43 protein-coding genes and 1 pseudogene (2 of these 44 cut by a window edge) are annotated in these 57,671 nt (G+C 53.2%); 31 read left to right on the top strand and 13 right to left on the bottom strand.

Going from position 1 to position 57,671, the window contains the following annotated elements; genetic code table 11:
* The 12 genes from IVG45_RS00825 to IVG45_RS00880 form a co-directional block, all read left to right on the top strand.
* On the top strand, window positions 1–587 hold the 3' portion of the coding sequence (locus IVG45_RS00825) for a DUF1254 domain-containing protein (protein WP_196436017.1). The gene continues 934 nt to the left of window position 1, outside the view; the window shows 587 of its 1,521 coding nt (coding positions 935–1,521); its start codon lies off the left edge, out of view; the stop codon is at window positions 585–587.
* A gap of 185 nt (window positions 588–772) precedes the next feature.
* Window positions 773–1,063 (top strand): hypothetical protein, encoded by a 291-nt coding sequence (locus IVG45_RS00830; protein ID WP_196436018.1) that lies wholly within the window; start codon window positions 773–775, stop codon window positions 1,061–1,063.
* Window positions 1,064–1,368: 305 nt separating this feature from the next.
* Window positions 1,369–1,962 (top strand): YSC84-related protein, encoded by a 594-nt coding sequence (locus tag IVG45_RS00835; RefSeq protein ID WP_196436019.1) that lies wholly within the window; start codon window positions 1,369–1,371, stop codon window positions 1,960–1,962.
* Between the two features lie 177 nt (window positions 1,963–2,139).
* Window positions 2,140–2,844 (top strand): DUF3313 domain-containing protein, encoded by a 705-nt coding sequence (locus IVG45_RS00840; protein ID WP_196436020.1) that lies wholly within the window; start codon window positions 2,140–2,142, stop codon window positions 2,842–2,844.
* 52 nt (window positions 2,845–2,896) lie between these two features.
* Window positions 2,897–3,370, top strand: a complete 474-nt coding sequence (locus tag IVG45_RS00845) for a YMGG-like glycine zipper-containing protein (RefSeq protein WP_196436021.1) — start codon at window positions 2,897–2,899, stop codon at window positions 3,368–3,370.
* 22 nt (window positions 3,371–3,392) lie between these two features.
* Window positions 3,393–5,816: a mechanosensitive ion channel domain-containing protein gene (locus tag IVG45_RS00850; RefSeq protein WP_196436022.1), complete on the top strand. Its 2,424-nt coding sequence runs from the start codon at window positions 3,393–3,395 to the stop codon at window positions 5,814–5,816.
* Between the two features lie 647 nt (window positions 5,817–6,463).
* Window positions 6,464–7,237 carry a DUF3313 family protein gene (locus IVG45_RS00855; RefSeq protein WP_196436023.1) on the top strand — a complete coding sequence of 258 codons (774 nt, stop codon included), beginning with the start codon at window positions 6,464–6,466 and terminating at the stop codon, window positions 7,235–7,237.
* 59 nt (window positions 7,238–7,296) lie between these two features.
* Window positions 7,297–9,666: an arylsulfatase gene (locus IVG45_RS00860; protein WP_196436024.1), complete on the top strand. Its 2,370-nt coding sequence runs from the start codon at window positions 7,297–7,299 to the stop codon at window positions 9,664–9,666.
* A gap of 76 nt (window positions 9,667–9,742) precedes the next feature.
* Window positions 9,743–11,983, top strand: a complete 2,241-nt coding sequence (locus IVG45_RS00865; RefSeq protein WP_230874699.1) for an ammonia-forming cytochrome c nitrite reductase subunit c552 — start codon at window positions 9,743–9,745, stop codon at window positions 11,981–11,983.
* 257 nt (window positions 11,984–12,240) lie between these two features.
* The gene (locus tag IVG45_RS00870; protein WP_196436025.1) at window positions 12,241–13,284 is read left to right on the top strand and encodes a SphA family protein; all 1,044 of its coding nucleotides are present in this window, start codon (window positions 12,241–12,243) and stop codon (window positions 13,282–13,284) included.
* Between the two features lie 11 nt (window positions 13,285–13,295).
* Complete coding sequence (locus IVG45_RS00875) at window positions 13,296–13,793, top strand: META domain-containing protein (RefSeq protein WP_196436026.1); 498 nt, start codon at window positions 13,296–13,298, stop codon at window positions 13,791–13,793.
* Complete coding sequence (locus IVG45_RS00880; protein ID WP_196436027.1) at window positions 13,790–14,782, top strand: Lnb N-terminal periplasmic domain-containing protein; 993 nt, start codon at window positions 13,790–13,792, stop codon at window positions 14,780–14,782. The genes IVG45_RS00875 and IVG45_RS00880 overlap by 4 nt, the downstream gene beginning before the upstream one ends.
* Before the next feature lie 43 nt (window positions 14,783–14,825).
* Here IVG45_RS00880 and IVG45_RS00885 read toward each other — a convergent pair whose 3' ends face one another.
* The 7 genes from IVG45_RS00885 to IVG45_RS00915 all read right to left on the bottom strand — a co-directional run bounded on the left by IVG45_RS00885 (window position 14,826) and on the right by IVG45_RS00915 (window position 24,178).
* The gene (locus IVG45_RS00885) at window positions 14,826–15,368 is read right to left on the bottom strand and encodes a DUF4136 domain-containing protein (protein WP_196436028.1); all 543 of its coding nucleotides are present in this window, start codon (window positions 15,366–15,368) and stop codon (window positions 14,826–14,828) included.
* Window positions 15,369–15,402: 34 nt separating this feature from the next.
* Complete coding sequence (locus tag IVG45_RS00890) at window positions 15,403–16,638, bottom strand: cation:proton antiporter (protein WP_196436029.1); 1,236 nt, start codon at window positions 16,636–16,638, stop codon at window positions 15,403–15,405.
* Window positions 16,639–16,674: 36 nt separating this feature from the next.
* Window positions 16,675–17,037 (bottom strand): STAS/SEC14 domain-containing protein, encoded by a 363-nt coding sequence (locus tag IVG45_RS00895; protein WP_196436030.1) that lies wholly within the window; start codon window positions 17,035–17,037, stop codon window positions 16,675–16,677.
* Between the two features lie 75 nt (window positions 17,038–17,112).
* A complete protein-coding gene (locus tag IVG45_RS00900) occupies window positions 17,113–18,189 on the bottom strand; it encodes an AI-2E family transporter (RefSeq protein ID WP_196436031.1) in 1,077 nt (358 codons plus the stop codon).
* Between the two features lie 225 nt (window positions 18,190–18,414).
* Window positions 18,415–19,851, bottom strand: coding sequence for an efflux transporter outer membrane subunit (locus IVG45_RS00905; protein ID WP_196436032.1), 1,437 nt, complete (start codon window positions 19,849–19,851; stop codon window positions 18,415–18,417).
* On the bottom strand, window positions 19,844–22,981 hold the full coding sequence (locus IVG45_RS00910) for an efflux RND transporter permease subunit (protein WP_196436033.1): 3,138 nt from the start codon (window positions 22,979–22,981) through the stop codon (window positions 19,844–19,846). Before IVG45_RS00910 ends, IVG45_RS00905 begins: the two co-directional genes overlap by 8 nt.
* A gap of 6 nt (window positions 22,982–22,987) precedes the next feature.
* Window positions 22,988–24,178 carry an efflux RND transporter periplasmic adaptor subunit gene (locus IVG45_RS00915; RefSeq protein WP_196436034.1) on the bottom strand — a complete coding sequence of 397 codons (1,191 nt, stop codon included), beginning with the start codon at window positions 24,176–24,178 and terminating at the stop codon, window positions 22,988–22,990.
* 792 nt (window positions 24,179–24,970) lie between these two features.
* On the opposite strand from IVG45_RS00915, the gene IVG45_RS00920 reads away from it, so the two are divergent.
* The 4 genes from IVG45_RS00920 (at window position 24,971) to IVG45_RS00935 (ending at window position 29,859) form a co-directional block, all read left to right on the top strand.
* Window positions 24,971–25,654 (top strand): potassium channel family protein, encoded by a 684-nt coding sequence (locus IVG45_RS00920; protein ID WP_196436035.1) that lies wholly within the window; start codon window positions 24,971–24,973, stop codon window positions 25,652–25,654.
* A gap of 64 nt (window positions 25,655–25,718) precedes the next feature.
* Entirely contained in the window at window positions 25,719–27,044 is a 1,326-nt protein-coding gene (locus IVG45_RS00925; protein ID WP_196436036.1) for an HD-GYP domain-containing protein, read from the top strand.
* Window positions 27,045–27,197: 153 nt separating this feature from the next.
* Complete coding sequence (locus IVG45_RS00930) at window positions 27,198–28,616, top strand: DUF2252 domain-containing protein (RefSeq protein ID WP_196436037.1); 1,419 nt, start codon at window positions 27,198–27,200, stop codon at window positions 28,614–28,616.
* A gap of 37 nt (window positions 28,617–28,653) precedes the next feature.
* Complete coding sequence (locus IVG45_RS00935; RefSeq protein ID WP_196436038.1) at window positions 28,654–29,859, top strand: hypothetical protein; 1,206 nt, start codon at window positions 28,654–28,656, stop codon at window positions 29,857–29,859.
* Window positions 29,860–30,038: 179 nt separating this feature from the next.
* On the opposite strand, the gene IVG45_RS00940 is transcribed toward IVG45_RS00935, so the two are convergent.
* Together IVG45_RS00940 and IVG45_RS00945 are read right to left on the bottom strand one after the other, a co-directional pair.
* A complete protein-coding gene (locus IVG45_RS00940) occupies window positions 30,039–31,517 on the bottom strand; it encodes an alpha-amylase family glycosyl hydrolase (RefSeq protein WP_196436039.1) in 1,479 nt (492 codons plus the stop codon).
* 17 nt (window positions 31,518–31,534) lie between these two features.
* Window positions 31,535–34,309 carry an MGH1-like glycoside hydrolase domain-containing protein gene (locus tag IVG45_RS00945; RefSeq protein WP_196436040.1) on the bottom strand — a complete coding sequence of 925 codons (2,775 nt, stop codon included), beginning with the start codon at window positions 34,307–34,309 and terminating at the stop codon, window positions 31,535–31,537.
* Between the two features lie 384 nt (window positions 34,310–34,693).
* Here IVG45_RS00945 and IVG45_RS22855 point away from each other — a divergent pair, with 384 nt between their 5' ends.
* The 10 genes from IVG45_RS22855 (at window position 34,694) to IVG45_RS00995 (ending at window position 44,822) form a co-directional block, all read left to right on the top strand.
* The gene (locus tag IVG45_RS22855) at window positions 34,694–38,029 is read left to right on the top strand and encodes an EAL domain-containing protein (protein ID WP_196436041.1); all 3,336 of its coding nucleotides are present in this window, start codon (window positions 34,694–34,696) and stop codon (window positions 38,027–38,029) included.
* 258 nt (window positions 38,030–38,287) lie between these two features.
* Window positions 38,288–39,724, top strand: coding sequence for a F0F1 ATP synthase subunit beta (gene atpD, locus IVG45_RS00955; RefSeq protein WP_330165374.1), 1,437 nt, complete (start codon window positions 38,288–38,290; stop codon window positions 39,722–39,724).
* 1 nt (window position 39,725) lies between these two features.
* Window positions 39,726–40,115 (top strand): F0F1 ATP synthase subunit epsilon, encoded by a 390-nt coding sequence (locus IVG45_RS00960; protein ID WP_196436042.1) that lies wholly within the window; start codon window positions 39,726–39,728, stop codon window positions 40,113–40,115.
* 1 nt (window position 40,116) lies between these two features.
* Window positions 40,117–40,425 (top strand): AtpZ/AtpI family protein, encoded by a 309-nt coding sequence (locus IVG45_RS00965; protein ID WP_196436043.1) that lies wholly within the window; start codon window positions 40,117–40,119, stop codon window positions 40,423–40,425.
* Window positions 40,415–40,708 carry an ATP synthase subunit I gene (locus IVG45_RS00970; RefSeq protein WP_196436044.1) on the top strand — a complete coding sequence of 98 codons (294 nt, stop codon included), beginning with the start codon at window positions 40,415–40,417 and terminating at the stop codon, window positions 40,706–40,708. Before IVG45_RS00965 ends, IVG45_RS00970 begins: the two co-directional genes overlap by 11 nt.
* Window positions 40,705–41,403 carry a F0F1 ATP synthase subunit A gene (locus IVG45_RS00975; RefSeq protein ID WP_196436045.1) on the top strand — a complete coding sequence of 233 codons (699 nt, stop codon included), beginning with the start codon at window positions 40,705–40,707 and terminating at the stop codon, window positions 41,401–41,403. The genes IVG45_RS00970 and IVG45_RS00975 overlap by 4 nt, the downstream gene beginning before the upstream one ends.
* A 1-nt stretch (window position 41,404) precedes the next feature.
* Window positions 41,405–41,692, top strand: a complete 288-nt coding sequence (locus IVG45_RS00980; protein ID WP_196436046.1) for a F0F1 ATP synthase subunit C — start codon at window positions 41,405–41,407, stop codon at window positions 41,690–41,692.
* A gap of 3 nt (window positions 41,693–41,695) precedes the next feature.
* Window positions 41,696–42,448 carry a F0F1 ATP synthase subunit B family protein gene (locus tag IVG45_RS00985; protein WP_196436047.1) on the top strand — a complete coding sequence of 251 codons (753 nt, stop codon included), beginning with the start codon at window positions 41,696–41,698 and terminating at the stop codon, window positions 42,446–42,448.
* Window positions 42,449–42,457: 9 nt separating this feature from the next.
* The gene (locus tag IVG45_RS00990; protein ID WP_196436048.1) at window positions 42,458–43,981 is read left to right on the top strand and encodes an alternate F1F0 ATPase, F1 subunit alpha; all 1,524 of its coding nucleotides are present in this window, start codon (window positions 42,458–42,460) and stop codon (window positions 43,979–43,981) included.
* Window positions 43,959–44,822: a F0F1 ATP synthase subunit gamma gene (locus IVG45_RS00995; RefSeq protein WP_196436049.1), complete on the top strand. Its 864-nt coding sequence runs from the start codon at window positions 43,959–43,961 to the stop codon at window positions 44,820–44,822. Before IVG45_RS00990 ends, IVG45_RS00995 begins: the two co-directional genes overlap by 23 nt.
* Window positions 44,823–44,962: 140 nt before the next feature.
* On the opposite strand, the gene IVG45_RS01000 is transcribed toward IVG45_RS00995, so the two are convergent.
* The gene (locus IVG45_RS01000) at window positions 44,963–45,223 is read right to left on the bottom strand and encodes a hypothetical protein (RefSeq protein ID WP_196436050.1); all 261 of its coding nucleotides are present in this window, start codon (window positions 45,221–45,223) and stop codon (window positions 44,963–44,965) included.
* A gap of 254 nt (window positions 45,224–45,477) precedes the next feature.
* Between IVG45_RS01000 and IVG45_RS01005 the strand changes: the two genes are divergently transcribed.
* Window positions 45,478–47,070: a phospholipase D-like domain-containing protein gene (locus tag IVG45_RS01005; RefSeq protein ID WP_196436051.1), complete on the top strand. Its 1,593-nt coding sequence runs from the start codon at window positions 45,478–45,480 to the stop codon at window positions 47,068–47,070.
* A 267-nt stretch (window positions 47,071–47,337) separates the two neighbouring features.
* Here the strand turns inward: IVG45_RS01005 and IVG45_RS01010 are convergent, their stop codons facing one another.
* Window positions 47,338–47,616: a hypothetical protein gene (locus IVG45_RS01010; RefSeq protein ID WP_196436052.1), complete on the bottom strand. Its 279-nt coding sequence runs from the start codon at window positions 47,614–47,616 to the stop codon at window positions 47,338–47,340.
* 789 nt (window positions 47,617–48,405) lie between these two features.
* Here IVG45_RS01010 and IVG45_RS22930 point away from each other — a divergent pair.
* The 4 genes and pseudogenes from IVG45_RS22930 to IVG45_RS01025 form a co-directional block, all read left to right on the top strand.
* Window positions 48,406–48,549: pseudogene (locus IVG45_RS22930) on the top strand (DUF6531 domain-containing protein); the annotation flags it as partial.
* A gap of 387 nt (window positions 48,550–48,936) precedes the next feature.
* A complete protein-coding gene (locus IVG45_RS01015; protein ID WP_230874700.1) occupies window positions 48,937–52,341 on the top strand; it encodes an RHS repeat-associated core domain-containing protein in 3,405 nt (1,134 codons plus the stop codon).
* Window positions 52,342–52,384: 43 nt separating this feature from the next.
* Complete coding sequence (locus IVG45_RS01020) at window positions 52,385–52,954, top strand: hypothetical protein (protein WP_196436054.1); 570 nt, start codon at window positions 52,385–52,387, stop codon at window positions 52,952–52,954.
* A 247-nt stretch (window positions 52,955–53,201) separates the two neighbouring features.
* Window positions 53,202–53,768, top strand: coding sequence for a hypothetical protein (locus IVG45_RS01025; protein ID WP_196436055.1), 567 nt, complete (start codon window positions 53,202–53,204; stop codon window positions 53,766–53,768).
* Between the two features lie 534 nt (window positions 53,769–54,302).
* Here IVG45_RS01025 and IVG45_RS01030 read toward each other — a convergent pair.
* Both IVG45_RS01030 and IVG45_RS01035 read right to left on the bottom strand, forming a co-directional pair.
* Complete coding sequence (locus tag IVG45_RS01030) at window positions 54,303–54,659, bottom strand: hypothetical protein (protein WP_196436056.1); 357 nt, start codon at window positions 54,657–54,659, stop codon at window positions 54,303–54,305.
* Window positions 54,660–54,957: 298 nt separating this feature from the next.
* Window positions 54,958–57,671, bottom strand: the 3' portion of a protein-coding gene (locus IVG45_RS01035; RefSeq protein ID WP_196436057.1) for a PAS domain S-box protein. The gene runs 1,486 nt beyond the window's last position; the window shows 2,714 of its 4,200 coding nt (coding positions 1,487–4,200); the start codon falls outside the window, past its right edge — the gene reads right to left on this strand; its stop codon occupies window positions 54,958–54,960.

Raw genomic sequence — 57,671 nt, forward strand, 5'->3', positions numbered from 1 at the left:
TCGTAGGAGACGCAACCGCGCGCGCGGTCTCTTATCGTCCTCGTGATTCAGCGGCCTATTTCTACCCCAATAGCGCTTGGTGCAATCCAATGAATGCCAGCGGCTATACCTTTGAGGATAAGGGGGTACGTCTGCTGGACATGTATACGTTCTTCTTCTTTTATGCGACCGGTATCACCCCGGCCATGGATTCGAAGGTGGTTGGACAAGGGTCGCAATACATGGCGGCTTTCATCGACGCCGACGGTAAACCTCTCGACGGTGGCAAGAATTACAAACTTCACCTTCCGCCCAATATTCCAGTCGCCAACTTTTGGTCTGTGATTCTGTACGACAGCCAGACTCGCTCGATGCTGCAGACCGACCAGCACTGGCCGGCGGTCAGCAGCCAGACCCAAGGGCTCCAGGTCAATCCGGACAGCTCGGTGGATATCTATTTCGGACCGAAGCCTCCCATTGGTAAGGAAAATAACTGGGTGCAGACCATCCCCGGTAAAGGCTGGAATACGCTGTTACGCCTCTATGGTCCGCTCCAGCCATGGTTCGACAAAACCTGGCGGCCGGGTGAAATTGAGCGAGTGGATTAAAGCGGCTATTTAGATTAGTGCGAACTGGAGTTCGATTCGGGGTGGGTTGTTTTCATAATTAAGGAATGATCATGAAATAACCTATTTATGTGTTCGGCGTAGCTGCGGATTTATCCGCGCAGTGCGAATGAATTCGCACCTACCGTTACCGAACTGGTTTATCACGTATTCCTGAGGATAAAACGATGTTCAAGAAAATGCTGTTGTTAGTGGGGTGTTTGATTTTTTCGTCATGGGCGGTTGCCGATTGTGTGAGAGGGCCGAACGGTAAACTGGTTTGCGATGGCGGCGACAATGCGGGTGGCTATAATCCTAACCGCGGTACCGCCTGGAAGTCGGAAACCAATGATGCCGGGGTTAAGAGCACTGAAACCAGTCGGGGCGGAGAAGCCAAGACTAAAAATGGCGTAGGGGTTGTCAAAACGCCCGATGGAAAAACCTGCGTCAAGACTCGCAATAATCAGGGGTGTCGTTAAGATTCTAAGGATTCCGTCAAAAATAAGTTCCCGATCTTCGAATGTCCCGAGGGGGTGAATTCATTCGCCCCTTGTTATGATGAATTCAGGGAAATTATTTCCAACCCAATCCAAGCAATTTGCCGTTGACTGAGCGGACTTGTACTGAGCGAACGACATGTTTGGCATCGACAATGGGTACAAACTTTATCGAATATCCCCGCATGAAACTGATTCGTGTCGATTCGGTGGATAGCGTGATGATCGAACTCAGAAACAGCATGCAATGATCAACTCCAACCTACAATTAACCTAAGGAATACAGCATGAAAAATCCATCACATTCGCAACGTCACTCTTTGGCATACACGCTTGGCTGGCTGTTTTTGCTGTTGATAACGTTGAACGGCTGCCAATCGATGGGCGGCTCCCAGGCCGACACCAAGGCCAATGCGGCGCAGATCGATCGAGAAGTCAACGCGGCTTTGTCCAAGCTTTACCAAACCACGCCGACCGCCAGGGCACTGGCCGCGAAAGCCAAGGGAATTTTGGTGTTTCCGAACGTGGTCAAGGCCGGTTTCATCGGCGGTGCCGAATATGGCATGGGTGCGATGCGCCGTAACGGCCGCACTACGGGCTATTATAATATCGTCGCCGGATCATACGGCCTGCAGGCCGGGGTACAATCCTTCGGTTATGCGATGTTTTTCATGAACGATGCCGCATTACACAGCCTGGACAGCACCAAGGGCTTTGAAGTCGGGGTCGGTCCCAATATCGTGGTGTTGGACGAAGGCATGGCCAGAAAAGCCACGACAACGACGATGCGTGACGACGTCTATGCCTTCGTGTTCGGCCAACGCGGTTTGATGGCCGGTTTGGGATTACAAGGTTCCAAGATTACTCGGGTTAACCCCTAGCTTGATTTTTCCCCATTGAAAATATACCTATAGGGCATAAAGAGGATAGAGGGGATTTTTATAATGGTTCTCCCCGACATTGAAAACTAGGAACAAAACCAGCTTTTCTGTCATGGTCCCATGGACGTAAACTAGAAATTCCAAACCATATACCTATCACAACCAGGAGATGCAAAGATGACAAAGACTAAAAATCGAAACTTGGCGGCCATTGGCGGACTGGCGTTAGCGTTGACACTTTCTGCCTGTACGCCGATCAAGCAAGCTAGAGATGTCGAACAATCCGGCTTTCTGGGCGATTATTCGACGTTACAGGAAGGAAAAGAGGGTGAGGCGCTGAAGATTTATATCGACCCCAACTATCCGCAAACCTGCAATAACTATGACAAGGTCATCATCGAGCCGGTCGGTATTTGGGTGCGCGAGAACAGCGATATGGCCGGCCTTGCCGCCGAAGATAGGCAAACGCTGGTAAACCATCTACATGGTTCATTAGTCAACGAAATGGGCAAGTACTATCAAATCGTCAAGACCGCGCAGCCGGGTACCTTGCGCATCAAAACCGCGATCACCGAAGCGGAAGGCTCCTGGGTTGCACTGGATACCGTGTCATCGTTTGTGCCGCAATTGCTGGTGATGTCTAAATTGAAAGAAATTGCCACCGGCACCGGTACCTTTGTCGGTAAAGCCAGCGGCGAGGTTGAGATAACGGACGCGGTGACCGGCGAGCGCATTGCCGCGGCGGTCGATCGTATCGTTGGCGCCAAGTCGGCGATTGGCGTGACCAGCAAATGGGACGATGTGACCCGCGCCTTCGATTTTTGGGCGGGACGCATGGCTTACCGTTTGGAAAACTGCGGCGCAATGCCTCCCGAGCAATAATGGCCGGCGTCGGCCATTTTGAATCGTGTTTTCAATCATGGGATACAGTGTAATGAATAACAACAGCAGAAAAATCCGCAATAGCTTAATGGGTATCGTCGCCTTGCTGGGCATGGCAACGATCAATGCCTGGGCGCAAGGCCAGTTGATGATCTACCCGGCCGCCGGCCAAAACCCGCAGCAACAACAGCAAGACCAATTTAACTGTCACAACTGGTCGGTGCAGCAATCCGGGTATGACCCCAGCAATCCGCCGGCGCAAGGCTCGGGTCCTTCTTTCGGCAGTGCCGGTAAGGAAACCCTGCGTGGCGGCGCCCGTGGCGCGGCGGCCGGCGCGGCTATCGGTGCCATTGCCGGTGATGCCGGTAAGGGTGCGGCGATTGGCGCGGTTGCGGGCGGCATGAAGCGAGGCTTTCAGGAGCGCGATAACCAAAAACAAGCCGCGTCCGCGCCACCTCCTGGCCTGGATAATTACAACCGGGCGATGAAATCCTGTCTAGGCGCGATGGGCTATTCGGTGAATTGAGCGTAGAGACGGACTCAATTTTATGGCATCGACAAACTTCGCCCGCCACGGGCGAAGCAATAAACTCTCCTGGCGGCTTGTCATAATCGCCGGTTTGTCGTTGAACTTGGCGATGCTGACGGCCGCTACTCCAATACGTGCCCAGCCACTCAATCCAGTCAGCGAAGTCCTAGCTAAGCCAGCCGACGGCGATTCCATGCCGGCTCGCGAAAGCGCGTTAAAGCTTAAACTCGCCGAGGTAAACGAACGTTTGCTTGCGCTGGCGAAGGACGATTCGGCCAAACCCGCCGTTGCCGACGCCAGTGAATGGACCGAATACAAGCGTTTATTGAATCTTTTAGCCAACGCTTACGAAAGCCATCTGGATGCTTTGAACAAGTTACGCGCCAGCCGCGAAACCCATCTGGATTTTCAACAAAAAACCAACGCCTGGGTCGGTTTTTCCGAATCGCCTCCCTATTCTGTAGAGTTTGTTGACGACCAATGGAAGCAAGTTCGTTTGAAGGATCACGAGCTGGAATCCGCTCAGCTCGAATTGGACACACTGCAAAGCATGATGGAAACCCAGCGCAAGTCCTTCCAGACCTCGGCGCAGAACCTGCGTAAAGCCAGTGAGCTGTTGGAGTATGCGGGCTTGGAACAGAGTGAACGCGAAGGTTGGCTTCAAGAATTGAACAGTTTGAGGAGCCAACAGGACGAAGCCCGGTTAGCAGCGTTGGATACTGCTCGGGAAGTGCTTACTGAAAATCTGGCCTACCGGCGCGATGAACGGGCCTTTTTGCAACGCAAGGCGCGGGTGGCCAGCCGCCTATCACCGTTATCGCAACAAGAGCGTGATCAGCAAATTTCGAAACTGGCGTCATTGCGACAAGAACTGGATGCCGAAATCGCACAAACCGTTACTCATCTGCATGCTAGGCAGCAACAAGTGCAACAGGTACGCGAACAACTGCGGCTATTACGCGAGCGAGCGATCGAAAAGCCAGCCGGCGCGGGCAGCCCCGATCGCGAAGGGGCTGCGTTGCAACAAGTTTTGGAAACCGCCAACATTGAAGCCGAAGCGGCGGAATCCAATTTAAAAACATTACGTTTACTGGTGCAAGCAACCGTGGCGCGGCGCCAATTCTGGGAATTGCTGTATCGGATCGATAATGCGGGCGATCTGAAGACGCTCGAAGACATTAGTCAGGAAATCCAGAAGGGTTTGCAGAATCTGGCTCTGTGGCGCAAGTATCTTCGTTCCGATCTCGACACCGCTCGTAGTCGTCTGGATGCTCAGGATAAGCGCCTGGACAATTGGCAGGCCGAGTATGGCGACCGCCCCCTGGAAACCCGTAAACTGATTGCCTATACCCGTCAGGAAACCATGCTGAAACGCGGAGTGGCGGAAGCCGACGAATTGGAAGCCCGTCTGCGCAGTTTGTTGGATTCGCTGCAATCGCGGAGCGAGGGCGCCAGTTTTAAGGAACGTTTGCGATTATTCTATTCCAGCCTCATCGAACTGGCCGGGCAATTAAGCGATTTCGAATTATTAACCATCGAAGATAAAATCGTCGCCGAAGGCCGGGAGATTGTCGGTAAGCGTAGCGTTACGGTCGGTAAGGTCACCCAGATTCTGACCATATTCGCCTTGGGCTTATGGTTGATATCCAGACTGACCGAATTTGGCCGCTCTCGGGTCAAGCACTGGCAAGCGAGTCGGGCAAGCGCGGGTTTGCTGGGATTGCGCTTGTTCGGTTTGACCGCGGTGGTCGGTATCGTGGTGTTTGCCTTGATCAGCGTGCATATTCCGCTGACGGTATTCACTTTTCTGGGTGGTACCTTGGCGATAGGCGTGGGTTTCGGTGCCCAGAATATCCTCAATAATTTCATCAGCGGCATGATTTTGTTGATGGAACGCTCGATCAAAATCGGCGACATCGTCGAAGTCGAAGGCGTGCTCAGTCGCGTGACCCATATCGGTAGTCGTTGCTGTCAGGTACACCGCTTCGACGGCATCGATATGCTGATTCCCAACAGTAGTTTTTTGGAGAAAAGCGTCACCAACTGGACGCTTTCCGACCATACCCTGCGCTGTAGTGTTAGCGTCGGTACGGCTTATGACTCACCGCCCCGGCAAGCCATGGCGCTGGTCGAGCGGGCAGCGGCCGAACATCATCAGGTCATGAAAAATCCGGTTCCCGAAGTCTATCTGCAGGAGTTTGGCGCGGATGCGATCAATTTAAGGCTGGATTTTTGGATCGATTTGCACGTCCAGCCCAATCGCTATCGGGTGATGAGTGATGTGCGCCTACATATACAAGAATTGTTCGCCCAGCAGGGAATTGCGATTGCCTTCCCGCAACGGGATGTGCATCTGGATATGGTAAGTCCCGTCAAAGTCGAATTAGCCAGGCTGGGATCGGGTTCGCGACAGGAGTCCGAAAAGAATCCCAAGGATACATAGCGCGCTGATCGCAAATCTTCTCACCGATTTGACCGGTTCCGGGTAGATCAACATTCCCGTCACATTTGCCAATTCATTTAATCTAAGCAGGGGTTATGCCAAAACTTCTATTCGCCAAAATAGGCGGCGGAAACGGAAGCAAGCCGCAGTTTTGTGAATATTCGCGATAAGATATTTCGCCAAGGCCGAGGATTAGTTGAATTGTCGTTTTCGGAGTATCTCTGATATATCGGAGATACTCCGAAAAATTCATTGGATAGGCTATTTAAAAGACACAATAACTGTCCTGATTTGTTTGAGATTTTTGATTCCAGGTGATGCGATTATATTGTGGCGTGCTTTGTGCATTAATGTTGGGCGCGAGCGAGTTAAATCTTACCCTCAAAGTCAGTTAATGAAAACCCGCGCTGTAGCTAAAGCTTTACGCTCGCTAAAAACGTGCACACGAGGTTTTGGGGTTTCGACGCAAGCGTTTCTAAAACTCTAGGAGCTCCATAGTGGTTCTTGATGGAAATCTCCATCAAGTCGCCCATTTGCCGGTCCCGATTCATGGGCAAGCTTCAAGAGCCGGAATGCAAAGGTATGCATTGAAGCCATGGCGAAGACTAACGACTTGCCATAACATTTTTTATTTTGGATATTACCCTATGAAGAACTTTCAATTTTTGCCGGTGATGTTGAGCATGACTCTAGCCGTTGTGGGCTGCGGTTCGGTTCGCTCCGGTACCAACGACATTAAGGCCAAGGCCGTCGAACCGGCTCCCGACGCGGGTTTCATTCAACATCCCGAATTGCAGAGTAAACGCGCGGATTTACCGTTTCAAAAAGTCTGGATCAAGCCCGGTTTCGATAAGTCGGGTTATCGCGAACTGATCGTCGCTCCGGTCAACACCAGCTATATGCAACAAATGGATTGGCTACACAGCATCAGTTCAGCCAACATCCTTGGCGATGTCAAAAAAGATACCGAGGAATTGGCGCAATATTTTCGTAGTCAGATCATCAAAAAATTTAGAGAGGACCCTAACCACCGATTTTCGGTGATCGACTACGCGCGGCAATATCGTTATCCGGCCTTACAATTGGAGTTGGCACTGATTGAAATCGATCCTTCGCAATCGGTGCTGCATGCGATGAGTTGGGCAGGCCCTCCAGGCACTGGCACTGCGGTGGGCGTCGTCAATCAGCGCCGCGCGGCTTTCGAAGCACGCTTGCGCGATGTGCAGACCGGCGAAGTGGTAGCGACTTTCGCCGACCGCGATATGCAAGACGCCGGTCCGCTGGATTTGACCCGTCTTACCTGGTACGGCCCGGCCAAGGGCATCATGGATCGCTGGGCGGAGCAGTTCGTGCAAATCGCCAACCGCAAGCCCGGCGAGATGGTCACCGATCCGCTGCCTTTTACGGTACGACCGTTTTGATCTAAATCGGCACTTAACTCACCAACTTTGAATATATTTTCCCAGCAAAGGATGAAACGATGAATAAGCGTCTACTGGTCGCCGCGGGCCTGGTGACTCTAGTGTCCGGCCACAATTTGGCCGTCGCCAAAAGTACCGCCAAACCCACCAACGCTGACGGTCCGGACCGGACGTCTCTCCCGATTGCCGAACCTAAAATCCCGGCCAGCAAGGTACTCGACGTTCGCAACGCCACGGCGCCGCCGCGCTTCGAGGTCAAAGCCCCAACCGGCGCACCCAATGTATTGCTGGTACTGCTCGATGACCTGGGATTCGCCGGTACCAGCAGCTTTGGCGGTCCCGTCGCCACGCCGAGCTTCGAGCGGATTGCCAATGAAGGCGTGCGTTACAACAATTTCCACACCGCCGCCGTGTGCTCGCCGACGCGCGCCGCGCTGAAAAGCGGCCGCAACCATCACGTCAATAACATGGGCGCGATTATCGAGACGGGGACCGCTTTCCCCGGCAACACCGGCCAAATTCCCAACAACGTGGCGCCAGTCGCCGAAATGTTGCGCCTGAACGGCTACGCCACCGCCGCCTTCGGCAAATGGCACGAAACCGCCGCCTGGGAAGCCAGCATGGCAGGGCCGTTTGATCGATGGCCGACCCGGCAAGGTTTTGACAAGTTTTACGGTTTCCTGGGCGGCGAGACCAACCAATGGGCGCCGTTCATTTATGACGGCACCAAGCCGGTCGAATTGCCGAACGATCCCAACTACCACTTCATGACCGACATGACCGATCAAGCCGTGGCCTGGATAAAATATCAAAAGGCATTGACGCCCGATAAACCTTTCTTCACCTATTTCGCGCCGGGCGCGGTCCACGCGCCGCATCATGTGCCCAAGGAATGGATAGCGCGTTGGCAGGGCAAGTTTGATCAGGGCTGGGACAAGTTGCGCGAGCAGATACTGGCGCGGCAGATCGAAAATGGCACCGTACCCAAGGGGACGGTTTTGGCGCCTAGACCTGACGCCATACCCGCATGGGATTCGTTGCCCGAGGAGGAAAAGCGTCTCTATGCGCGGCAGGCGGAAGTGTTTGCGGGTTTCGTCGAAATGACCGACCATCAAGTCGGCCGGGTCATCAAGGCCATTGAAGATGTGGGGCAGCTCGACAACACCTTGGTGCTGTTCGTCTATGGCGACAACGGTACCAGCGCCGAGGGCGGTCGGAGCGGCATGTTCAACGAGATGACCTATTTTAATCGGGTGCCGGAAACGGTAGCGGACATGCTCAAGCATATCGATGCCTGGGGTGGTCCCGAGACTTACCCGCACATGGCGGCGGGTTGGGCGGTGGCGTTCGACACACCCTACCAATGGACCAAACAGGTGGCGTCCGATCATGGCGGTACTAAGGTCGGCATGGCCGTGCGCTGGCCAAAGGGTATAAAAACCAAGGGCGAACTGCGCAACCAGTTTCATCACGTGATCGACGTCGCTCCGACCATACTCGAGGCCACTGGCCTGCCGGAACCCAAGGTCGTGAACGGTATCAAGCAGCGGCCCATGGATGGTGTCAGCATGGCCTACAGCTTCGACGATGCCAAGGCGAAAGACCGGCATACCACCCAATATTTCGAGATGTTCGGCAACCGGGCCATTTACCACGACGGCTGGTTGGCTCGTACCATACACCGGGCGCCATGGGAGATGACACCGCGGCGGCCTCTGGTCGAAGACGTCTGGGAGTTGTATGACACCCGCGCCGACTTTAGCCTGACCAAAGATCTGTCTCTGCAACAACCGAAAAAGCTCAAGCAGTTACAAGCCTTGTTCATGAAGGAAGCCGAAAAAAACAATGCGCTGCCGATCGACGATAGAGTCGTTGAGCGCATCAATGCGGCGTTGGTCGGCCGTCCCGATCTGATGGCCGGACGTACCTCGCTGACGCTGGCCGAAGGCATGACCGGCATGACCGAGAACGTGTTCCTGAACATCAAGAACAAGTCCAAGACCATTAGCGCCGACCTGGAAATTCCGGAAACAGGTGCCAATGGTGTCATTATCGCCCAGGGCGGACGTTTTGGCGGCTGGTGTTTGTACCTGAAGGACGGTAAGCCCGCTTACACCTATAACTTCCTGGGGCTGGACAGTTACACCATCAGCGCGCAAGAGCCATTGCCAAAAGGCAAAGTCAAGCTGGTGTTTGATTTTGCCTATGATGGTGGCGGTTTGGGTAAGGGCGGCATGGGTACGCTGTCCGTCGATGGCGGGAAAGTAGCCGAGGGCCGGATCGAAAAAACCCAACCGATGATCTTCTCCGCCGACGAGACCGCTGATGTGGGTGTCGATGACGCCACGCCGGTGGTGGCCGGTATCGGTGAAGGTGCCGCCACGCGCTTCACCGGCAAGATCGAGAAAGTCACGGTCGAGGTGAAATGATGGCGAATGGGTTTGGGCGTGCTTGCACGCCCATGCTTTTTTTAGAATGCCGCATGAGCAGGCTCGGAGCGCTTGCGTGAAATGGGCGATTCCAAGCAGTCGCGGCTGGTTACTGATTGGCTTACTGGCCGCGCTAGGTCTTGGACTGTTTTACGTTTACGCGTTGGTGCCCAAGCCTGTTCAATCTACCAGTGTTGAAACTGCCGCAAAATCGCAATCGGCTGAAGTTGATTATGTCGGCCGCGAGGCCTGTGCGAGTTGCCATGGCGATCAAGATAAACTTTGGCAAGGTTCGCATCACGATCTGGCGATGCAGGAAGTTGGCGAGACCAGCGTGCTGGGTGATTTCCAGGATGCCGAGTTCAGCAAGGATGGCGTGATTTCCAGGTTTTTCCGCCAAAACGGCCGCTACATGGTTCGCACCGATGGCCCGGATGGAAAACTGACCGATTTCGAAATCAAATACACCTTCGGCGTAACGCCGCTACAGCAATATCTGATCGAGCTGCCCGGCGGAAAGCTGCAAGCCTTATCCATCGTTTGGGACAGTCGGCCGAAGCAGCAGGGCGGACAACGCTGGTTTCATTTGTATCCCAACGAAAAAATCGATCATAACGACGAACTGCATTGGACCCGGCGCTCGCAGAATTGGAATTTCATGTGCGCCGAGTGCCATTCCACCCATTTGCAAAAAAACTACGATGCCGCCAGCCGGACTTACCATACGACGTGGTCTGAAATCGACGTATCCTGCGAGGCTTGCCATGGCCCTGGCTCACGGCATCTGGCGTGGGCTCGGAGCAAGTCGCCGGACGACGCTTCCAAAGGTTTGCTGGTGAATCTGAATGAACGCCGACAAAGCGCATGGGCCATCGATGCCGCGACAGGCAATGCCGTACGCAATCAGCCTAGGCAGTCCGCCACGGAAATCGAAGTCTGCGCCCGCTGCCATTCCCGCCGCGCGCAGTTGTTTGGCGATTACCGGCACGGCCCACTGATGGACAGCCACCTACCGTCAATATTGACCGAACAACTGTACCATGCCGACGGCCAGATTGATGGCGAGGTTTACGAATACGGCTCGTTTTTGCAAAGTAAGATGTATCGCGCCGGCGTAAGCTGTAGCGACTGCCACGAACCGCACAGCCTTAAACTGCGCCAGCCGGGTAATGCGATGTGCGGGCAGTGCCACAGCAGCGAAAAATACGACAGCGATAAGCACCATTTTCATCCTGCCGGTGGTGGCGGATCGTTGTGTGTGGACTGCCATATGCCCAGCAAGACTTATATGGGAGTGGATGCGCGGCGTGACCATAGCTTCCGTGTTCCGCGTCCGGACTTGTCGGCGACACTTGGCACACCCAACGCCTGTAACGGTTGCCATGCCGACAAGCCGGCAGCATGGGCGGCGGCGCAAGTTAAAGCCAAGTACGGCCATGACGCCAAGGGTCTTCAGCAATACGCGGAAGCCTTGCATGCGGCCCGAACCGGCGCGGCGGATGCGGAACAGCGCCTATTGAATTTGCTGCAAGACAAACAGCAGCCGGCCATTGCCCGTGCCTCGGCGGTTGCGGCATTGGGCAATCAGATGCATCCGGAGCTAGTGCCTGTCATCGCCAATGCCTTGCGGGATTCCGATCCTTTGCTTCGCCGCGCCGGATTGGAAGTGCTGGAACAAATGCCGCCGGAACAACGCTGGCCGCTGGCGCATGATGTGTTGCGCGATCCGCTTCGCACATTGCGGGCTTTGGCGGCCTCGGCATTAGCCAGTGCCGCCGATCAAAATTTGACAGCGGAACAGCAGCATGAATTTGATCTAGACTCCAGCGAGTATCTGAACTCGTTGCGCTGGAATGCCGACGATCCGGCGGCGCAAGTCAATCTAGGCAATTTTTATTCGGCCCGCAATCAATCCGAATCCGCCGAACGGGCTTATCGCGAAGCTCTGCAACTGGATGCCAATTGGTTGCCGGCCTATATCAATCTGGCCGACCATTTGCGGACACAGCAGCGGGACGGCGAAGGCGAGCGGATTTTAAAGGAGGGCCTGGTTCATCAGCCGGACGCGGCCGAACTCCACCATAGCCTGGGCTTGTTGGCAATCCGGCGGAAGAATCTGCCTCAGGCCTTGAGTTCGCTGAAGCGGGCGGCGGAACTTGCGCCCACTCAACCGCGATTTGCTTATGTTTATGCCGTTGCGCTATCCGGCCTCGGCCGGAAAGATGAAGCGAAGGCGGTGGTGAAGTCCGCGCTGGATTCGCTCCCTAACGATCCCGAGCTAACCGCGTTGCGGGAACAGTTGGATCAGCCAAACTAAATTTGTGAAGAAACAGACTTTTACGCATCACTCCAAGTAGATGTCTATGACTAAAGCACAACAAACGGGAATACGTAGCGCATTCCGAGTGGCGGCACTGGTGGGCTGCGGGCCGACACTTCGCCGCCGTCGCTATAGAAAACACCCGGATCGATTAGTATTCGCGCGGGTGATAGGACAGGATAGCGTTCTCGATAGATACAGTCTTTTACCCAATCAGATAACGATTCAGACACTAATCAATTATGGAGATCAGTATGTTCGACAAGATAAAGTTTTTAGCCTTCAGCAAGCCCGCTGCCATGAGTGTGGTTTTGTCTTTGGCCTTGTTACAGGGCGCGCGGGCTGGCGAAAGTGCCAGCAGCCATTACTTTCCGGGGGTCTACAATGACTTTTTCATGAATTTGCAACTCGATCCGGGATTTTATTTTCGCGACGACCTGACTTATTACAGTGCGAATATCAGCAACGCTACAACCCTGGGGCGTAATATCGCCACCGATGTTGATTTAGAGCTGTGGACCACCACCTTCAAGCTGGCTTATGTGACCGATGTCGAGATTTTTGGTGGACGTTATGGAGCCGGATTATTCTTACCGGTGGTTTTCGATGCCAATATCAGCGCCGGCGTGGAATCGGGGCCTTTTTTGCGTGGCAGAACCGTTTCCTTCGAAACCCAGGACAATCAAGGTGGCATGGGGGATTTGGTGGTCGCCCCCTTATCGCTGACCTGGAAATGGGGCGATGTCAGCGTTAATTTGAGCGAGGCTATATTCATGCCCACCGGTTATTATCAAGCCGGCGATCTGGTTAATTTGGGTAGGAATTACTGGTCATTCGACACCATTGGCGGTCTAACCTGGTTGCATCCGACCCGCGGCCATGAAATTTCGTTCAATGTCGGATTCATGAGCAATACCGAAAACGACGCCACCCAATACCAGAGTGGCGATGAATTTCATCTGGATTACACGGTTGCCCAGCATTTCTCGGAAGCATTCGGTATTGGGGTTACCGGCTATTTTTACCATCAGCTCACCGGCGATGAAAGCCCCTTATTGACTCAAGCGGCTGCAGTCCGTAACAGGGTTAATACGATTAGAACAGCCCTGGGACGGTCAGACTTGCCTGAAGTCGGCGACTTCAGAGGCGAGTCAGCGGGCGTCGGTCCGATCGTACGATATAGCCCTAAATTCGGTGACAAGCAGGTTCATTTTATCGGTAAATGGATACATGAATTTAATGTGGAAAATCGCTTTAAGGGCGAGATCGGTATGCTTTCGGTAGCGATGGATTTTTAGCAGGGGATCTCTTGAACATAACGAAGTTTCTTAAATACCGTGTTGTTGCGGCGTCGATGGCACTAGTGTTGATCTGCGCTTGTGGCGCTATCTATGATGATGCGGTAATGACTCAATCCAGCCAAAGCGCGGCTAGCCATCCGATTGGTAATATTACCGGCATCGTCTGGAAGTTGAAGCGTTTTGATGATCTATCATCGGTATCAGGTAATGGCAGCGTCGACGACCCTAATCGCTATACATTGATCTTATTGCCGAATAAATTCTATAAGGCCAAAGCCGATTGTAACCGGATGCAGGGAAGCTATGTCCTGGATGGCAAGCAAATTAAGCTGGCGCCAGGGGCGGCGACCTTGGCCGAATGCGGGCCGGAGTCAATGTATGCGCAATATCTGCGGTATTTAACTGAAGCGGTCAGTTTTGAAATAAACGAAGATGATCGTCAACTGAAGCTGAACCTTCCTAAAGGCCGGATGATGTTCGAAAATGGCGGGAAAATAACCGAATGAAATTGATAAAAGTTGGATTCACGATAGTAATCCTGGTTTTAACGACCCTGTGGGGAGTCGGTGCCGTTTATTTTGGCGATTCTGATACCGGGGTTGTTCAACTTTGGATCTCGGCCATGTTCGGCCTATTGGGTTTGGCGGCATTGATTTGCCTGGGGTTGCCACGGTGGCGGAAGCGTTTGCTACTCGGCCATTCCATGGCGTTCATAATCATTTTGGCTTGGTGGCTCGGCATTAGTCCTTCCAACCAACGTAATTGGCAAATGGATGCCGGCAAACTGGCTTATGCCAGTTTTGTGGGCGACACCGTTACAGTCCACAATATCCGGAACTTTGACTACCGTAGCGAATTTGATTTTCAGCCGGCTTATTACAGCAAAACCTTTGATTTGAATAAATTTCAGGGCATTGACCTGTTTTCGGTGTATTGGATGGGGCCGGCCATTGCGCACACCATCCTCAGTTTTGATTTTGGCGGCAATGATCACCTGGCGGTATCCATTGAAGCGCGCAAGGAACAGGGGGAAGGTTATTCAACCATCAAGGGCTTTTTCCGCCAATACGAGTTGATTTACTTCGTGGCCGACGAACGGGATGTGATTCGCTTGCGCACCAACTACCGAAAAGATCCACCGGAACAGGTTTATAGGTATCGCCTACAAGGCTCGATGGAAAACGGCAGGCGTTTATTTTTGGAATACATGCGAAAAATCAATGAGCTGAATGAGCAACCGGCGTTTTACAATACCTTGCTGGATAATTGCACTACCGCGATATGGCTGCGTACTTTGTCCAATCAGGGTCATTTACCGTTTTCCTGGAAAATCCTGTTAAGTGGATATTTGCCGGAATATCTTTATCAATCCCAGCGGCTTGATACGCGCATGCCTTTTCAGGAGTTGCAACGGCAAGCACGGATCAACAGCCAGGCCCAGGCCGCCGATCAGTCGCCTGATTTTTCGATGCGGATTCGGGAGTCAAACCAATAGCGGAGTAAATTCTCGGCGGTGTCGAGGCGCTACAAACTCAGACTTACTGGCTGACGGGGCTAGGATAACCTTGCACGATTTTTTCCACGGCTTGCTTGATCCGGTCGGCATTCGTTTCCGGATCGCTGACCGTGCCGGTACCGACGCCGCGAAATACCAATTTCTGGGTTTTGGCATCGACGAAATCGAGTATTAACGTCCCCTCGGTATATTGCGATACATCGGTATAGTAGTAAGGCGCGCCGGTCCACATGCCGTATCGCCCGTACCGGTAAGGTACGCCGGCGCTCGATTGGTGCACCATCAGTTTTTCCTGGGCCGAAATATGGCGCACGATGTGCAGGTCGGCATTTTCGGTGGTTTCTAAAATGCCATGACGGGCCAAACTGTTGCGCAGAGTCTCACGCAACGCGGTTTCACTCGATGGCGACAAGCCTATCTTTTCGAGGCTAGGGTCCAGGATATAACTATGATATTGCGCGAAGGAAGCCGAACGATCGAAGTCGGTGGTGACCGAAACAGTGGAACACGCCGGCAGGACAAAAACGCCAACGGCAAGCAAATATCCGCGTATTGATGTAAGCATGGTGGTTATCTCCAAAGATGGCAATGGCTTAGACCTAACTTTCCAGTTCATCGCGTTGGTGTTCCGGCGCGTTCGGATCAAGCTGGGTTATGCGTTTGGCATAGTAGTTTATTCCCGGCAACGCGCTCAGGCCGTGGCTAAAGATGCTGACCAGCACGGTCATCATCAGCGCCAGTTTGATAGTATTCTCGCCCGGAAGATGAGCTTGACGTTCAAGATATACCAGGCCCAACACGATGGAAGCGAGGCCTCGTGGGCCAAACCAGCCCATGAACAAAACGGTCGAACGGCTCAAACCGCTGCCCAGCAACGCCAACGCCACTGGTATCATGCGCGCCAGGGTCAAACTGAAAACGGCATAGACTAGATGTATGGCATCGAACTGTGCCCAGGACCTCGCCACCAGCAATCCGAACAGGAAGAACACGAAAAAATCGAATAACTGGCCCCAGGTTTCGGTGAATTCGACACTTCGGCGTCCAGCATCCGCGAAGCCCAACTGCACGGCAAAACCGGCCACATAACCGGCAATGAACATGCTGGCGCCGGTAGCTTCCGATGCAATCACACACAATAAGGGAATGGATACCAAGCCCATTTGTTGCATGGACTCATCCATCCATTGTCTGCGAGAAGCTAATGTCAGCAACCAGCCTCCGCTTGCGCCGATGGCGATACCGACCAACGTGCCATAGCCTATTTGTTCGCCTATAAAGCGAGAAAGTACCTCGCCGGCCCCTTCGCTGGTCTGTAAAGCCAAGGCAATGCAACACATCAAAAACGGCACGGAAAGCCCGTCATTAAGCCCGGCCTCGACATTTAAGGCCTGGCGAATGCGGACGGGGACATAAGGGCTATTGACGATCACCATGCCTAGCCCGGCATCGGTCGGCGCTAGGATGGCGGCCAGGATGCCGGCTTCCTGCCAGCCGAGGCTTGGAAAAATCAGCATTGCTCCTATCGCGCCCAGAAGAATGGTTAGCAGCATACCGGTCGTCAGCAGGCGGATCGGCAAGTTTCGGTTTGATGTCAAACTCTTCAAACTGATGCGCGCCGCATCGGTAAATAGTGTCATCACTAAGCCAATTTCGGCCACCAGTAAAAAACCCTGGCGTTTGAGTTCCGGGTCGCTGAATGCCGGAGGTAAGCGATAGAGAACAATGCCGGCCAGCGTGAACAAGATAGGCCCGGTGATAATCGTGCGTTGCAGTCGCCGCGATACCAGGCTGTAGACGAATACCGTCAAGATAAAAGTGGCAATGAAGATCATGGTGGGCGACTCCGCGACAAGAATAGGTCAGTCAGCTTAATTTTCAGTCAACCAGGCTTGGGCTTTGCTGAGTTCGGCCGGTGTAAAATATTCGATTGGAAATTCCCGAAAGCCTTTACCGGTAAACAACAAGGCTAGTTCCTCCCATTTCTTTTCACCGACAAGCGCCATTTTATTGATATAGGGGTCGCTTGTGTCCTGGAACGAAATGTCGTCCCAATCTCCCGCCTTGTCCCATCCCAGAAAATCTTCGGTAATGACGAGGACACGTATGCCTCCTTCCCGGCCTATGATGTTTATTACCGACTTCTGTAGGCTGGTCAATTCCGAGTAAGTCAATTTTCCGCTGATTTTGGCGGTTACCAGGCCGCCAATATGACTGATGATTTCCGCGCTCATGATGTTATCCCGTATGTTGCCATCCGCTAGTTCGGGATGGAGTCAGTATTTAAATTGGCTGTCCATTTTCCGGTGTCAAACCACTCTTGTGTCATCTAGCCAGGAAAGGAACAATTTATAGCCTAGTGCCAGCACAACCGCGCCGACGAATAGCCCGATGATTCCGGAAAATATCATGCCGCCGATGGCGCCTATGAAAATCACGGCCATGGGCAGGTCCAGGCCATGGCCCATTAAAATGGGCTTCAACACATTATCGATTAAGCCTACCCCTAGCATCCAAACCATGAACACAGTGGCAAATAAGGTTTCGTGTATCGAAAACACATAAATGATACTGGGCAGAAGCAGGATCATCGTCGGCAATTGCACCACGGCAATAAACAAACAGGCAATTGTCAGCAAACCGGCTCCAGGCAGGCCCGCGACAAAGAAACCGACGCCAGCCAACATTGACTGAATCAGTGCCACGCCTAAAACCCCACGCGCTACGCCACGGATCGTGGCGATACAGAGTTCAATCAATTCCTGGCCCTTATCGCCGGCAATACGCTTGCCGATAGACAAGGCCAGTTGATGGCCGCTGACGCCATTGACCAGCAATAGGCCACAGATGATGACCGAAACCAGCAGTTGCAAAATCGCCATGATGGTTGAAGCGCCCGAGGCAAATAACCACTTGCTGGCTTCCTTGAGTTGTGGGGCAAATGTCTTGGCGGCCTCGCCGAAATTATTTGCCGCCAATTGCCAAAAGTTGAACAGGGGCTGGCCGATCAAGGGCCAGGCCGCCACTTTTTCGGTCGGCTGGGGGATGGCAAACTGATTTTGCTGAAGTTTTGCCGTCAATTCCCGCACGTTTTCGCTAACCATGTCGGCTAAAAATCCACACGGACCCAAGATGACCAAAAGCAGTAAAGCCGTTAGCAGGGCGGCCGAGAGCTTTTCACGTTGGCCCAGCAGGATAGAGAGTTTGCCATGCAAGGGATAAAGTGCAACCGCGATAATGACTCCCCACGCCAATGGGTTGATGAAGGGCTGGGCAATATGAAAGCACCAACTTAACAACAAGAACAACAGGCCGATTTTGATGGCGGCTTCGAGCGCATTTCGAGTGAAGTCTTCGGTCGTCATTGTATGGGGGTCGTTTTGCATTTTCTTTTGCACCACTGGTCTGTAAGGAATGGTCTTGAAATAGCCTATGCACCTGTTCGCACCTACCGTTGCCGAACTTGTTTCTCGCCTATGCCTAAGCGGGGTTTCCAGGCCGAGTTAAACCTGACTTCCGCCATTACCTTCGGCAAATTTCATTGTTCCGGCAAGGCTTGCGGTATGTTGGTATTAACTTGACTCGTAAATAAATTCTAACCATAAAGGAAACTATGGAAAAAATACCGCATCCCTAGGCTTGGGCGTGTCCACTTGTTGTTCCGCCGCCACGATCCAGCCGCCGCCCATGGCCCGATACAATTGGATCAGCGAGGTAAAGGTATCGCCTCGGGCCTGCACCAGCTCGATTTGGCCTTCATAATATTGGCGTAGCGCATCCAGCACCTCCAAGTAGGAGGTATAGCCTTCATCGTAACGTATCCGCGACAAACGCAGATAATTTCGCAAAGCCTCTACTCGGCGAGCCTGAGTCGTTTGGCGTTCATTGGATTTGCTGCTGGCGATCAAACCATCTTCAAACTCGCGAAATGCCGCCAATATGGATTTTTGGTAAAAGGCCAAGGCTGCTTGTTGCGCGCCTTCCGCAGCCTGAACTTGTCCGGCGACGCGGCCGGCGGTGAAAATAGGGCCCAGTAATCGTCCGCCTATGGTCCAAAAATTCGCCCCCGGCGTGAACAGCGAAGCCAATTCGATGCTGGCCTGACCGAGATCACCGGTGAGCGTGACTTTGGGAAAATATTCACCCCGAGCCACGCCGATTCGGGCATTCGCGGCGATTAGATTTTGTTCCGCTTGTTGAATATCCGGTCTGCGAGCCAATTGTTCCGAAGGCAAGCCCGCGGGTACCGCCGGCGGCAATAAATCGTCCAGAGTCCGGCCCCGAGCAATCGCGCCGGGCGGCTTACCCAGTAATAAACTCAAGGCATGTTCGGCTTGGGCAATCTGTTGTTCGTAGTTGGGAACCAAGGCTCGGCGCCGTTCCAGTTCCGAATCCGATTGGCTCACTTCGATTTCCGATGCATAACCCGCATCGAAACGGGCCTTGGCGATACGATTTTCCTCGGTTAGGCTGGCGACGGTTTGTCGGGTGATTTCCAGGCCCCGGTCCAATGCGCGTAAGGTGATATAAGTTTGGGCCACCGAACTGACCAGGGTCAACACGACCGCGTCACGGGCGGCTTCTTGAGCCAGCATATCGGCCCCGGCTGCTTCCTTGGCGCGACGCAACTGCCCCCAAACGTCCAATTCCCAAAACATCGTGGCACCGAGTTGCGCGGCATCGGTATCGGGTATTTTTCCGCCCAGCCCAGTCGCTTCACCGCTGGTTTGTTGCCGCTGGTAGCCACCCTGGCCGAAAATTTGGGGGAACAGATTAGCGCGGGTAGCGCCGTAGACGCCCATGAATTGCTCGACATTGGCAATCGCAATTTTAAGATCGAGATTGTTCAATAGCGCTTGATCGACCAGTTGATTCAGGACCGGATCCTGTAATTGTTCCCACCAAGCTAGGTTGGCGGTCTCGCGCGCGTCATCGACCCCAAAACGCCATTGCTGGGGCGCTTGGATTTGCGGTTTCTGGTAATCCGGACCAACGGTGAAACAGCCGGTCAAACTAATCGTCAATGCCAAAAGGCTTAATTTATTCATGGCCTTCCCCTTCGGTTGCGGCCGTTTTGGATTTTGCCAGGTTTTCCACGAAATAGAACAATACCGGGATCAAAAAAATGGCGATGGCGGTGGCGGCGGTCATGCCGCCGATGACCGCATAGCCCATTACCCGTCTCGACAAGGCGCCGGCGCCGCTGGCGATGGCGAGCGGTACGCAGCCCAGGATGAACGACAAAGCGGTCATCATAATTGGCCGCAGACGCAGGCGGGCGGCTTCCAGTGATGCGTCATAGAGGCTCTTGCCTTCCTCGACTCCCATTTTGGCAAATTCGACGATCAGAATCGCGTTCTTGGCCGCCAGGCCGATCAACATCACTAGACCGATTTGCGCGTAGATGTTGTTCTCGTAATGTCCGACCATCAAACCGGCAAAGGCACCGAACACCGCGATCGGCGTACCCAGCAATACGCTGAATGGCAGACTCCAGCTTTCATACAGCGCGGCCAGGATCAGGAACACGCAAAATATGGCAAAGGCAAACACCACAGTCGGCGAAATGCCTTGCTGAGCCTGCTTTTCCTGGAAACTCATACCGATGTAGTCGTAGCCCATGTCCGAGGGCATGGTTTCGGCGAAGACTTGTTCCAACGCTTTCATCGCTTGGGCCGAGCTGAAGCCGGGTTTAGGCGTGACATTGATCTGCGCGCTGCGGAACAGGTTGTAGCGCATGGTGAATTCCGGGCCCTCGGTTTTGCGGATGGTGGTCAGCGCGGCCAGCGGCACGGTGTCGCCGGCGTTGTTGCGCACATAGAATTGCCCCAGCGCATTGGTGTCCTTGCGATATTCGCCTTCCGCTTGCACATAGGTCTGCCATTGCCGGCCGAAGCGATTGAAATAGTTGATGAAGCCTGAACCCATATAAGCCTGCAAGGTTTTGTAGACATCCGATAGCTGCACGCCTTGTTTCAGCACCTTGTCTCTATCCACATCCACCATGATTTGCGGCACCGATGGCACGGCGGTGGTAAAGGCGTTGGCGATTTCGGGGCGATTCTTCGCCGCGGCGATGAATTTCTCGGTGTTGGCGGCCAAATAGGCGACATCCTTGCCGGCCCTGTCTTCCAGCACCATGGTCACGCCGCCCGAGGTACCCACGCCCGGAATCGCCGGTGGCGGGAAGGCCACGCCAATTGCTTCGGGAAGTTTGGCCAGCTCCTGATTCAGATGCGCCTTGATGGCCGCGTATTGTTCTTCCGGCTTGGTGCGTTCCGCCCAGTTTTTCAATGAAATGAAGAAAAAGGTGTTGTAGGTGGTATTGGCTTGGCTGAGCATGTTGTAGCCAATTACCGAGGAGTAGAATTCTACGCCAGGGGTATTTTTCAGGATTTCCTCCACCTTGCGAGTGGCCTCGTCGGTGCGTTGCAGTGAACTGACGTTGGGTAACTGAATGCCGGCGAACAGATAACCCTGGTCTTCGTCGGGCAGAAAGCCCATCGGTACGCTTTTACCGAGTCCTCCGGCAAACACCGTCAAAATCCCCAGGAAAACCATGCTGAGCAGACTCTTGCGTATCAATACCGAGCAGAAACTGACATAGCCTTCATTGGCAATACCGAAGCGGCGGTTGAAAGCGTCGTAGAATTTTTGCAGCGGACCCGTGCCACGCACTCTGGGTCTTAACAGCAGTGCCGCCAATGCCGGACTCAACGACAAGGAGTTGAAGGTGGAAATCATTACCGACACACCCACCGTGACGGCGAATTGCTGGTACAGACGGCCGGTAATGCCTGGAATGAACACGGTTGGCAAAAATACCGCAATCAACGCCAACGAAGTGCCGATGATGGGGCCGGTGACTTCCTGCATGGTTTTTAGCGTGGCTTCCTTGGGGCTCAAACCCTTTTCGATATGATGCTCGACTGCCTCAACCACCACTATGGGGTCGTCGACTACCAGACCGATCGCCAGTACCAGACCAAACAGCGACAGGGTATTGATCGAGAAACCCAGCATTGGGAATAGCATGAAGGTGCCGATCAACGATACAGGTACCGCCAACAGCGGAATCAGGGTAGGGCGCCAGCCTTGCAGGAACAGGAACACCACCAGTATCACCAGAACCATGGCCTCGAACAAGGTATGCATGATTTCGTTGATGCCTTCGGTAACCGCCAACGTGGTGTCCAAGGCAATCACATAATCCAAGTCTTCGGGGAAGCGAGTCTTCAGTTCCTCCATCACTTTTTTTGCGCCCTCGGCTGCTTCGATGGCGTTGGTGCCGGGTAGCTGATAGAGGGCGACCAGCGCAGCCGGTTTGCCGTTCAAGCGTCCTATCATGTCGTAGGTCTGGGCGCCCAGTTCGATACGGCCGACGTCCTTGATCCGAACGATGGAGCCGTCGGATTCGGCTCGTAAGACGATATTGCCGAATTCTTCCTCGGTCTGCAGACGGCCTTGAGCCCGCACCGCATAGGTGAATTCTTGGCCGGGTGGTACCGGCTCGCCGCCGACCTTGCCGGCCGGGTTGACGTTGTTCTGCGCCTGCACGGCGCTGACGATTTCCGGGATGGTGATATTCAGTTTCGCCAATTGATCCGGCTTGACCCATATTCGCATCGCATATTGACCGGCGCCGAATACCGACACGCTGGCGATGCCCTTGACCCGGGTCATCTGGTCGTTGATGTTGATGTAGGCGTAATTGGCCAAAAAGATGTTGTCGTAGCTGCCTTTCGGTGAGTACAGCGCGAACATGACCAGCGGCGATGCGGTGGATTTTTGCACGTTGACGCCGAAATTGCGTACGTCCTGCGGCAGTTGCGATTCGGCCTGGGATTTACGCATCTGCGCAAGTACTTGGTCGGTGTTCGGGTCGGTCGCTACATCGAAATTAACCCGCAACGTCATCTGCCCGTTGTTGGCGTTGATGGAATACATGTAGTTCATGTTATCCACGCCGGACATCTGCTGTTCGATGGGGGTAGCCACCGATTGTTCGACCGTCACCGCATCGGCACCGGTGTAGGTGGTTTGTACCTGGATTTCCGGCGGAGCGATGGCGGGGAACTGTGCAATCGGCAGCCCCATCATCGAGACCAGGCCGATCATCACCATCAGGATGGCGATGACGATCGCCACGATAGGGCGATTGATGAAAAATTTGGCCATGTCGAACTACCTCCCACCCGTCGCGGGCGATTCTTCCGCGTACGGTTTGGGATCTATCGTTGCGCCGGGCCGCACTTTTTGAATGCCCTCGGCAATGACCCGTTCGCCGGGCCGCAAGCCTTCATCAATAATCCATTGCGTGCCTATGGTTTCGGCCGCCTTGACAGGACGCAACTCCACGCTATTGTCGGGTTTGACCACGGCCACCAGGCGGCGGCCCTGCATTTCTCCAACCGCCCGTTGTGGGACCAGTAAAGCACCGGGTTTATGTTTGACTACCGCGCGCACCTTGGCGTACTGGCCGGGGCGCAACAGGCTGCCGGGATTGGGAAACAGAATGGCGACCTGTATGGTGCCGGTTTTGATATTGACCTCGCGGTCGGCGAAGAAAAATTTTCCCGGATGAGGATAGGCCGAACCATCGGCCAGGATCAGTTCCAGCGACTGGCCATCCTGTTGTTGACCAGCGCTTTGTTTATTGCGGGCAAATTGCAGGTATTCTTGTTCGCTAAGCGGAATGTAGGCCTTTATTGGATCGAGCTGGGAAATCGTGGTCAATTCGGCATTGGCGCTGCCTGGGCCGACCAGATTTCCGAGCTGGGCCTTGGACAGGCCGGCGATGCCGTCGATGGGCGATATGATTTTTGTGAAGCCAAGTTGCAACTGGGCGCTATCGACCGCGGCCTTGGCGGCTTGCACTTCGGCTTGAGCCGAGGCCTCGCGGCCCACGGCATTGTCGCGGTCGCGAACGCTGACCGCCCGTTCCGGCAGCAAGCGTTCCACGCGCTCTAAATCCAAGCGCGCGGTTTTCAACACCGCCTCCTGGCGGGCCAGATTACCGCGAGCGCCGTCCAGCGTGGCCTGAAAAATCTTGGGATCGATTTCGTAGAGCAACTGGCCTTTTTTCACCGCTTGCCCTTCCTGATAATACTGTTTGATCAGATAGCCCGATACCTGAGCCAGAATCTGCGCATTGACCATGCCATCCAGGCTGCCAACCCATTCTTGATGAATCGGGACATCTTTTTGCACAACTTCGGCGACATCCACCGTGGCTGGCGGTGGAGGTGGAGCCTGCTCGGATTTGTCGCAGGCACAGGCAACTAATGCGGCTATCAGTGCGGTGATACCGATACTAGGTCGAAGTGAACGGTTGCCGAGTGGCTGAATATTACCGGCGAGAATTATTTCTTTCATGCTTCGTCCCATTGGTCCAGGAAGTTGATAAAAAGATTAGACTGATTTCGGATAGCTTGTAGAAAAGATCGGCTGCTTGATCAGTATCGGATAGACAGTCATCGAACTTGTCCACGCCAAGAAGAATGTTGAATGTGACTCGAGTCCATGGCTTTATAGGTGTGTCCGATAACAAAGGCAGATTTCCGGACACGCGGCCGGGAAAAATGTGGCCTGGGTAAGAGACGGAGTAGGCTGCTTACAATGAAGGCCAATGGTTTGATTTTGCCGCGCCGGCCATTGATGGGTAGGGCCGACATGGCGCCTCGCCGTTTTTCGAATTGCTATCCTTACCTGAGTTAAATACCAGGCTCGTTTCTAGCGATGGAAGCACAAAACAGCAATGGTGTTTCAGTAATAAAAACGCAGTAAATGTGCCAATCCAACTCAAGGCCAGCTAAAAAATAAAAGCATCTATGCAACAAGCAGTTACAGCCTGCTCTAATGCTGGCTACGAAATGCAGGCAGGTCAATGGTCCACGAAATATCGTGTATTCCCCGAATTCAGGCTTCCCAAAATTGGCTTAAGTTCCGTCTCGGTTGGGTGGAAACTAGCCCGCGAACTCTATTGTTATTACGGAAAGACAAGGCTACGGGACGTTTCTGGCCGACTTAATCAAGCTATTCCGTATCTTATGCATTAAGCCGGCATATTGTCGATACAGCAAATGGTTAGCCAAAGTGTAAGGGGTATGATCGGATTTTGACGACTTTAGGTTGGCATAAAATTTGACTGATAATTGAGACAGTTAGGTGTTGAACAAACTTCCGGGCAAGGGCGGGTCGATGAAGAGCGGCAATTTTTGGTATCTATTTGTCGGATTATTGGCTGTGTTGCTAGTCATGCCGTTCACTTCTAATTTGCCGGGCGGCGGCAGATATTCGATAGCCCTACTGTTTAGTGTTTTTATGCTAATTGCGGTTTGGAGTTTGGCCGCCTCTAAACGTGTTTTTCAATTCGGGACTTTGCTGGTGGTGGGGATTACCAGCTCGGTTGGCTTTAACATCGTCGTGGGCGTCAATCAGGTCATGGAAATGATCGAATTATTGATGATGGTGATTTTTTGTGGACTGAGTTGCTCCATCGCCGCGCGCAATGTGTTTGTCTGGCATCGGGTTGACCTCAATTCGCTGGTGGGTGCGTTTTGCGTGTATTTGCTGATGGGATTGATCTGGGCATTGATGTACCGCATGCTACTGCTGTGCGGTTTGGGGCATTTTTCCGGCAATATCGCTACCCAGACCCATGAGTTATTTCCCGATCTGATTTATTTCAGCTTCGTAACCCTGGCCAGTTTGGGCTATGGCGATATTTCACCGATTGGTGGGCTCCCAAAAACTCTGGCCTATCTGGAAGCATTGGTAGGCCAATTTTACCTGGCGGTGATGGTGGCCAGTCTGGTGGGGGTTTATAGTTCGCGCCGTAATCGTGGATGATAAAGCCACACTATCCGGTAATCGAAGGGCTAATGTTGCCGTGAATTTGGGGAGGTAGCCGTTAATGCAATCGCGCACGCGTTCCATACGCAAAATATTGATTTTTCGTTTGCTGGCCTTGGCGGTATTGCTGTCTGTTTTGGTGGGCGGTAGTGTATTGATCCGGGAACGCATCACGCTGCAAGAGGATATTGCCGATCGGACTCGGATAGCGATTGAGCTGTTAAAGCTGCGCGTGCGTGACATCGCGACTCTCAGCCATCAGCCCTGGCAAACAACGGTACAAGAAGCATTGGACGATTTGAGCAGGGTGGCTCCGCAAAATAACTTGGGGCATTTTGCCTGGGCTGCCATCCAAAATGCCGACGGCCAGGAAATCGCTAGAATAGCCGATGCCGACAGCCCAAATATTCAAGGTTTGATTGACGCCGCCAAAAGCCAAGCGCTGCCGGTCGACGCTGATCCGGCCATTACCCCCTTGGCAAAGTATGATGGCAGGTACAGTTTTTCGATTGGCTTGTTGATTACCGACCATGGTGGCCAGCCTTTGGCTAATCTGCGTGGGGTCTACATCATTGCCTCGGACGTGATGAGCGAGTTCTGGCGCGATATCCTGCGTTCGGTCGGCGCTTCGATATTGATCGTTATCCTGGTAACGGCGCTGCATTATCCGGTGATCAGGCAGTTGCTGGAGCGCCTGGGACAATTATCGATACATCTGCTCGATGCCAATCTGGAAACCTTGCAGGGTTTTGGCAGTGCCATCGCCAAGCGCGATAGCGATACCGACGAGCATAATTACCGGGTCACGATCTACTCCGTCAAACTGGCGGAGGCGGTTGGGTTGGAGCCGGATAGGATTCGCACCCTGATCAAGGGCGCCTTTCTGCACGATGTCGGCAAGATCGGGATTCGCGATCATATTTTGCTCAAACCGGGACGGCTGGATACGGACGAATTTGAAATCATGCAAACCCACGTTCGCCATGGTCTGGATATCGTCAACAATTGCCATTGGTTGCAAGACGCCAGCGAGGTGGTCGGCAATCATCATGAGAAATTTGATGGTAGCGGCTATGATCTGGGGCTGAAAGGCGAGCAGATTCCAATAACCGCGCGCATTTTTGCCATTGTCGACGTGTTCGACGCCTTAACCTCGCAACGCCCTTACAAATCACCGTTGAGTCTGCAGGAATCGTTGGCAATACTTCGAAGTGGAGCCGGGAAACATTTCGATCCTGCCCTACTGGAGGTCTTCGACGGCATTGCCGGTTCCTTGTACCACAGCTTTGCTCATCATGAACAACAGTCGCGCAGCGAGCTAAGCCTCGTTATTCAGCACTATTTCAAGGGAGACATCGGCGATTTATTGCAGGGAAGCCTGGTATAAATCTTATTAAACTAAAACTCGGCAATCTATAATCTTAATTGATGCCGCCCAGTCTATCTGGTCCGGCGACGTCAGATTGCATGCCATCAATTTTCAGGTCGAAAATGACCTCGATTTGACGAACGACCCTCGATAATTTAATGGAGTAAGTTTATGACTAGCACCAAGAATAAAACCAAGAAATCGGGTGCCGCATCTGCTTCAACGGATGACGACAAATTGGAATTTAAATCGCGCGAGGAGCGCATCGCTAGCGGCAAGACGCTACGGGATAAAGTGTCGCGCTCAAGCCATTCCGGATGGGATGCACCGGCCAATCGCCGCGACCCCATCGATATTTTGGAACAATCCAATCGAGATAGGCTGCCGGAACTGGTGCCGATTCGCTATGGACGCATGTTGCGCAGTCCCTTCACCTTTTTGCGCGGTTCGGCCGGGTTGATGGCTTATGATCTTGCGACCACGCCGAATACAGGCTTGCGGGTGCAAGTCTGCGGCGATTGCCATTTACTCAATTTCGGATTGTTCGCCACGCCGGAACGCAACCTGATATTCGATATCAACGATTTCGACGAAACTTTACCGGCCCCCTGGGAATGGGATCTCAAACGCTTGGCCACCAGTTTCGCCGTCGCAGTCCTCGACCAACGCTTCAGTGACGAAGAAGCACAAGCTGTTGCCGTCGAATGCGCCCGAGCCTACCGAGAACACTTGCGGGAATATTCAAAGATGAACCCCTTGGAAGTTTGGTACGACCGGCTGGACGCCAAAACGCTGATTGCGATGGCGCCCGATGAAAAAATCCGAAAAAAACGCGAGCAGATTGCCGAGAAAGCGCGCCAGCGCGTTGGTGATCAACTCGTGCCCAAAATCGCCGTTACGGTCGGAGGTCGTCACCGGTTGCTCGATCAACCACCGATACTGTTTCATAGTCAGGACGAGGAAACGGAACAGAGAATTCGGAGTGGGTTCGAAGCCTATCGGCAATCGTTGTCCGACGAGCGCCGAGTGCTGTTTAACCGCTATCGTCTGGAAGATTATGCGATGAAAGTTGTCGGCATCGGCAGCGTCGGCACACGTTGTTCAGTCGCGCTGTTTTTCTCGGCGGAAAACCATGCCTTGTTGCTGCAGATCAAGGAAGCCTGTCCGTCGGTGCTGGAACCTTATGCCGGCAACAGCCGTTATGATAATCACGCCCAGCGCGTGGTGATGGGGCAACGGCTGATGCAATCGTCCAGTGATATATTTTTAGGCTGGGCGAGGTCGGATCAAGGCCGCGATTTCTTCGTGCGTCAACTGCGCGATATGAAAATGTCTCCGCCGATCGAGGGCGCGACGCTTCAACAATATAACCTCTATGCCGAACTATGCGGCTGGACTTTAGCCCGTGCCCATGCCCGCTCGGGCGATGCGGCGACCATCAGCGGTTACTTGGGTAAATCCAACCGCTTCGATCAAGCGATCGGCGAGTTTGCCCTGGCTTACGCGGACCAGACCAAGCAAGATCACGCGGCTCTGGTGGAAGCCGTAAACTCCGGACGGGTAAAGGCACTGATAGAAGAAGATGAGTGATGGGTACGAACTTTCTCAAAAATAGCCTTAACGATAAATGGCAACCAATAACGTGAACAGCAAACCGGATATAAAACTGGAGAACGATTTTTCCCTGGTGCAGGGTGGACCGCTATTTCAATTCTTCATTCGCAGCCGTTTATCTACCGGCGCCATGGGCTGGCTGAAACGCCGGATCATATTCTTTGCGCTGTTCACTTGGCTGCCGTTGCTGATGCTTTCGGCTGCTTCGGGAAAAGCGATCGCTGGCGGCGTTCAGGTTCCATTTTTGTGTGATCTTGAAGTGCATGTTCGTTTCTTGGTGGCATTGCCGTTATTGTTGGTGACGGAATGGGTGGTGCATCGAAGACTGAAGCCGGTGGTCCTACAGTTTATCGAAAGGGATATTATCAAGCCGGAAATCCGGCCTCTTTTTGATGCCTGTATTGCGTCGGCATTGCGTTTGCGTAATTCACTGTTGATGGAGATCACGATGGTTGTGCTGGTACTGACTCTGGGGCATACCTTGTTTTTCGAGCAGATGACGGTGAATAGCACGATTTGGTACGCGACCCGAGCCACGTCCGGCTATCAACTGTCCCCAGCGGGGTACTGGCTGGCTTATGTCAGCCTGCCGCTATATCAATTTATTCTGTTGCGTTGGGTGTTTCGAATTATCGTCTGGGCTTGGTTTCTTTGGTCGGTGTCGCGTCTCGATCTCTATCTGGTGCCGACGCATCCGGACAGGGCGGGCGGATTGGGCTTTCTTAGCCAAAGTGCCGCGGCATTCATACCTTTTTTATTGTCCCAGGGTGCGTTGCTGTCGGCCATGTTGGGGGAACGGATTTTGTACGAAGGGGCCGTGTTGATGGTGTTCAAGCTGGAAATCGCCGTCTTCACCGTGTTTTGTTTACTCTTGGTGCTGGGGCCGTTGATCGTATTCGCGCCACAACTGGCAAAAGTCAAGCGAGCGGGTTTGCGGGCCTATGGTATCTTGGCGAGCCGCTATGTCGGCGAGTTCGATAAAAAATGGTTGCAAGGTGGCGCGACTCCGGATGAACTGTTGATCGGCAGCAGCGACATTCAATCTCTGGCGGACTTGAACAACAGTTTTGACGTGATACGCTCCATGCAGCTATTACCGTTTGGCAAGCAAACGATAATTCAATTGGCGGTGGTGTCATTGTCGCCCTTGCTACCCTTGTTATTAACCATGATTTCGCTGGAAGACCTACTGAAACGGCTGATCGGTATTTTGTTGTGACCTAAGGCTGATGAAGGCTCGACATCACCCCGGTCCAACAAAGTAGTATAGCCAGTTGCGGTTGCTTGCCGGACAGGACGCAGTGGATAAAACCATCTAGGCTCGACAGCGGCATTTTTGCCGCCGCGCCTGTCCAAAACGATGGCTAGGCAAGGGTTTGATAGAGCCTGACGCCGTGTTCAGGTCGGAGCGAGTTCGAAAACATGGTAAGCCCATGCCGGCAGGTCCAGATAGAGGCCCGAATTTGCAAGTCGCGGTCCCTCGTATTCATAACGATAGGCGTTCAGTAAATCCTTGAATTGCCATGCGCCTTGCCCCAACTTTGCAAAAGGCAGGCGGACATAGCATTGTGATGGGTTGGATGCGAAATTGACCGCCACCAACAATAATTCGTGGTTTGATCCTTGCCAGGCAAATGCGATGAAACAATCCCAGGTCCAGTTTTCATTCCAGGCAGGAAGGCATTCCAGCAATTGCCAATTGCCGTTGCGGACAACATCTCGCCGCAGTATGGCCAATAAGCTTTCGTAGAGTCGGTGGATGTCTTGATTGACGGGTTCTACCGGTTCCCGGATCAGATGCGGAGAAACGTGCTTCAGTCGGCCCTCGAACTGGCCGTTGTGGAAAAAACGCAAACCCGGCGTTAAATAGGTCAGTACCGCGCCGGCCCTATGCATCGGCATCGAAAAGGTTGCGGCGGCTCGCGGTTCGTCGTGATTTTCCATAAAACGAGCCAAACGATCCTGAAACTCGGGACCGGCGTAAAGGTGTTCCCGTATTGGACGCGCACGTCCATTGCGTAAACGGTCGTAGAGCCGTTTGTCATAGGTGTAATCGAAGCCCTGCTGCTGCAATGTCGACTCCAAATCCCAATAGACCTCGGCCATGAACAGGAAAGAGGGATGCTGTTTACGCACCTTTGTGATGGCTTCGGGCCAAAAGGAGGGCATGTCGATACCCCATGTGCGTTTAAATACCTCCGGCAAGATCAGCATGGCCATGTCGCAACGTATGCCGTCGCACAAATCGGCGATAGTCAGCAACTCATTGATCATAGCTTCTTGCAAGGCCGGGTTGCCGTAATTCAATTGCAGGGTATCGGGCCAACCCGGAAAATAAGGGTCGCGGCCATGGGCTAGGATCAAGTCGCCTTGGGCAGTGTTGAGCCGAACGTAGTTTTGCGGTGATTGGGCAAGGTTGTCTTCCGAACCTCGCACATAAAACTCGGGGTGTGTATTGAGCCAGGGATGGTCCAGTGCGCTGTGGTTGGGTACGAAATCCAGCAACAAGCGCATGCCCCGCTGCTGTATTCGTTGGCGCAAGCGGGCAAGCGCGGCGTTGCCACCCAAGGACGTTGCCACCGAATAGGCTTGAATCGCAAACCCCGAGCCGCCGATGTCATGTTCTTGCAAATCCGGCAAGGTGGCTTGAAATCCCTTGCGCCATTCAATATTAGTCCGGGATACCTCTCGGCCGGCCAAACCGGTTTGCCAAACGCTCAGCAGCCAGACCCAATCCACGCCCCAATGCTTTAGGCGATCCAGGTCGCTATCCGGAATGTCGTCCAGGCTGGCGGGACGGCCGAGCCGCTCGGAAAGAGCAGTCAGGCATGCGCGGGTATTGATCTGATAAAGCATTGGATAGCGTGGGCCGGTCATAATCATACCCTCATGGATTATTTGGATTTTTTCCGAGACGCCGCGGGGTTGGTTTTGTTACTCGGATCCGCGCGGAAACCGGCCATTTTTCCTTCCGCCAACATTTGTTCCGGATCCAACGAGCCGAACAGTTGGATCAGTTTCGCTACCAAGCCGGTCCAGCCGGTTTGATGACTGGCTCCCAAACCGGCGCCGTTGTCGCCATGGAAGTACTCGTAAAACAAGATATGATCGCGCCAGTGCGGGTCGTCCTGGAATTTGGTTGTACCGCCATAGACCGGTCGCTTGCCCTGCTCATCGCGCAGGAAGATGCGGGTAAGCCTAGTCTCAATTTCCTTCGCCACCTCGAATAGATTCATCAACTTGCCGGAACCCGTCGGGCATTCGATTTTGAAGCTGTCGCCGTAGTACAGATAATATTGAAGCAGTGCCCGGATGATAATGGCATTCACCGGCATCCACACCGGACCGCGCCAGTTGGAGTTGCCACCGAACATGCCGCTGTTAGACTCGCTCGGCAGATAATCCACACGGTATTCCTGGTTTCCGGCGTAAAAAACGAACGGATGTTGGGCGTGGAACTTGGATAGCGAGCGGATGCCGTAGGGACTCAGGAATTCGTTCTCGTCCAGCATTTTTGTCAGGATGCGACGCAACCGGTCCGGATTGACCAGGGCAATGATCCCGCGTTCCGCCACCCCAAAATGGCCAGGGCCAGTGGGATGGATGGACTCCAAGAGTTCCGGCATCTGTTGAAAACGTGCCAGGAACCCTGTCATTGCGTTAGGGATACGCTCCCTTTGCCATTGCTCAACCACCGTCACCGCGCATAGCGGCAGAAGCCCGACCATCGAACGCACCTTGAGACGCGTGGCACTGCCATCCGGGAGTCGCAACAGGTCATAGTAGAATCCGTCCTCTTCATCCCACATGCCGTCATCACCTGGTTGGTTCATGGCCGAGGCGATAAAAATGAAATGTTCTATGAACTTAAATGCCATGTCCTCGTACGTGGGATCGTGGGCCGCCAGTTCCACGGCAAGTTCGCCCATGTTCTGGGTGAACAATGCCATCCAGGCGGTGCCGTCGGCCTGTTCGAGATAGCCGCCGGTGGGCAGCGGCGCGCTACGGTCGAACACGCCGATATTGTCGAGGCCTAGGAAGCCGCCCTCGAACACGTTGCGTCCGTAGCGGTCCTTGCGGTTTACCCACCAGGTGAAATTCAGCAGCAGCTTATTGAAAGCCGACTTGAGGAAAGCTACATCGGTCTCGCCGCTCAGGGTCAGTTCGCAGCGGTGGAGGAACAGCGTCGCCCAGGCGTGGACTGGCGGGTTTACGTCGCTAAAGTTCCATTCATAGGCAGGTAGTTGGCCGCTCGGGTGCAAGTAGCGGCCGTGGAGCATCAGTTCCATTTGTGTTTTAGCAAAGTCCGGGTCCACGATCGCCAGCGGCAGGGTGTGGAAGGCAAGATCCCAGGCCGCGTACCAGGGATACTCCCACTTGTCGGGCATCGAGATGATGTCCTGGTTGATCATGTGGAACCACTCGCGATTGCGAAAGGCGCGGCTGCCTTTATGGAGGGGATGGGCGTGATGTTCCTCCAGCCAGTTGTCGGCCTCGAAGAAATAGAACTGCTTGCTCCATAGCATGCCGGCGATGGCCTGACGCATTAGATTGGCGGTATCGGCGGAAACCTCGGGAGGGGTCACCGCACGGTAGAACTCGTCGGCATCACGTAGTCTGGCCGACAATGTTAGGTCGAACTCCTGCCCAAGGGGGAGGGCATCGATATTGGTTTGTTTGCTGTATTGGGTCGGGGCGCGGTTGGAGAGGCATAGCTTAATGGTTCGGCATTGGCCCGCGTCGACTTTCAGCTTATAGTGCGCCGCGACTTTCGTGCCGTGTTGTTCCGGGTTTACCTTATCCGACTGGCCATGGACCACATAGTCGTTGATGCCGTCCTTCACGTATGGGCTGGCGTTGGGGAAGCTGGGGAAGAGTCGGGCATTGTTGGTTTCGTTGTCGGTAAACAGCAACGGCGCATCGCCTTCGCAATACAAATAATAGGTTCCCAGTTCCGGATGATCGACTGCGACAACCCTGGTGCCAGCCGGCCCCTCGATTTGACTGAGTGACGGTTTTTCGGAAGGTTTCGCTACCCATGACGCCCAGTCATTGCGGAACCATAAGGTCGGCAGCACATGCAACTCGGCGGCTTCCGGCCCACGGTTGAACACAGTGATTTGCACCAGGATGTCTTCTGGACCTTGCTTGGCGTACTCCATAAACACATCGAAGTAACGGTCCTGATCGAACACGCCGGTATCGAGCAGTTCGTACTCGAACTCTTCGCGGCCGCGCCGCCGGTTAGTTTCGACCAGGTCGCCGTAGGGATAAGCCGCTTGCGGATACTTGTACAGATACTTCATGTACGAGTGGGTTGGGGTGCTGTCGAGGTAGAAGTAATATTCCTTGACGTCCTCGCCGTGGTTGCCTTCGCTGTTGTTCAAGCCAAACAGGCGTTCCTTCAGGATAGCATCCTTGCCGTTCCATAATGCCAGGGCAAAACAAAGCCGCTGTTCGTCGTCGGAGATGCCTCCCAAGCCGTCCTCGCCCCAACGGTATGCGCGGGAACGGGCCTGGTCGTGGGTGAAATAGTTCCAGGCGTCGCCCGATTCGCTGTAGTCCTCCCGCACTGTCCCCCATTGCCGCTCGGACAGGTAGGGACCCCATTTTTTCCAAGGCACGTTCTGGTTGCGAGCTTCCTTGAGTCTGCTGTGTTCAATAGTCATGTGCGAAATTTGAAGTGGAGAAATATGGCTTAATTTTAACCATTAAAAAATATCGTTATGCTCGGTCATGTGTCCGTTCCGCGATAATCATGATTGATTATAAGGCTATCGCGGGGCGGGGCGGCACCGAAACTTGCTACAAGCGGATGCCTAGCGGCCAAAAGCATTCGTTTGATGGTGTATAAATTTAGTTGCGAGCTAGACTTGAACTTCGAACAGCGGGGCGATCGATTTCAGCCGCCGGCCATGGCGTTATAATAGCCCGTAAATTGACTGCAAGTCATCGCGGCTGGAATACCGGTTGAAGACTTTCCAGCGGAAGCGCTTTTTGCAATAACCTTGTCAAACCTGATCCTTGGATTTTGGTGAATAGCTGTATGGATTATGAGTAAATCAATTGCCCAATTAATGACCAGGGATGTGGTTCAAGTCAGCCCCCAAACCACCTTGGGGCAATGCGCGGAGCTGATGGCTCGCCATCGAATCAGTTCGCTGATCATCGGCGAGCATGATTTGCCCGTGGGTATCCTGACCGAGCGCGATGTGGTGCGGTTGCTGAGTCAAAATGCGCCGCTGGATCAGTCGGTCTCGGCGCTGATGACGGTCAAGCTGGTGACGGTACCGGCCGAGACCGATTACCGCGATGCTTATCATCTGTTCGTGTTGCACAACATTCGTCATTTGGTGGTGGTCGAGGATGACGGTCGCTTGGCCGGCATCGTCACCGAGACCGACTTTCGCCGCAATGCCGGCGTCGAGGAGTTCATCGGTTTGCGCACTGTGGCTTCCATCATGGATCAGTCCGTATTGATGCTGGCACCGAATAGCCGTGTGATTGATGCCGCGGCGATGATGCATAGTCGGCGCACCAGTTGCGCGGTGGTGGTGGAAGGGCTTAAGCCGATTGGCATCGTCACCGAACGCGACATGGTCAGGTTGTATCGGCATAGGGCGGGAGAAGTGCTTATCCGCGACATCATGTCGTCTCCGGTGGCGACGGCCGAGCCGGAACATGTGGTGGTCGATGTGGTTCAGCGCATGCAAATCGAGGCGATACGGCATCTAGTGGTGGTGAATGCGCGCGGCGAAACGCTGGCGGTGGTCACCGAGCACGATGTGGTGAAGCACACCGAGGGCCAGTATGTCGAATTATTAAACCGGATTATCCATGAGCAAGTGGTCGAGCTGGAACTGAAACAGGCGAAAATCGACGAGCTGATGCTGCAATCGGCATTGACCGAAAGCGAGAAGCGCTTGCGGCATCTGCAAGCCAGTACCATTAATGACAAGGCCCTGCTCAGAACCCTGATCGACCACATTCCAGACCTGATATTTCTGAAAAACACCGAGGGTGTCTACCTGGGTTTCAACAAGGCCTGCGAAGGTTTTTTTGGCGTAGAGGAAAGTGCCGTGGTCGGTAAAACCGATTTCGACTTCGTCAATCCGGAAACGGCGGAATTCTTTCGGCAAAAGGACAGGGAAGTGATGGTATCCGGGCAAGCCCATATCAATGAGGAATGGGTGGTATATCCCGATGGACACCGCGAATGCCTGGAAACCCTGAAAACGCCTTATTTGAGCGAACAGGGCGAATTGTTGGGCATGATAGGCATCAGCCGCAATATCACCAAGCGTAAAAAAGCCGATCGGGTACTGCGGGAGAGCGAGGAAAAGCTGCGGTCGCTGTTCGAAATGGCACCGCTAGGTATTGCCCGCAATGCCATGGATGGCCGATTTATCGAAGCCAACAAGGCTTTGCTGGATATGGTCGGTTATTCGCTGGATGAACTGAAACAACTCAGTTATTGGCGCTTGACGCCGGATGACTACGGGATACAGGAGACGCTGCAACTGCGGGCGTTGGAGAAAAGCGGGCGCTACGGTCCTTACGAAAAGGAATATCTGCATCGCGATGGGCGGCGGATTCCGGTACGTTTGAACGGCGTGCTGATTACCGGCAGCGATGGTAGCCGTTATATCTGGTCTATCGTCGAAGACATTTCCGAGCGTAAGCGGGCCGAAGAGGAAATGCAACTGGCGTCGATGGTGTATATGAACAGCGGCGAGGCCATGCTGGTAACCGACGCCGACGGCTTAATCATCACCACTAATCCGGCATTTACCGAGTTGACCGGCTACAGCCCGGAAGAAGTGCTAGGCCAGACGCCGCGTATCTTGAACTCGGGGCTGCACGACCGGTTTTTCTATGACGCGATGTGGCAGAAACTGAATAACATGGGGTTTTGGCAAGGCGAGATCTGGAACAAGCGCAAAAACGGCGAGATTTACGCCGAGTGGCTGACCATCAACACCATTTATAAGGACAACGGATCCTGTTACCGCCGGGTAGCCTTGTTCTCCGATATTACCGACAAGAAAAAGGCCGAGGAGATGATCTGGATGCAGGCCAACTTCGATCCGTTGACTGGCTTGCCCAACCGGCGCATGTTTAACGATAGGCTGAATCAGGAAATCAAAAAAGCCCACCGCGCCGGTCAGCCGTTGGCACTGATGTTCATCGATCTGGACCGCTTCAAGGAAATCAACGACATTCTGGGGCATGACATGGGCGACCTGCTATTGCGGGAAGCGGCCAACCGTTTGAGCAGCTGTGTACGGGAGACCGATACCGTTGCCCGTCTGGGCGGCGACGAATTCACCGTGATCGTCACGGCGCTGGACGATACCGGCAGCGTCGAGCGCATCGCTCAGGACATTTTGCGCAAACTGTCCGGCCCGTTTCAACTGGACAACGAAACCTTGTATATCTCGGCCAGTATCGGCATCACTTTTTATCCCGACGACGCCACCGACATCGAAGAATTGCGCAAAAACGCCGATCAGGCCATGTATTCGGCCAAACATCAGGGCCGGAATCGCTTTAGTTATTACACGCCGTCAATGCGCGATCTTGCCCGCAAACGCATGCGCTTGGCCAACGACTTGCGGATTGCCATGGCCGAGGAACAATTCCGGGTTCATTATCAGCCGATAGTCGATCTGAACGATGGGAGTATTCGCAAGGCCGAAGCCTTGATACGCTGGCAACATCCCGATCGCGGGCTGATCAGCCCCAGCGAGTTTATCGGTATCGCCGAGGAAACCGGCAGAATCGTCGAAATCGGCGACTGGGTGTTTCACGAAGCCACTTTGCAGGTCAAACATTGGCGGCAACATTTTCGCGCCGATTTTCAGGTCAGCGTCAATAAGTCCCCGGTCCAATTTCAAAACGATGAAACTCTGTATAGGGGCTGGATAGCTCAATTGCAGAACTTGGGTTTACCCGGCGACAGCGTGGTGATAGAAATCACCGAGAGCCTTTTGCTGGACAGCAAACAAATCGTCAACGACAAACTGCTGCTGTTCCGAGATGTGGGCATCCAGGTAGCAATCGACGATTTCGGTACCGGCTATTCCTCGCTGGCCTACCTAAAACTGTACGATATCGATTATTTGAAAATCGACCAGTCCTTCGTTCGCAACTTAAAGCCCGACTCCAGCGATCTGGTGGTGTGCGAGGCGATCATTGCGATGGCGCACAAGTTGGGCATGAAAGTCATCGCGGAGGGAGTGGAAACAGTAGATCAGCGCGACTTATTGCTTGCGGCCGGCTGCGATTGCGGACAAGGCTTTTTATTCTCGAAACCACTGCCGGCCAAGGAATTCGACGCGTTGTTAAGCAGGTTGAGTCTAGGGCCAGTCGATTGCGCCGTCGAATAGGGTTAAAGAGTGCGTGGTTCACTCGGAACGGGGCAGTGAGACTTAGGAGATTTATGGAAATCAATATATCCTCTCCGAGAAATTTGCCGTTGGCTGAGCGGAGTCGAAGTCAACTATTCGCTTCGACTACTTCGGCTTAGCTCAGCATACGTCCGCTCGGCGAACAATAATATTTAGAGTAAGGTTGGTTTTCGAACACGGGAGGTGGTTCATGACTGTTCGCGGCGGCGCCTGTATCAATGGTAAGGATAGGTTTGGATGAACGGTATGCCCGAGTGTATTCAAACTGGCGGCGAAATGGCAGGCATGGAACTGTTGGGCACCGTGGTTTCGATACGCGGCAGCGTGGTTGACGTACGTTTTCCGGAGAATTTGCCGGCGGTCAATCATGCGTTGCGGACCGGCGCGGAAGGCAAGATCGTCATTGAGGTGGTCGCCCATCAGAGCGCGGACACGGTGCGCGGCATCGCGTTGACGCCGACTCAAGGCCTGTCTAGGGGGGCGCCGGTGATAGCCACCGGGCTGCCGCTACGGGTGCCGGTCGGAAAAAGACTGCTGGGGCGCATGCTGAATGTGTTCGGCGCGCCGATCGACGGTGGAGAATCGTTCGAGGGCGGCGAATGGCGCTCGATTCACCAGCCACCGCTGCCGCTGGCCAGGCGTTCGGCCAAGATGGAAATGTTCGAAACCGGTATCAAGGCGATAGACTTGTTGTCGCCGCTGGAACGCGGCGGCAAGGCCGGCATGTTCGGTGGGGCCGGAGTCGGCAAGACCGTGGTGATCGCCGAATTGATCCATAACATGGCCGGCCGTTATCAGGGCGTCAGCTTGTTTTGCGGTATTGGAGAACGTTGCCGGGAAGCCGAGGAAACCTACCGCGAGATGCTTGAGTCCGGTGTCTTGGAACGAGCCGTGCTAATGTTCGGGCAGATGAACGAAGCGCCCGGCGCACGATTTCGGGTCGGCCATGCGGCGCTGACCATCGCCGAATATTTTCGCGATGAGGAAAAACAGGATGTGCTGCTATTGATCGACAATATTTTCCGCTTCATCCAGGCTGGCACCGAGGTCTCCGGTTTGATGGGGCGGATTCCGTCCAGGGTTGGTTATCAACCCACGCTGGCCACCGAACTGGCCGAATTGGAAGAGCGCATTAGCAGTTCGCGAACCGGCGCCATCACCTCGGTGCAAGCGGTGTATGTGCCGGCCGACGATTTCACCGATCCGTCGGCCAGTCACACTTTTTCCCATTTGTCGGCATCGGTGGTGTTGTCGCGCAAGCGCGCCGCCCAGGGTTTTTATCCGGCCATCGATCCGTTGGCATCCAATTCCAAGATGTTGAATCCGGCCGTGGTCGGCGACCGCCATTATCGCGTCGCCCAAGACGTGCGCCGCATGCTGGCCGAATACGAAGAATTGAAGGACATCATCGCGATGTTGGGATTGGAGGAACTGTCCGAAATGGATAGGCGCACGGTCAATCGCGCGCGCCGCCTGGAACGCTTCCTGACTCAGCCATTCTTTGCCACCGAGCAGTTCACCGGACAGCCCGGTCGCTGGGTCGGTCTGGAGCAAACCCTGACCGGCTGCGAGCGGATTCTGGCCGATCATTACGCGGACGCGCCGGAAAACGCCTTATATATGATAGGCACTATCGACGAAGCCAAGCTCGACGCAGGCGGGGACAAGGCCTAAAATGCGGTTCAAGCTCGTGTTGCCGACCGAAGTCTTGCTCGATACGGTTGTCGGCAAAATTATCGCCGAGGCCGAGAACGGTTGGTTCTGCCTGGAACCTCGGCATATCGATTTCGTTTCGGCGCTGGTTCCTGGGTTGTTGGTTTACGTGACGGCCGACGGCGCCGAGAGATTCGTCGGCATCGACGAGGGTATTTTGGTCAAGTGCGGGCCAGAAGTCCGGGTGTCGACCCGCGAAGCGGTGCTCGGCGACGATCCCGACGCGTTGAAATCGGTTATCTTGGAACGCACCTGCGCACTGGATCAGCACGAACGTAGTTCGCGTGGCATGTTGGCTCGACTGGAGGCCGGAGTGGCGAAACATTTTCTCGATCTGCAAAAGGGCCGTTGATATGCCAAGATCCGTCAAGCACGGCAAGACGCTGGCCAACAATATCGGCGACAAAGCCGCCCGCCGCCGGCGAGCGCGCACTCGGCCGGGGCGTGGTTTATGGTTCGGCCTGGGCATGTTCGGTCTGGTGGGCTGGTCGGTGGCGGTACCCATGCTGTTGGGTATCGCGCTGGGTATCTGGCTGGACAGGCTGTGGCAGGACCGGGTCTCTTGGACCTTGACGCTGTTGTTTCTGGGGCTGATAGTCGGCTGTCGCAATGCCTGGTATTGGATAGAACGGGAAAGACAGGATAACGATCATGGCGGCTAACATGGCTTTCGGCGCCGAATGGCTGCTGGCCGCATTTGCCGGCGTAGGGCTAGGCTGCGTGTTCTTCGGCGGCTTGTGGCTGACTATCCGCCAACTACCGAATTGGCGTTATCCCGGATTGTACATGTTGGCGAGCCTGTTTCTGCGGCTGGCGCTGGTCGGTGCCGGCCTTTATCTGATGGCCGACGGCCATTGGCAGCGTTATGCGGCTGCCGTACCGGGCCTGCTGGCCGCGCGCTGGTGGTGGGTACGCCGGATCGAACCTAGGCAAGTTGAATCATGAAACTAAGTCCCGACGACCAGATATTGGGCTGGCTAGGGCCGATTCCGCTCAACGCCACCATAGCCTACACCTGGCTGGTGATGGCGATTCTGGTGATCGGCTCCTATCTGATTACCCGGCGGCTGAATGACGATGTTAAAATCAGCCGTTGGCAAAATCTGCTGGAAATCCTGGTCGACGGCTTGCGAGAGCAAATTCGCCAGGCCAGTTGCCAGGAGCCGGGGCAGTATTTGCCTTTCGTCGGCACCTTGTTTTTGTTCATCGCCGTCGCCAATTTGCTGGCTATCGTTCCAGGCTATACGCCGCCGACCGCATCGCTGTCCACCACCACGGCATTGGCGCTGGCGGTGTTGGCGGCGGTGCCGATTTATGGCATTGCCCATCGTGGGCCATGGGCTTATTTGGCCGAGTACCTGGAACCCAGCATATTCCTGCTGCCGCTCAACATTTTAGGTGAATTGTCGCGCACGCTGGCGCTGGCCGTGCGCCTGTACGGCAACATAATGAATGGCACCATTATCGGCGGTATTTTGCTGGGCATCGTGCCGTTGTTTTTCCCTATTGTATTGCAGTTCCTCGGCTTGATCACCGCGCTGGTGCAGGCCTATATCTTTGCCGTGCTGGCGATGGTGTATATCGCCTCGGCCCAAGCCGTTCAGGACGATCATCAACATAACCACTCATCAGGAGATTGATATGAGCGAAATCAGTGCCGACGTCATCATTGCCGCCGTATCCATTTTTACCGCCGGTTTCACGATGGCCATCGGCAGTATTGGGCCGGCGCTCGGCGAAGGCCGGGCCGTGGCCGAGGCCTTGCATGCCATCGCCCAGCAGCCGGACGAAGCGCCGACATTGACCCGCACGCTGTTCGTCGGCGTGGCGATGGTCGAATCCACCGGCATTTACTGTCTGGTGGTCAGCATGATCTTGATCTTTGCCAATCCGTTCTGGGAGCACTTCATCAGCAAGGCCGGAGGCTAAACGGTGCGGATCGACTGGCTGACGGTCGGCGCGCAATGGATCAATTTTCTGATCCTGATGTGGTTGCTGCATCGTTTTTTATACCAGCCCATCATCCAGGCCATGGATAGGCGCAAGCAAAACATAGAGGTGCGTATGGAAGAAGCTAGTCAAAAGGCCCTACAGGCCGAACAGCAAGCCCAGGATTATCGCGACAAACTCGCCGAACTGGAGATTCATCGCGCCGAGCTGTTGGCGGCGGCCAAGGAGGAGGCCGCCGCCGAACGCCGCAAGTTGGTCGAGCATGCCCGTGAAGAAACCGCCGCCATGGCGGAGCAGTGGCGGCGGGAAGTTGAACGGGAAAAATCCGAGTTTCAACACCGGCTGCAGCGGGAGTTGGGCCAATTAATTATCGCTACCTCGCGCAAGGTCTTACAAGACCTGTCCAGCTTTGAATTGGAGCAAGCGCTGTTCGCCAATTTCTTTAAACGATTGCAAGGCCTGTCCGAACACGAAAAGCGCCTGCTCTCCGAGTCCGGCAACGTTGTTCTGGCCAGTAGTTTTGAGCTGAACGAGGAATTGCGCAGCTTTTTCGCCGAAGGCTTGCGCAACATGCTGGCCGCGAATTTGGCCGTCCGCTTCGAACCACTTTCCGACAGCCTCTGTGGCCTGATGCTGATCAGCCCGTCCTATACGCTTGAATGGCGCGTCGAGCGTTATTTTGAGTCCTTGGAGGACGAGTTGGAGAATGTGCTGAATCAGGCCGGCAAGGCGTGACCGCTATTCATGCTGAATGAAGCGCTGACCGGTACCTCCACCGCCATGAGCCGCCTGCTGGAACAACACCAAGCCGAACTATCCCTGGTCGAGACCGGCCGCGTCAGACATGTCGGCCATGGCGTGGCCTTGGTGGATGGGCTGCCCGGCGTTCAGGCCCTGGAATTGGTCGAATTCGACGGCGGCCTATTCGGTTTGGCCTTCAATCTCGATCCCGAGCAAGTCGGCGTGATATTGCTCGATGCCAGTGAACGCATCAGCGCCGGTGGTCGGGTCCGGCGTACCGGCCGGGTGGCGGATGTGCCGGTGGGCAATGAATTGCTCGGACGCATCGTCAATGCGCTGGGTCAGCCGTTGGACGAAGGCGGCGATTTGACTGCGATGCAGCGCTGGCCGATCGAACGCGAAGCGCCGGCCATTCTCGATCGCGCGCCGGTCAATCAGCCGCTGCAAACCGGCATCAAGGTAATCGACGCTACGATACCGATTGGGCGGGGACAGCGCCAGCTGATTGTCGGTGACCGCCAGACCGGCAAGACCGCTATCGCTTTGGCGACCATCCTGAATCAGCGCGACCGCGATGTGATTTGCATTTATTGCGCGATCGGCCAGCGTGGCGATGCGGTGGCGCGGGTGATCGAAACCCTGCGTTCGCAACAGGTCATGAGTCAAACCGTGGTGGTGGTCGCCGGTGCCGAGCAGCCGCCTGGTCTACAGTACATCACCCCATACGCCGCCACCAGCATGGCCGAATATTTCATGGAGCAGGGCCGCGACGTGCTGATCGTCTACGACGATCTGACTCATCACGCGCTGGCCTACCGGGAGCTGTCGCTGTTGCTGCGCCGTCCGCCGGGACGCGAGGCCTATCCGGGCGATATTTTTTATATTCATTCGCGTCTATTGGAGCGTTCGACCCGGCTGGCCAAGGGCGGCTCGCTGACCGCCTTGCCCATCATCGAAATCGAAGCCGAAAACCTGGCGGCTTATATCGCCACCAATCTGATTTCCATCACCGACGGTCAGATTTATCTGTCGCCCGAGCTGTTCCATAAAGGGCTGCTGCCGGCGGTGGATGTCGGTAAATCGGTGTCGCGGGTCGGCGGCAAGGCGCAATTGCCGGCTTACCGATTGGTGGCCGGCGCACTGAAACTGTATTACGCCCAGTTCGAGGAGTTGGAAATGTTCGCCCGCTTCGGTACCCGGCTGGATCAAATAACGCGCGCCACATTGGAACGCGGCAAACGGGTGCGCGAAATCCTGAAACAACATGAGAGGGAAGCCCTGAGTCCTTGCGAACAAATTGCCGTGTTATTGGCCGTTAGCGAAGGCCTGTTCGACGCTCTGCCGCTTGACCAAATCGCGGTGGCGGAGCAAACGGTTCGCAATATGGCCATCTCGGAGTTGACCGAACTTGGTCGCCGTATTCAGCAAGGCCAGGCATTGAAGGCAGAGGATCGCGCGGCGGTTCTGACGCTGGCGCGACAGGCACTGGAGGCGGGAGGGACGGATGGAAACCGAGCAGGCCCTTAGGCGACGGATCAAGACGGTCGGGGAACTGCGTGCCATCGTTCGCACCATGAAAGCTCTGGCAGCGGTGAGTGGAAGGCAATACGAGGCGGTGTTGAAATCTCTGGGTGAATATTCCGAAACGGTCGACATGGGCTTACAGGTCGCGCTTCGGGGCGGCAATCGGCGGCCTAGCCGAAAGCGGCCGCCTGCGCGGCTGGCGGCGGTGATTTTTGGGTCGGATGTGGGATTGTGCGGCCGCTTCAACGAAGATTTGGTCGCGTTTGCGCTCGACAAACTGAACGGTTTTCAGGTGCCGCCGGCGGGTCGCAGTATTCTGGCCGTGGGCAGCCGTATCGATGCACGCTTGAACGAGATTGGGCAGCCGGTTGCGGAAAGCTTGCCGGCACCCGGTTCTGCCGCCGGCATTGGCGCAACGGTCAAACTGATTCTAGCCAGGCTGGACCAATGGCGGGAGCAGTCCATCGAGCGGATGGTATTGATTTATAGCCAAGCCGGCGCGCCGGAGCTGTTGCCTCTGTTGCCGGTCGATCTGGAGCGGTTCGGTCGATTGGCTTGTGAACCCTGGCCATCCCATGTGCTGCCGAGTTTTAGTTTGGATGCCGAGCCGCTGTTGGCCGCGCTGATACGTCAGCATCTGTTTATCAGTCTGTTTCGCGCCTGTACCGAATCGCTGTCGGCCGAAAACCAGATGCGGCTACGCGCGATGCAGGCGGCGGAAAAAAATATTCAGGAGAGGCATGACGAATTATTGGCTGAATTTCGCCATCAACGTCAGGAAACGATCGACGCCGAATTACTCGATATCGGCGCCGGTTTTGAAGCCGTCAGCGGCGAACCATGAACGGAGGCTTTTACCCGGTCGAGTTTGAGGTCGGTTGGTTCGGGCTTAGCGTAAAAGATGAAAAATCCCCCTTGAGTCAGGGGGATGGTTGGGCATAAATTCCGAATCCTAAAGGAAAGTTGTATTCTCAAGCGATAAAGTTAGGCCATTCTTTCAGGCTGGCAAGCGTGATGAGCCGGTAATGCGGAGCGTATATCCTTGAGTAGAAAGCGTTTCAATCCACGTCCCAGTCTTTGCCCGAGTAGCGACATGGCCGTGTCCTTGTTGATGAAAGCCGAAGGCTCCATGCCTTTACGGTATTTGAGCAGGGCTTTTCGTGCCGTCGAGGATAGATAGCATTCGGTGCCTTCTGGTAATGAGGTGTGTAAGTCTCTTAGAAGATGGGGGGTTATTTTATTCATGACGTTCTCCTTATCTCTTACGAAGTGTTGAGTGGTAATTCCATCACCAAGTCAAGGTCGATTTCCGGACCTGTTATTTAAAAAAAATAACGCTATCAACTTAACAATTTGGCAATAAAAATCAAGCATAATTTTGCTGGTTTTCTTGATGCGGTGGATTGACATAAGCCCGGTTTTTTGCTTGGTAACTCCAATTCTGAATCCGGACGGTATTTGGTGCATAATTCCGAATCTGTTTCATTCCGGACAACGATATGCAAGTAGCAGAACATTATGCAAAACCCGTGTTTGGCAAACTGGGCGGCTTTTTTCAGCGCGTCAACGATTTCAAGGACACCTTTAGTCTACGTTGGGGCAGGATAGAGTTTGATATGTTTCATGGCATGTCGGCCAACTTGAAGGTGATTTTGAAGATTTACCGCGATGCGGTTTGCGAAACCTTTATCGTCGATACCGACGCCTTCGATATTCAATGGGACAGGCATAAACGGGCGACTCGCGATTTTTTCATTCATCCGTACTCGACCCATTTCGGCAAGATCAATTGCATCAAGTTTTCGTTCATCGTGCATCTGGGCGAGCATTCGATAGCGTCGCGGAACGAATATATTTTCATGGACTGGTATCAACTGCAGGATGGTCATCATCAGCAGCGTACCATTACCGATGAGCATGCCACCGCCAATCACCATCGTACCTATGAGCTGAATTCCGGCGAGTTGCAAGCCGATGTCGATTGGTATAACCACCATTTTCATTCGCTGAATCTGATTCCCAAATTCACCAAGGGTCAGCAATATCACCCGTATCACCCGAAACGCTTCATTCACGACCATATCGACAAGGTCATCATCAGCAAACGCGATAATCCGAATCGGCTGTGTACCATCAAGGTCAGCGTCGACTGCATAGACGACAATGATTTCGTCAATCATTTGATACACGCCAGCCATCAAGGCGTCTGGGTGCAATGCGTGGTCGACTGGCGCAAGATGACCATGACCAATAGCCACACCTATGTCAATCTGAAACGCTCAGGCATAGAACTGATCGGCGTGTTCTGTACTCCCAAGCATCATTTGATCGAAGTCGAGCCGGATATGCATACCAAATTCATCATCTTTAATGATGAAGATTGCATCATCGGTTCATTCAACATCACCTTCGACCGTTGGTGGGCCAATTGGGAATCCGGCATGACCTTTCATTCGAAGGGCGTTTGCCGCTTACTGGATAATATTTTCCAGAGCCAGCGCGGCGGCGTGATCCAAAAATACGGTATCGACCCGTTGAGTCCGTTCAATTTGCTGTATACCTTCGGCCGGCACACCATGGCCAATGGGCAGGTTTATCGGCCGCACCATGCCATTCTGGCCGAAATTCACCGGGCGCGGCATTCGATCAAGATTTGTCTGTTTTTAATCGGCGATTTGCTCGGCGATCATCATGACAGCGTGGTGAGCGCCCTAATTCAAGCCAAGGAGCGGGGCGTTGATGTGCAAATGCTGTTCAATGGCCACCTGGCCCGGCAGGGGCGGATCGGGGTTGAGCGGCCGATGCACGAGGAGTTGAACCGGCCCTTGCTGCCGGCGGTACAGCGCTTGAAGTGGGCTGGGATACGAGTAGGCCTGGTGTATGGGCAGGATGATCTACCTGTGCCGTATTCGCCCATCCATTCCAAGTATTGCGTGATCGACGATTACATCGTTATCGAAGGCAGCTTCAACTGGTATAACACCTCGGTGTTTTCCCACGATCTGATTGTGGTGGCCGCCAACCACGATGTGGCTAAACCTTATTTGTATGAGTTTGACCAGATTCAGCGCTTGTTCAGGGTTTTTTATTGAATCCGGAGTTGTGCCAGTATCAAATCTCATAATAGCGAAATGAAACCTAACAATTTATGAAGTGACTAACTGACTGGTTTTGTGGAGCAAAATCCGTATATGCCGCTGTCGACCTCAAGCGACATTCGCTCCGGTTTTGCCAATGGTCGCAAATTGATAATAAGCCGATGTTGGGTTTGCAGAAGGCTGGGTTGAATAATAATGAACCTCAGCTTTGAAGCCGATAAGTTTCAACAAGCATTTTGAATGCGAAGGAGTTGGGTTATTTCAAAGCAGTCGCTGGGTTTCACGTTGCTCTACCCAGCCTTGTTCGTAGCGATTACGACAGAGACTGATCATGGGATTGATGCCTTTTTTGCCCATTTTAGCATCCACGAGCAGCGCACCCTTCCACTTCCGCTTCCTTTTTGCCGGATGTTGGAGCAGAGTTGCCAATAACTGTGCTGGTGACATCGCTGCTGGTGCTGGAACCATATCCAGCAACCCTGGGAAAATCACCGGCGTCGTTAGATAACTCCCCAGTGCTGCAGGGCAAATAGCTATCACGGACAGGAACCTATCCGGCGATTCCAGGCGATACCCCAATGCTGTTGGGAATGCCACCAAAAGTATTAGGTATTCTCCCAGAAGCGCTAGGGACAAATCTACAGGTGATGGATAAGGCCCTGAAGCCGCTAGGAATGTAAAAAATAGGCTGGGAACAGATTATTTGAAAAACCAGATATATTCCGGTAGAGTTTTTGATCAAACATACGGCCTTAGAATAGGAAATTTAGAAATATGAAAGGAATCAATTTCAACACAAAGCTAGCCAATAGAGTTTCAACGAATTGTTCTCAACGCGATGGGTTCTGGATAGAGTTTGGGCGTTTCGAGTTATCAAAAGCATATATTGGCGATTTTTTGCGGCTAACAAAGAAAATCTTCATTTTATATTTATTGTTGATTTCGACTGCTTCATTTGCAACTAATAAGTTCTATTTTTTTTATCCAAATCAATCCGCTGCCTATGCTGCTTGGTTTGCATGCGTAGGCTGTCCAGGCGATTCTCAATCGGGTTCGGTTAACGGCGGGGGGACTAGTTCAAAATGTATTCCACAGAATACCTTAAAAAGAAATATCAAAGTTGGCGCATATCCTTGGCCTACTAAAGGTCCAGATGGCTCGGCGAGCTGGACTGTGGAGTGGTTAACTTGTGATACCGGTTATGCTACTTGCCCCGCAAACCAAACCAGAGTATTCCCATCCGGCAATTGTTCCATTATTAAAGAGGAAAAAAAGAATAAGGGACAGCCGAATTGTAATGAAACGGAAGGGAATCCAATTAATGCCGGAATGGGAACAAAATTTCAAGCCGAAATCGATTACCAAGGCTCGAGCCAATTCCCATTAGTTTTCGAACGGTTCTATAACAGTTCATTAGTTGCGGTGAATAGCGCTGTCGGAAAAAACTGGCGACATAATTTTGCAAACTCGATTAAAGTTAATACCGAAACCGAGATACAGATAAGCCGGGCTGACGGTAAGGAATATACATTCAGGCGGGTTGGAAATAGCTGGCTGCCGGATGCCGATGTCATTGACAGTCTCACGGAATTGACTGATTCAGGTGGTATGCGAATGGGTTGGCGCTATTCGGCTGAAAATGATGTCGTAGAAACTTACGACGCGAGCGGAAGATTACTTAATATCAGCAATCGATTAGGCCTTGGTCAAGACCTGATTTACAGTAATGCCTCAACACCTACATCGATAGCGCCTTATGCGGGTCTATTGATACAGGTTACAGACCATTTCGGCCGAAATCTTAGTTTTACCTATAACAGCTCCGCTCAGATTGTTTTTGTCACCCTTCCCGATAGAAATATGACGAAATATGCTTACGATACTAAGGGCAATCTGACTACGGTTACTTATCCCGACGAAACGCCAAGCATAGTCACGGATAATCCTAAGAAAACCTACGTGTATGGTGAGCTAAATAATACCGGTTATACTGGTCAACCCAATGCCCTGACCGGCATCATCGATGAAAACGGCGTGCGTTACGCCAGTTATCGATACGATGCGCAAGGTAAGGCGATTTCGACCGAACATGCCGGCGGTGTGGAGAAATATAGCCTTAACTATGCCCAGGACGGTAGCAATACCGTCATTACCGATCCCTTAGGCACAATCAGGACGACTCGATTCACCACCGTGTTAGGGGTTGTAAAAGCCACGGGCTCGGATCAACCGGCCGGTGCCGGCTGCGCCGCCTCGGCCAGTAACCTCGGCTACGACACTAACGGCAACATCGCCAGCCGCACCGACTTCAACGGTAACCTGAGTTGCCATGCCTATGACTTGAACCGCAATCTGGAAACCGTTCGCGTCGAAGGCTTGCCCGTCGTTGCCGGCTGTCCTGCTGATCTGGCGGCGTACACGCCACTCGCCGGCAGCAGCATTCGTAAAGTCAGCACCCAATGGCATGTCAATTACCGCTTGCCGTCGCAAATCGATCAAGCCGGGCAACGCATCCACTTTGATTACGATGCCGCCGGCAACCTGCTGCAAAAAACCGTCACCGACACCGCAACCCAGCAAAGTAGGACTTGGAACTACACCTACAATAACCTAGGCCAAATCCTCACCGCCGACGGCCCGCGCACCGACGTCAACGACATCACCACTAACACCTATTACGCCGACAGCAGCGCCAGCCACAAACCCGGCGACCTTTGGACCGTCACCAATGCCCTGGGCCACGTCACTACCTTTACCGCTTACGACGCCAACGGCCATTTGCTGAGCCTGACCGATCCCAATGGCTTGGTCGTCAGCTTTGCCTACGACCCGCGCGGTCGACTGACGCAAAAAACCGTCGACGGCAACGCCACCCTTTATACCTACGACAGAGCCGGCAACCTGACCCAAGTCACTCAGCCCTCCGGCGTTTATTACCGTTATACCTATGATGCTGCCCACCGCCTGACCGACATCACCGATGCACTGGGCGGTAAAATCCATTACACCCTGGATGCGATGGGCAACCGGACTAAGGAAGAAATCTTGGATGCCGCCGGCACGGTCGTCAAAACCCACAGCCGGGTTTACGATGCCCTGTCGCGACTGGCTCAGGACATCGGCGCCTACAATCAGACCACACAATACCAATACGACCCCAACGGCAATCTGACTAAAATCACCGATGCTAATGGTCATGCCACCCAGCAGCAATATGACAGTTTGGACCGCTTGATTCGCAGCACCGACGCCCTCAATGGCCAAACCGACTACGTGTACAACGCCCTGGACCGCCTCACCCAAGTCACCGACGCCAACAACCACAGTACGCTCTATAGCTTCAACGGCTTGGGCGATCTGACTCAACTCGACAGTCCCAATACCGGCACCAGCCAATATAGCTACGACAGCGCCGGCAACATGTCGCAAAAAACCGATGCCGGCAACATCACGGCCAATTACAGCTACGATGTCTTGAACCGCCTGCTCGGTATTGATTATCCGGGCACGGAAGCGGACGTCGTCAATAGTTACGATGGAACCGTCCAAGGCTGGGCCGGCCAAAAAGGCTACCTGTCTAGCGCTCGCCGAGGGAGTATTGAAACCAAGCAACAATTCGATTTGCGAGGCAATCTGACAAATAACACTGTTTACTACGCCAGCCAGAGTACCTTCACCGCGACTGGATACACTTACAACGCCGATGGACAACCGATCGGAACTCAAGTGACAGGTACGTTCTCTCCGACCGTGAGCACCATCCAAAATCTTTACGACGCAACAGGTCAAGTACGTAGAGTACAAGTCGTTGAAAGCGGCACGAACGGCACTGCTACCCATATTTTGGCCGACAACGTCGTCCATTTGCCGTTCGGTCCGATCAAAAGTCTGGATTACGGCAATGGCTTGAGCATAAACCGAAATTACAACGAGGATTACCGCCTGAACGCCGAAACGGCCGGCAGTGTTTTTATGCAGCGCTACACATACGATGCCGTAGGTAATATCGCCACACAAAGCGACGACACTGGCACGGTCAAAGAGGAAGCCTATACCTATGATGAACTAGATCGATTGGTTACCACGCTGGGCACCCATTTGACTTACCAATCTCGAGGCTATGGCTACGACCCCGTCGGTAACCGTAGCACGTTGGATGTGGACACCGTTCATACCGGCTACCAATACGACCTCGTCAGTCAAAGACTCGGCAGCGTCAACCGCAATGGTAGTGTGACAACCTATGCGACGAACCCGCAAGGGCATATTAGCCAAATCGGCGCCCGAACCAACAACTATGCGCCCGACCAGCGACTGTCATCCGTCACCCAAGGCGGCGTACAGAAAGGCCGTTACGACTACGATGCCTTCGGCCGGCGGATTCGAAAAGTGGCACTGCTGGACATGGATATGATGAGTTACGACAGCGAGGGCCGGCTACTGGTCGAATGGGGCTGGCTGGCCAGCTTGCCGGACTATAGCGTCATCCAGTATGCCTACCTGGATGGCCAGCCCCTGGCGCGCATCGACGACACCTTAAGCGGCACAAGCGACATCCGTTACTATCACAACAACCACCTGGGTGCGCCGCTGAAAGTCAGCGACCAACAAGGCCAAACGGTCTGGAGCGCCGACTACGATCCTTTCGGCCAAACCACCATCACCCTGGCCGGTATCACCCAAAACCTGCGCCTGCCCGGCCAATATTTCGACGCCGAAACTGGTTGGCATTACAATATGCAGCGATATTACGATCCGGGTACAGGACGGTATTTGCAGAGCGACCCGATTGGGTTGGCGGGGGGCATTAATACTTACACCTATGTGCGAAACAATCCCTTACGTTATATCGATCCATTGGGATTAACGTTAGAAGATATTTACGTAGCCAGACAATTAGCAGTTGAAACTCAACCCGATCTAAAGTTTCCTGATTACTATCCAATAAAAGATTTGGAAAGCATTTATCATGACCCTACTATTGTTGCGGCAACTACACGTGGTGCCCTCGACACTTGGCTTGATGACCGGTATCTTGCTGATCTCAATGATGTGGAAGCTGGTAAGCTACTTGATACAATCATTCATGAGGCTATTCATTCAAAACTAGATCCAAAGGATCCACGCCAAGAAGATAATAATGGAAAAGGCTATCCTTATGACCAGGCAAGGAACCGGGCAACTCAACGGTTAATCAATGAATTTAATAGACGTAGAAAACCACCACGTTGCGATAAAAATTCTATGTGCTGTGGGCAACCATAGCTTGATTTTCATTTAAGAACTATTTTTGGAATGCTTTTAAAATATGTTAAAAATAAGTAAATATATAGGTATTGTTTTTTTATTTATTGCAATTTTTTGTAATATAAAATTTGCTTTTGCAGAAGATAATTCGAAAGTTAGAGGAATTGAAAGACCCATTTTTCTTACAATTGCAGCGTCAAATAAAGATGATGATAAATTAGATCACGGGATATATATATTCAATATACATTGTGCTTCAGATGGTTGTAGTCTTGAACGTATTTCAATGAATGAATGTGTCAATGATAAAAATGGTTCATTAAGTTTTACTCCGACAGTTGACTCCTGGGTTTCATGGGCAGGATCATTAGAGGCTAATCTCAATGATAATGTTCTTGAATTAGATGTTTTTGAAAGAACTCCTCATTCATCTCCCGCAAAAATAAAGCTAGAGTTGGACTTTTCAAATACTCAATCTGTTCAAATTAAATCTTTCAAAGCAACAGGATTCTTTAATTCAAAAAAATGGCCTGGGACTGATAGAGTTGAATTCGTACCATTGCCTGGTGATCAAACCAAACAGTTAAATTGCCCTGTGTTTTTGCCAGGAATTACATCGGAGAAAAAATAACGGTATGACGTAGTAGATGAGTGTATGACGGTGTGGCCTAAACATATACACCTATGTAAATAACAATCCATTAAATGCCATTGACCCATTGGGGCTTGACCTGATTTTAGTAGGTCAGTCAGGTAATGCAGGCAATTTATTTATGTTAGCTGCACAAACTTACAATGCACAAAATGGAAAGATAAATTCAATGAAGCCTATGGTAAGTTTGCAAGTGATCAATTAAAGGCAAAATATAGGGGAATGTATGAATATAATTTTAGATAAACGCTATTATTTATTGCTAAGTTTTATTTTGCTCGTCTCTTTTGATGTGCAAGCAGGTTATAAAGATTTTTTAGAAATAATTAAGTCGTCTATTGTTCCTGAGTCGGATACCATTTTTTTTGGAAAGACGTCAGGATATAAGATAATAGAAAATGGATATGTAACTGATTCCGGTGAGGCATTATCTGTTGCGATTATTCAAGTAGAGGTCGTAAAGCCGCTTAGAGGCAAGATTAAAACAGGGGAGAAACATTTAGTATGTACCTGGTTTATTCCTGGGGGTGGTAACTCTGGGTTATATGGTTTTAACTACGGAAAAGATAATGATGAAATAACCATATTAGGAATAGCAACAGAGTACAATATACAGTTACCTCAATTTCGCTATCACTTAATTGGTGGATTTGATGTTGAATCTATAATTAAGGAAGGTTTAAATCTCCCTGAAAAACCTAATGAAGATAAATCTCGCATTTTGACAACTTTTTCCGAACCTAGAGATAAAATTATTAGAAACGCATGCAATGAAGCTAATGCTTGGCCCTAACAACTGAAAGTAATGAATAATACCTGGCGGCGTTAATACTTACACCTATGTAAACAATAATCCGCTAAATCTCACCGATCCTCTTGGACTTGATCCATTATGTGCAGCGAATGGACAAAGTATTGTCTGTACAGATGGCATGCGCCCACCACCTGCCGGTACCCCACTAAATGGGCCATTGAGTCCCGTTGGCGTGGCGGCAACGGCTGCTGAAGCAACGCGATAAGGTGCGCTAAAACTCGATGCCGATAGGATGTGCCGACGCAAGGAGGCGCATCTGTCGCGACCGATGCGCCTCGCCACTGGCCTTATTGGAATGCCCCAGAAACAGGGGCTTGCCACGAACAATTTTAGTTATGTAGGGTACGCATTGCGTACCTTTTTGGCGTTTGATTCATCGGAAACATTGAAAATGGTATGTGATGCATACTCTACGCGGCTAATCCTTATTTGTATGAGTTTGACCAGATTCAGCGCTTGTTCAGGGTTTTTTATTGAATCAGAAAGCGTGCCGGTCCCCGCTGAAATCCCGTGTTAATCATTTGCCCCTTTGTCAGGGAGGCACCGGTCTGGGGTAAGTTCGGCTTCTTTATCGATAAGCTCGGGCATTGGTGGTGTATCGGCGCTTGTCGATACGATGCGTTTCCATGCCTTTTGCATCTGTTCCAGAGTGGCTTGAGCTTGTTGGCGGGTCCCGAAGGGGCCGTGGAACTCGGCGTGTTCGTTAAATCGTCTTTCCCGAATGTGGTCTGGCCAGTTGACGATATAAAAGCCCGGCACCAAGGGTTTTTCGTGGCCAGTGCGGTATTTTCGCTGATACGAATCGGAGTCGACTAGCCAGAAATCGCGGATGACGGTTGCAATCTCGAACTTTTCATAATGAGTATCCATGGTCGGCTCCTATTTGGATCTATGCCTCGAGTGCTTACCCCCCTTAGAACTGTAAAGTTTCCCCACAACAGATGCGGGCTGCTTTAAGCCTGATTCCGCATGGCTCCCCACAATTGTTTTGGGAAACTTCCGTGGTGGGGCTGTTGTGGGATTAAAGCCTAGAAAAACGTACAAGCAAATCCGTGCGAGCACTTACTTGAAAACCTGAATCCAATAGCAGTTTGGCTATTGCTGTTTCCGGTGGCCCGTCGAAAATTGTCCCGCGCCGTCATCGCCGATCGATGCAAGGGCCGAGGCTTCAGACCAGGAAGGGTAATGTGAAGTGAATAGCGATGCCGTTGCCGGCATTTTGTTCGGCCCACATTTTTCCGCCATGCGCGGCAATTAACGAGCGGCTGATGGCAAGGCCCATGCCTAAACCAGCGGGCTTGGTGGTGTAGAAGGGTTGGAAGATTTTTCCAAGCGAGGCGGCATCCGCGACACCTATTCCGCTGTCGCGCACCGTTACCCGCACCATCGATGGATCGGCTTCATGGCGATGGGTTGTCAGGGTCAGCGTTTCGGCTTTTGCACCCTGTTCCCGCATGGACTCCAGGCCATTACGCAACAAATTATTTAACACCTTCTGCACTTGTAGGGCATTGGCCTTAACCTGGGGTAGCCCGGTTGCCAGATCCAGTTCAATTTTATAGTCGTCCAGGAGTCCGTCCGCATTAGCCAAGTCGATCGCTTCATGGACGGCAGTATTGATGTCCAACGGCTCTCCGGGGTTTTCCCCTTTTTGCAATAGCGCCAATAATTGGCGTATGACTTCGCCGGCACGCTGCGCTTGCGCGGAACTTTTCTCCAGAATCTGGCGGAGTTTTTGCGGATTGGGAATTTCGGATTGCAACAGGTGCAATGCCACGTCGGCATAGGACGAGATGGCGATCAGCGGCTGATTCAATTCGTGGGCGATCGCGGCGGCGGTCTGGACTGCTACATTTAATCGAAACGATTGTTCCATTTTATCGCGCCGCTCGTTTAGTTCCCTTTGCTTGATGTAGTCGGTGATGTCCAAATTGATGCCGAGCATCCGATAGGGCTGATTGTTGGCGTCTCTCAACAACACGCCACGGGAATGAATCCATCGATACGAACCATCCCTGTGCAGCAGGCGAAACTCCGCTTCGTAATTTGGCTGGTGCCAGGCCATGTAATCTTCTATCAAGTTCAAGACAAAAGCCCGGTCGTCCGGATGCAGGCGGCGCTCCCATTCCTCTCGTTGGTTCAGTGATTCGTTGTCGTCAAAGCCGATTTGCCGTTTCAATTCCGCCGACAAGAATAACTGGCGCGAAATCAGGTCCCAGTCCCAATACCCGGCCTTTACCTCGTCGACCACCAGTGCCAGACGCGCCTCGGAATTACGTAATTCCTGCTCGGCCTGGCGGCGCGCGCTGATATCCTCGCAGGAAATCATAATCCCGCCGATCCGTCCCTCCGGGGTGGTCCAGGGATAGGCCGCCCAGCACAGCCAATGGCGGCTACCGTCGGCCTGGATCCAAAGGTCGTCGTCGTTTTTCAGGTAGGCGCCTATCCGTGCCAATTGATAGACTTTTTTCCATTCCGTGGGGAGATCAGGGTTTACGGCATAGTGATTACGGCCAATCAAATCGGCGTATCCGCGCCCGAACTCATCAAGCCAGCGGCGGCTAGTGACTAAATAGTTCATGTCCAGGTCGAGCATCGCGACACTGAGCGGCGCCTGCTCGACGAACAGCCGAAATTGCAGCTGGCTCTTCGCTAACGATTCTTCGGCTTGCTTGAGTGGCGTGATGTCCAAAAAGGCGCCTACCGCGCCCCGAGGTTGTCCGGATTCGTCGAACAAGGGCGACGCATTGCTGAGTAATGTCATTTGCAAACCGTCTTGGCCCAACAGGGTTACGATTTGGTTGCTGACCGCTTCACCTCGGATGGCGCGCTGCGTCGGCAACTCCTCGGCCGTCAACGTGCGTCCGTTTTGCATCAGGCAAACAGCCGGCATGACCTGGCTAAGCTGGGCCAGATCGGTTCCCGCCGGTACGCCGAATATCCGTTCTAGCGCCGGATTACCTCGAATAGTCGGACCGTTCGTGCCATCGGCGATGCTCAGTCCGATCGGCACGGTATTGAAAATAGCCTGCATTTCATCTACTCGGCGCAGCAAGTCTTTGTTTAATTGAGCAATTTGTTGCACGGCTTGTTTTCGATCCTCAATGTCGACGACATGAATCACGATGCCGGTGATTGTTCCGCCGGCATCGCGGTTAGGGATATAAGTAGCTTGCACCCAGCGGGGTTGATGGTTTCCATAGGCAATTTGCTGGTCGAAGTTTACCTGCCTACCGGCGAGTGCCTGTTCAAGATAGGGGCGGACCATGTTCCAGGCGTTTTCGCCAATAATTTCCGGTACCCGCTGTCCAATAATCTTTTCCGCGCCAACCTCGAACCATTTTTCATAGGTCGCATTGACCCGCAAATAACGGAAATCGGTATCGACATAGGAGATCAGCGCCGGCGTCGCATCCATAATCAAGCGCAACTCCCTTTCTCGCTCGCGCAATGCCGTTTCGACCCTTTTGCGGTGGGTAATATCGCTTTCCGAGCCGGCCATGCGGATTACTTTTCCATCGCTGTTTTTTTGGGCAATACCGCGGTCCAATATCCATTTCCAGGAGCCGTCCTTACAGCGGATGCGGTATTCCTGGCTAAATACCGGGCTATTGCCCTCGAAATGGCATTGTAAGGCCGCCAGCACGCGGCTTAGGTCGTCGGGATGAATGTTGGCTTGCCATACTTCCTCGCCGCTGCCGACTTCGTTTTCGGCATAGCCGCGCAAAGCCTTCCAGCGGGAAGAATAATGCACTTGCTTATTGACGATATCCCAGTCCCAAATTGCGTCTTGAGCGCCATCCAGTACCAGTTCGTAACGGTCGATGCGTTCTTGCAACTCCTTTTCGGCCTGAATCCGAGCGCTGACGTCCTGGATATAGC

The sequence above is a fragment of the Methylomonas sp. LL1 genome (assembly GCF_015711015.1).
Classification (GTDB): domain Bacteria; phylum Pseudomonadota; class Gammaproteobacteria; order Methylococcales; family Methylomonadaceae; genus Methylomonas.

What these genes read in the sequence shown, in the direction of transcription:
- IVG45_RS00830 (WP_196436018.1), top strand. Translation starts at nt 773, where the DNA reads ATGTTCAAGAAAATGCTGTTGTTAGTGGGGTGTTTGATTTTTTCGTCA.
- IVG45_RS00835 (WP_196436019.1), top strand. Translation starts at nt 1,369, where the DNA reads ATGAAAAATCCATCACATTCGCAACGTCACTCTTTGGCATACACGCTT.
- IVG45_RS00840 (WP_196436020.1), top strand. Translation starts at nt 2,140, where the DNA reads ATGACAAAGACTAAAAATCGAAACTTGGCGGCCATTGGCGGACTGGCG.
- IVG45_RS00845 (WP_196436021.1), top strand. Translation starts at nt 2,897, where the DNA reads ATGAATAACAACAGCAGAAAAATCCGCAATAGCTTAATGGGTATCGTC.
- IVG45_RS00850 (WP_196436022.1), top strand. Translation starts at nt 3,393, where the DNA reads ATGGCATCGACAAACTTCGCCCGCCACGGGCGAAGCAATAAACTCTCC.
- IVG45_RS00855 (WP_196436023.1), top strand. Translation starts at nt 6,464, where the DNA reads ATGAAGAACTTTCAATTTTTGCCGGTGATGTTGAGCATGACTCTAGCC.
- IVG45_RS00860 (WP_196436024.1), top strand. Translation starts at nt 7,297, where the DNA reads ATGAATAAGCGTCTACTGGTCGCCGCGGGCCTGGTGACTCTAGTGTCC.
- IVG45_RS00870 (WP_196436025.1), top strand. Translation starts at nt 12,241, where the DNA reads ATGTTCGACAAGATAAAGTTTTTAGCCTTCAGCAAGCCCGCTGCCATG.
- IVG45_RS00880 (WP_196436027.1), top strand. Translation starts at nt 13,790, where the DNA reads ATGAAATTGATAAAAGTTGGATTCACGATAGTAATCCTGGTTTTAACG.
- IVG45_RS00885 (WP_196436028.1), bottom strand. Translation starts at nt 15,368, where the DNA reads ATGCTTACATCAATACGCGGATATTTGCTTGCCGTTGGCGTTTTTGTC.
- IVG45_RS00890 (WP_196436029.1), bottom strand. Translation starts at nt 16,638, where the DNA reads ATGATCTTCATTGCCACTTTTATCTTGACGGTATTCGTCTACAGCCTG.
- IVG45_RS00895 (WP_196436030.1), bottom strand. Translation starts at nt 17,037, where the DNA reads ATGAGCGCGGAAATCATCAGTCATATTGGCGGCCTGGTAACCGCCAAA.
- IVG45_RS00900 (WP_196436031.1), bottom strand. Translation starts at nt 18,189, where the DNA reads ATGCAAAACGACCCCCATACAATGACGACCGAAGACTTCACTCGAAAT.
- IVG45_RS00905 (WP_196436032.1), bottom strand. Translation starts at nt 19,851, where the DNA reads ATGAATAAATTAAGCCTTTTGGCATTGACGATTAGTTTGACCGGCTGT.
- IVG45_RS00910 (WP_196436033.1), bottom strand. Translation starts at nt 22,981, where the DNA reads ATGGCCAAATTTTTCATCAATCGCCCTATCGTGGCGATCGTCATCGCC.
- IVG45_RS00915 (WP_196436034.1), bottom strand. Translation starts at nt 24,178, where the DNA reads ATGAAAGAAATAATTCTCGCCGGTAATATTCAGCCACTCGGCAACCGT.
- IVG45_RS00925 (WP_196436036.1), top strand. Translation starts at nt 25,719, where the DNA reads ATGCAATCGCGCACGCGTTCCATACGCAAAATATTGATTTTTCGTTTG.
- IVG45_RS00930 (WP_196436037.1), top strand. Translation starts at nt 27,198, where the DNA reads ATGACTAGCACCAAGAATAAAACCAAGAAATCGGGTGCCGCATCTGCT.
- IVG45_RS00935 (WP_196436038.1), top strand. Translation starts at nt 28,654, where the DNA reads ATGGCAACCAATAACGTGAACAGCAAACCGGATATAAAACTGGAGAAC.
- IVG45_RS00940 (WP_196436039.1), bottom strand. Translation starts at nt 31,517, where the DNA reads ATGACCGGCCCACGCTATCCAATGCTTTATCAGATCAATACCCGCGCA.
- IVG45_RS00945 (WP_196436040.1), bottom strand. Translation starts at nt 34,309, where the DNA reads ATGACTATTGAACACAGCAGACTCAAGGAAGCTCGCAACCAGAACGTG.
- IVG45_RS22855 (WP_196436041.1), top strand. Translation starts at nt 34,694, where the DNA reads ATGAGTAAATCAATTGCCCAATTAATGACCAGGGATGTGGTTCAAGTC.
- atpD (WP_330165374.1), top strand. Translation starts at nt 38,288, where the DNA reads ATGAACGGTATGCCCGAGTGTATTCAAACTGGCGGCGAAATGGCAGGC.
- IVG45_RS00960 (WP_196436042.1), top strand. Translation starts at nt 39,726, where the DNA reads ATGCGGTTCAAGCTCGTGTTGCCGACCGAAGTCTTGCTCGATACGGTT.
- IVG45_RS00965 (WP_196436043.1), top strand. Translation starts at nt 40,117, where the DNA reads ATGCCAAGATCCGTCAAGCACGGCAAGACGCTGGCCAACAATATCGGC.
- IVG45_RS00970 (WP_196436044.1), top strand. Translation starts at nt 40,415, where the DNA reads ATGGCGGCTAACATGGCTTTCGGCGCCGAATGGCTGCTGGCCGCATTT.
- IVG45_RS00975 (WP_196436045.1), top strand. Translation starts at nt 40,705, where the DNA reads ATGAAACTAAGTCCCGACGACCAGATATTGGGCTGGCTAGGGCCGATT.
- IVG45_RS00980 (WP_196436046.1), top strand. Translation starts at nt 41,405, where the DNA reads ATGAGCGAAATCAGTGCCGACGTCATCATTGCCGCCGTATCCATTTTT.
- IVG45_RS00990 (WP_196436048.1), top strand. Translation starts at nt 42,458, where the DNA reads ATGCTGAATGAAGCGCTGACCGGTACCTCCACCGCCATGAGCCGCCTG.
- IVG45_RS00995 (WP_196436049.1), top strand. Translation starts at nt 43,959, where the DNA reads ATGGAAACCGAGCAGGCCCTTAGGCGACGGATCAAGACGGTCGGGGAA.
- IVG45_RS01000 (WP_196436050.1), bottom strand. Translation starts at nt 45,223, where the DNA reads ATGAATAAAATAACCCCCCATCTTCTAAGAGACTTACACACCTCATTA.
- IVG45_RS01005 (WP_196436051.1), top strand. Translation starts at nt 45,478, where the DNA reads ATGCAAGTAGCAGAACATTATGCAAAACCCGTGTTTGGCAAACTGGGC.
- IVG45_RS01015 (WP_230874700.1), top strand. Translation starts at nt 48,937, where the DNA reads ATGACGAAATATGCTTACGATACTAAGGGCAATCTGACTACGGTTACT.
- IVG45_RS01020 (WP_196436054.1), top strand. Translation starts at nt 52,385, where the DNA reads ATGTTAAAAATAAGTAAATATATAGGTATTGTTTTTTTATTTATTGCA.
- IVG45_RS01025 (WP_196436055.1), top strand. Translation starts at nt 53,202, where the DNA reads ATGAATATAATTTTAGATAAACGCTATTATTTATTGCTAAGTTTTATT.
- IVG45_RS01030 (WP_196436056.1), bottom strand. Translation starts at nt 54,659, where the DNA reads ATGGATACTCATTATGAAAAGTTCGAGATTGCAACCGTCATCCGCGAT.